Origin of the sequence: Chryseobacterium defluvii (assembly GCF_003634775.1) — a bacterium.
Taxonomy (GTDB): domain Bacteria; phylum Bacteroidota; class Bacteroidia; order Flavobacteriales; family Weeksellaceae; genus Chryseobacterium; species Chryseobacterium defluvii.
The window spans coordinates 173,014-230,684 of record NZ_RBXB01000002.1; the positions used below are offsets into that span (position 1 = coordinate 173,014).

The following is a 57,671-nucleotide window of genomic DNA, read 5'->3' on the forward strand; positions in this document are numbered from 1 at the left end:
TGCTAATGGGATAAGAATAGGGATAATCACTGCATTGAAAATAATCGCGGATAATATCGCTGTTTCCGGGCTGTGAAGATCCATGATATTCAACTTCTGAAGCGCCGGAATAAACGTGATGAACAATGCCGGAATGATCGCAAAATATTTGGCAACATCATTCGCAATACTGAATGTGGTTAAAGTTCCTCTTGTCATCAACAGCTGTTTCCCGATTTCAACAATTTCAATCAGCTTGGTAGGATCGTTATCTAAATCCACCATATTTCCTGCTTCTTTGGCAGCCTGCGTCCCACTGTTCATGGCAACACCTACATCGGCTTGAGCAAGAGCGGGGGCATCATTGGTTCCGTCTCCCATCATAGCCACCAGTTTCCCTTCCTGCTGCTCTTTTTTGATGTAGTTCATCTTATCTTCAGGCTTGGCTTCTGCAATGAAATCATCAACACCGGCTTTTTCTGCTATGAATTTTGCCGTTAAAGGATTGTCTCCCGTTACCATCACCGTTTTCACTCCCATCTTTCTTAGTCGCTGGAAACGCTCCTGAATTCCTGTTTTGATAATATCCTGAAGTTCAATAACCCCCCATACTTTTTCATTCACGGAAACCACCAGTGGTGTTCCTCCGTTTTCAGAAATTTTAGTTACGGCATCCTGAGTTTCCTGAGGGAAAATATTGTCTGCTTTTTCAGTCAGTTTTTTAATCGTATCATAAGCTCCTTTTCGGATCCTCGTATTTTCAAAATCAATCCCGGAAGTTCTGGTTTCGGCTGTAAAATCAATATAAGTAGGGTTGGAAACGATCAAATCTTCCGTCTTTAACTGGCTTAATTCTATAATTGATTTCCCTTCCGGTGTTTCATCGGCAACAGAGCTTAAGGCAGAGGCCTTAATGAATTCATCTATTTGGATATTATTAGCAGGGTGGAATTGAGTGGCTTTACGGTTTCCAATGGTAATGGTTCCTGTTTTATCAAGCAGCAGAACATCTATATCTCCTGCTGTTTCCACCGCTTTACCACTTTTTGTGATGACGTTGGCTCTTAAAGCCCTGTCCATTCCGGCAATCCCGATGGCAGAAAGAAGGCCTCCAATCGTTGTCGGAATCAAGCAAACAAAAAGGGATATAAAAGCCGCAATGGTAATTGGAGTCTGCGCATAATCTGCAAAAGGTTTAAGGGTCACCGTCACGACAATAAATGTGAGAGTGAATCCTGCTAAAAGTATGGTTAATGCAATTTCGTTAGGGGTTTTTTGTCTTGAAGCCCCTTCCACAAGAGCAATCATTTTATCCAGGAAAGACTCACCCGGTTTCGTAGTGACTTTCACTTTGATTCTGTCTGAAAGTACTTTTGTACCTCCGGTTACAGAGCTTTTATCACCTCCGGCTTCACGGATTACCGGTGCACTTTCTCCTGTGATGGCTGATTCGTCAATAGTCGCAAGACCTTCGATGATTTCCCCGTCCATCGGAATCTGATCTCCCGCTTCACAAAAGAAAATATCTCCCAGTTTCATTTCGGCAGACTTTTTCAGAACAGTTTCTACCTGAAAACCCGGTTTATTTTCGATAACCAGCTTTGCAGGAGTTTCTTCACGTGTTTTTCGTAACGTATCTGCCTGGGCTTTTCCTCTTGCTTCTGCGATGGCCTCTGCAAAATTGGCAAAAAGAACCGTGAAAAATAAAATAATAAATACTGAAAAGTTATATGAAAAACTGCCTTGTGTGTGGTCTCCGGTTAAGCTGAATATACTTACGATAAGCATAACAGCCGTCCCGATTTCCACCAGGAACATGACAGGATTTTTAAACATGATTTTCGGATTCAACTTGACGAAAGACTGTTTGATGGCTTCGTTCACCAAATCTTTTTGAAACAATGTCTGTGATTGATTTTTCATTGCTTTGAATGGTTAAATTTTGATTTTTTTGAACCATTAAGATTCATTTAAGTTATTAAGAATATTGAGCTATTCGGAATGTTTAAGAGTAATAAGCTTAAAATATTTTCCCTAATGGTTCCACTTCTAAATTCCTCTTAATGATTTATTAATCTTTAAATATTTTAATTTTTAAATCTTTTAATGACTGAAATATTGAAGCTGTTCTGCAATCGGTCCTAATGTAAGGGCAGGGAAGAAGGATAGTGCTGCGATCAGCAGAATCACGGCTAAAGTCATGAATCCAAAGGTCGCTGTATCCGTTTTCAATGTTCCGGCACTTTCAGGGATGTATTTCTTCTGTGCCAAAAGTCCTGCAATGGCAATGGGTCCGATAATCGGGATAAATCTCGATAAGAGCAGTACAATTCCGGTTGAAATATTCCACCATGGAGTGTTGTCGCCCAGCCCTTCAAAGCCGGAACCGTTGTTCGCGGAAGAAGAAGTAAATTCATACAGCATTTCACTGAACCCGTGAAACCCCGGATTATTTAATGTTTTTGCTCCAAATTCCGGGAAGTATGCTGTTAAAGCTGTCCCCACCAAAATTAAGAACGGGTGGAATAAAGCGACGATCATCGCAATCTTCATTTCCTTGGCTTCGATCTTTTTGCCTAAAAATTCAGGTGTTCTTCCTACCATTAAGCCACTGATGAATACAGCGAGAATGATGAAGATGAAATAATTCAGGATTCCGACGCCGCAGCCTCCATAAAAGCAGTTGATCATCATCGCAAGAAGCTGGTTCATCCCTGAAAGCGGCATCGTACTGTCATGCATTGCGTTCACGGAACCGGTTGAAATAACGGTGGTGGCAATGCTCCAATAAGCCGAAGCAGCACTTCCGAAACGGATTTCTTTCCCTTCCATCGCTCCTAAATTACTGTCTGCACCCATTTGAGTAATCAATGGATTTCCGTTGGTCTCATTAATGATATTGGGGATGGTAAGTGCCAGAAAGCCGATGGTCATCACCGTAAAAATCGTCCACGAAAGCTTTCTTTTATTTAAATAAAATCCTAAAGCAAAAACCAAAGCAAACGGAATAATCATTTGAGTTACCATTTCAGTCATATTGGTCAGGTAATTCGGGTTTTCCAACGGATGTGCCGAATTGGCTCCAAAAAAGCCACCTCCGTTTGTTCCCAGATGTTTAATGGCGATAAAAGCCGCGGCAGGACCTCTGGAAACATCCACTTTCTGGCCTTCCAATGTGGTGATATGGTCTTTCCCTTCAAAAGTCATAGGGCTTCCGTTCGCAGAAAGAATAAATGCCACAACGATACTTACCGGGATAAGTACCCTGATAATTGATTTGGTTAAAAAGTCATAAAAATTGCCTAATTCCGTTGTCGTTTTATCTTTAAATGCCTTGAAAAGTACCGCCATAGCGGCCATTCCTGTTGCTGCTGTTACAAATTGCAGAAACATCAGATATAGCTGGCTTAAATAACTTACACCTGTTTCTCCCGAATAATGCTGAAGATTACAGTTAACCAGGAAAGATATGGCCGTATTAAAAGCAAGATCAGGAGACATATCAGGATTTCCGTCCGGATTGAGAGGAAGCCATGACTGGTTTAATAAAATGAAAAATCCAATGATAAACCATACAAGATTGATGGTTAACATGGCATACATATTCTGTTTCCAGGTCATCTGCCTATGGGCATTGATTCCTGAAATTGCATATATAAATTTTTCTACCGGGGCAAAAACCGGGTCTAAAAACGTTTTTTTATAGCCATACACATTAGCTATATATTTACCTAAAAATATACCGATAACTAATGTGATCACAAACATCGCAATGATGCCTAAAATTTCTGTATTCATGATTGATTAAAATTTTTCAGGGTTCATTAGAACATAACAGATGTACACAAAGGCTAATATTGAAAGGAAAAATAAACTCCACATAGTATTCTATATTTTATCAAAAAATTCTACGGATTTATATAACAGCCAAAACATAACGATACACAGAAGTATCAAAACAGCTAACATCATGACAGTTTTACAATTAGGGTTAACACAATAAGTACAGCATACAATGCCATTAAGAATCTAAAACCGGATATTCCGGTTCGCTGAGGTTTTTTTACAATTGTCATTTTTTAATATTTATCTGTAGGCTATATGCCAAAAGAAGATCCATTTTGGGGGTGTTTGTTGTAAGTATTTTTAAATGAATAAGTTAGTCCTGTTTCTCTTTAGGTGGGAAATTAAGAAAGCCTATCATTTTGATAGGCTCTTTATTAATATGATAAAATGTATTAAAGTTATCTACACAAACTCATAACTTATAACTCATAACTTATAACTGTTTACCTCAATCCGTATTCCTCCAGTTTGCGGTACAGCGTAGCGATTCCTATTTCCAGTAATCTGGCAGCTTCTGCTTTGTTTCCTTTTGTGTATTGCAGAACTTTCTGAATATGATCTTTTTCTAAAGATTTTATACTCAGAGAATCGTTTTCACTGGTGTTTTTATCAGTATAATGTGGAAGACTTTCCGAATCTAGCGTATTGTCATTCATCAGAATCAGGCTTCTTTCAATGGTATTTCTTAATTCACGAATGTTTCCTTTCCAGTCATTCTTTTCCAGTGTTTTATAATATTCCGGATTGACCTGAACGGAAGATAAATGAAGCTTATGGGAGAAAATATCAATAAAGCTTTTGGCCAGGACTTTTAAATCTTCTTTTCGTTCCCGGAGCGGAGGCAGGCTGATTTCGAATACGTTTAACCTGAAATACAGATCTTCCCTGAAATTCCCTTGCTTGATTTCGTCTTCAAGATTTCTGTTGGTAGCGGCAATCAATCTGAAATCTGATCTGGAAACTTTAGTTTCGCCCATTTTAATAAATTCTCTGGTTTCCAGCACACGGAGCAGCTTTGCCTGAAGCTCGATCGGCATTTCCCCGATTTCATCCAGAAATAGAGTTCCGCCATTGGCTTCTTCTATCAATCCCTTTTTATCTTTCGTTGCTCCTGTAAAAGCCCCTTGCTTATGCCCGAAAAGTTCACTCTCCAGAATTTCTTTACTGAAAGCGGAACAGTTGATCGCTACAAAATTATTTTTCTTTCGATCGCTTCCTTCATGAATGGCATTGGCAAAAACTTCTTTTCCGGTCCCGGTTTCTCCGGTTAAAAGTACGGTAGCGTCGGTCAATGCTACCTTCTCTGCCATTTTTTTAGCCTGAAGGATAGCCACAGAGCTTCCTATGATCTGATTAAATCCTTTTTGAGAAGTATTTTTCTGAACAATTTTAGACCTGTTGTCTTTCACTTTTTCCAATGCTTTATAGACCAAAGGGATGATTTTCTCGTTATCATCGCCCTTGACAAGGTAATCATAAGCACCGTTTTTCATCGCCTGAACAGCATCCGTAATATTTCCGAAAGCAGTCATTACAATAATTTCAAGATGAGGATATTTGGTTTTGATGGACTTTACAAGGTCGATTCCAAAGACATCCGGCAGACGGACATCGCTTAATACGACATCAAAATCATACTGTTCAAGCATAGTGATTGCAGAACGGGCAGTGGAAGCTTCTTTTACATTGAAATTTTCCTGAGAAAGGATCATTCCTAAAAGTGTAATGAGTTTAAGCTCATCGTCGATGATCAGAATGTTTCCGGACATGGTGTGAATTTTTGGAAAACTAGTGCAAACTTAAGTAAACTTATATAAACAAAATGAATGTTGAGAAGTTTTATTGAAAAAAAAGATATTACAATTTTATTTTTTTAATTACTGTTTTGGAAAAGATGATCGTATCATTTTCGCTACACTTTTCAACCTTAAGACATTGTGCCAATTAAATCATACGTTTAAAAAAATGGTCAACTTTCACCTCTGAAAGCTGAACGGATGTTGTTGGTATCCCATAAGGAATCAGGCGATCAATCAGGTTTTCCAGGTGTGAGCTGTCGGCCAGGATGCATTCTGCAACCAGGCAGTATTCACCGGTAATACGCTTACAGCTAATAATTTCAGGGAATCTTGATAAATTATTGAGGAATGTTTTAAATTCATCATTCTTGAACTTTAAGCTCATGACAACCTTTAATCCATACCCCAGTTTTGTGAAATCTATATCCACGCTAAATTGTTTGATCACTCCATTTTCGACCAGATTCAATACGCGTTCTTTGGTAGCTGATTGTGATAAAGAAATTTTTCTTCCGATTTCAGCATAGCTCAGCCTTGAATTTTCATTCAGGATCTGGAGGATTTTGTAATCATATTCATCTAAAGCCATTTTCGTTGTAATTGTATGTTAAATAAATTAAATCTGGTAAATTTAATCATTTTTACAGTGAATTCCGCTTTAGTGAAAATTTAATAAAAACGAACTTTGAATGAGTATAAAATCAAAAAAAATGACAAGAATACCATTCTCTGAAAACGGAAATACTGCTTTTGAAAAACTGATTGGCCATAACGTTACCATCCTTCATAACTGGAATCAGCTTGAAGAGACTTTTTGGCAAAGTACCTCTTTAGATAAAGAACTGCTGGAACAGGTCCGCAGAACCATGGCGTTTGAAAATGGCTGCGAATACTGTATGGTTAAAGGCGGAAAGGCTGATTTTGATTCCTCTGAAATGAAAATTTCCATAGCCGCAGCGTTTGCAGAATTGTTTTGTAAAGACCACCATTCTATTATAAGTGGTCATTTTGATTTGTTGAAAGAATATTTTACAGATCAACAGATTTCAGAATTATGCACTTTTATTTCTTTTATCAATGCTTCTCAGAAATTGGGTAAAATTTTTAATCTGACAGAAAATTTTCAGACCCATGCGGTTGTAAAGCTAAAGGATCTTAAGTAATTCACTTTTTCAAATATCATTATAGATACAAGAGTAAATAAAAATACATAGCATCTCTTTCTATTCCTTACATTTGTATGGCATTCAGGATAAAAAGAATGAATATGGATTTATATATGACAGACCGAAAGTATAAAGAAACGCTTCATACCGATACAAACAATTACGAATATACTACAGTAACTCACGACGAAAATAAAGTAAGAATATATACGCTGAAAAACGGATTAAAGGTTTTTCTTGCGCAGAATTTTGATGCTCCAAGAATTCAAACGTTCATCCCGGTGAGAACTGGAAGCAATAATGATCCGGCTGATAATACAGGTTTGGCGCATTATCTTGAACATATGATGTTCAAAGGAACTTCAAAGATCGGAACCCGTGATTGGGAGAAAGAAAAAATTCTGCTGGACCAGATTTCTGAGCTATACGAGCGGCATAAAGCAGAGCCCGATCCTGAAAAAAAGAAAGAGATTTATAAAAAAATTGACGAAATTTCTCAGGAGGCCAGCCAATATGCGATAGCCAATGAATACGACAAGATTATTTCTTCACTGGGAGCAAGCGGAACCAATGCGCACACCTGGTTTGATGAAACAGTGTATAAAAATAATATTCCGAACAACGAATTGGAAAAATGGCTGAAGATCGAGAAAGAAAGATTTTCTGAGATCGTTCTGCGTCTTTTTCATACGGAACTTGAGTCGGTGTATGAAGAATTCAACAGGGCACAGGACAATGATACCCGATTGGTCAACTACGAATTAATGAGCGCTCTTTTTCCAACCCATCCGAACGGGCAACAAACCACGCTTGGGAGACCGGAGCATCTGAAAAACCCTTCCATGAAGGCTATTCATAAATATTTTGATGAATATTATGTTCCTAATAACTATGCCATGGTTTTGGTAGGTGATCTTGATTTTGAAGAAACCATTCAGCTTGTAGACCGGTATTTCGGAGCAATTCCCTATAAAGAACTGCCGAAGAAAACTCCGGTTATTGAAAAGCCAATTACAGGTATTGTAAAAAGAGCGGTGAAAAGCCCGACTACACCAAGAGTTCAACTAGCCTGGCGAACAGATAGCTATGGAACAAGGGAAGCTATGTTGGCGGATATTGTCGTGAATATTTTAAGCAACAGGGGTGAAGCAGGATTATTGGACCTCAATATCAATCAGACTCAAAAAATGCTTTGGGCACAAGCTTTTTCTGTCGGTTTGAAGCAGTATGGATATTTTTCCATTGTAGCTGTTCCCAAGGAAACACAAACATTGGATGAGGCAAAGGATATGGTGTTGGAGCAGATAGAACTGGTGAAGAAAGGGGAATTCCCGGATTGGATGCTTCCTTCTATCATCAATGATTTTAAGCTTCAAAGAATGAAAGGTCTTGAAACAGCAGAAGGTTTGGCCACTAACCTCTATGATACTTACATTAAAAACAGAACATGGGAGCAGGAGCTGAACGAAATGGATGAATATGCATCTTTTACCAAAGAGGATGTGGTAGAGTTTGCCAACGAATTTTTTAAAGATAATTATGTTGTTGTCCATAAAGAAAAAGGAGTTAATGATAAACTGGTAAGGGTTGAAAATCCCGGAATTACGCCTGTTAAGATCAATCGTGAAGCCCAATCTGTTTTTTTACAGCAGATACTTTCTGAAAAAACAGGAGACATTCAGCCGGAATTTCTTGATTATCATAAAGAAATTATAACAGATAAGATCAAAGACAAGAAACTGAGTTTTGTTACTAATAAATACAATGATATTGCCCAGGCTCATTTTATTTTCCCTTTCGGAAGTGATCATGACAGAGATTTGGGTGTTTCCACTCAGGTTCTGCAGTATCTGGGAACCGAAAAGTTTTCACCTGAAGACCTGAAAAAAGAGTTTTTCAAGATCGGGGTAAGCAATGATTTTAAAACGACTCCGGACCAGCTTATGATTTCGTTGAGCGGGCTGGAAGAAAATATTGAAAAAGGAATTGGGCTGCTTCAGCACTGGATGTATGAAGTGAAGCCTGACCAGGAGATTTATAAACAATTTGTAGATACTGTTTTAGAAAACCGTGAAGCGGTGAAAAAGGATAAAAACCGGATCATGACCGCTTTAACGACGTATACAAAACTTGGGGCGTTTTCACGTTTCACAGACATTATTTCCAAAGAAGAACTGCAAAACAGCAGGGTAGAAGTTTTTGCAGACAGAATGAAAAAGCTTTTTAAATTCCCTTATGAAATATTCTTCTACGGAAAAGATTTTGAGAGCTTCAAGGGATATATTGATCAATATATCGAAACAGAAATCTTTACTATTCCGGAGCCTAAAAAATATCCGGAACCGGAAACCGATGGGAATGTATACTTTACAGGATATGATATGGTTCAGATAGAAATGAGCAAAATTGGAAAAGGAAATAACGTGAATACGGCAGATTTTGGTAAAATCAATGTTTTTAACGAATATTTCGGGCGTGGATTATCATCTATCGTGTTCCAGGAAATCCGTGAAAGTAAAAGCTTAGCTTATTCAGCTTATGTTTCTTATGCTGCCAATGCTGAATTGGGACACCCGGATTATGTAACGACTTATATCGGAACTCAGCCGGATAAACTTCAGATCGCAGTAGATACGATGAACGATCTGATGACTAATCTTCCGGAAGTGCCGATTCAATTTGAAAATGCCAAAAATGCAGCCTTAAAACAGATTGCATCTACCAGAATTACAAGAACCAATGTCTTTTTCAATACGTTGAAACTCAAAAAACTGGGAGTTTCCCATGATTTCAGAAAAGATATTTATCACCAGATTCAGGGGATGAAATTTGAAGACATCAAACAGTTTTATCAGACTTCTATACAACCTTTACATTTCAATACCGCTATTATCGGGAAAAAGGAGAACCTGAATATGGATGCCGTCCATCAAATGGGACCCTTTAAGGAAGTAACGCTGGAAGAAATTTTCGGATATTGATAATAAAAGAGGCCTTCAAGGCCTCTTTTATTATTTATAGTTTCGGCGGCGCAAAGCGCCGCCGAAACTATTGATTAGGTATTATTTTACAATCTTCATTTCATCAATCAGCCATTTGGAATCGGCATATTTATCAATGATGAAAAGAATATATTTCGTATCTACCATGATGTTTCGGCTGAAACGCGGATCGTAATTGATATCGCTCATAGTTCCTTCCCACTGTCTGTCGAAGTTCAGTCCTACTAGGTTTCCGTAAGCATCCAAGGCAGGGCTTCCCGAATTTCCTCCGGTAGTATGGTTGGTTGCTGTAAATCCTACAGGAACATCACCTGTTTTGTCTTTATACACTCCAAAATCTTTCCTGTTGTAAAGATCGATCAGCTTTTTAGGAACATCGAACTCATAATCTCCCGGAACGTATTTTTCCATCACTCCCGCTAAGTGAGTCTGGTAGTTGTAAGAAACCGCATCTCTAGGAGTTGAGCCTTTTACCTTTCCGTAAGTCACACGAAGGGTTGAATTAGCATCCGGGAAGAATTTTCTGTCTTTATCCGTTGCCATTTGCTGAGCCATGAATTTCTTCTGCAAAGCATCAATCTTCGCCTGAAGAGAAGTGTATTGCGGATCAGCAGCTTTCATGTATGTTTCCTTTAGATTGGTAAACAGTAGGTAAACCGGATCTTTCTTTAAGGTTTTGATTAATTTATCCTGATTAGAAAATGCTTTATCAATATCCTGTGCTAAAGAAGCTCCGTTAACTTCTGATCTTCCGGTGATGATAGAATTTTTAGAGATTTCCTCAATAGACTGGATATTCTGAGCTTCATTCTTATATTTTTCAAACCCGGCAGGTAAAAACTGAGGGGTTGTTTTACTCGCATATAAAGCTAAAAGTTTAGCAGTTACTTTTGCATCCAGTTCAGCACTGTAATCCTTATAGAAAGAAGAAAGCCTATTTTTGAAGGAAGCTAAGCTCTTTTCATCCATTCTTCCTGCTTCAACAGCCGCAATATAATTGGAGTAAAGATTGGCAAGCGTTAATGTTTCTGCATTTCTGATTACTTCAGAATAATAGGCATTGTTTAAAGCATAAGGAGCCTGATCGTTATACAGTTTGTTTAGCTGGTCCAAAGTCGTTTTTACTTCAGGATTTTTAGCAACCAACGAGCCTTCATACATTACTTTTTTCTCTACCGCATTGGATTTTTTCAATCCTTCCACTTCTCCGATCCATTTTTTCCAGTAGTTGGCTACCGAAGCATATTTTGAGGCGTATTTGATACGTGTTGCATTATCCACACGCATTTTCTCGTCTAATGTTTTCAGCGCAACATCACGCACGGCAATTCTTGCAGGATCAATTTCATTCATGATCTTTTCCACTGCAATAGCCGGAAGATATTCTGTAGTTCTTCCCGGGAATCCGAATACAAACGTGAAGTCGTTTTCGTTTTTATCTTTGATGGAAACCGGAAGGTAATGTTTCGGAACGTAAGGAACATTATCCTTAGAATACTCAGCCGGTTTGTTATTCTTGTCGGCATAGATTCTGAACATGGAGAAATCTCCCGTATGTCTCGGCCACACCCAGTTATCCGTATCACTTCCAAATTTTCCGATGCTTTGAGGCGGTGCACCTACCAGACGAACATCTTTAAATGTTTCAATGGTATAGGCATAATATTTATTTCCATAGTACATGGGTTTCACAGAAATAGACTGGTAAGGTTCAATTTTCTGGGAATTTTTATAAACCTCAATATTGTTGGCGATTTTTTTGGAAAGTTCAGGCTCCGTAAGATTGTCCGTACCTTCTACAATTTGATTAGTTACTTCTTTGATATCTACAATAAAATCAACCGTTACGCCAGGATTGGGAAGTTCCGTACTCATGTTTTTGGCCCAGAAACCGTTCGTTAAAAGATCGTTCTCAACCGTTGAGTGGGCCTGGATCTGCCCATATCCGCAGTGGTGATTGGTTAATAATAATCCTTTCGGGGAAATAATTTCCGCAGTACATCCGCCATTGAACTGAACAACTGCATCCTTAATGCTTGCTTTTTGTGGGTTGAAGATGTCCTTGGCAGAGATTTTCATTCCCAAATCTTTCATTTCCTTTTCATTAAGCTCTGTAGGAATCCACATTCCACCATACTGTTGAGCAAAAGCCATTGCAGCCGGCAAAAGAAATACAGATAAAAGTATCTTTTTTGTCATAATCAAAATTTTGCCCTAATTTACAAAGAAAAATAAACATACAGGATATAAATCCTAAGCATACGTTAAAAGATAAAACAGCCGGTTAAAAACAAAAATGTAATAATACTTCCGCAAATTGCGTTATAAAGGTTAACCACTAAAATATTGTTATGAAAAATCAAACATTCTTATCAGGAATTGTTGCTGTTATCGTATTAGCTTCATGTTCCAAGCAAAAACCCCAAGAAGTAACTGCTATTTCAACAGATACGATTGCAACGGTTCAAACTCCTGCTGATACTACAGCTTCTCCCACTACAGCTGCAACAGCAGATAATTCTCAGAATTCTCTGGATTGGAACGGGACGTATGAGGCTACGGTTCCTTGTGCTGATTGCCCCGGAATAAAGACAACTTTAACATTGAATAAGGATAAAACTTTCAGCATTACGGAAGAATATATCGACAGGAAATCTAAAAACGAAGACAAAGGTACTTTCGTATGGGATGCTACGGGAAGTATAATTACTTTAAGCGGTAAAAGTGCAAAGTATAAATATAAAGTAGGAGAAAATAAACTTATTCAGCTGGATCTTGAAGGAAAAGAAATTGACGGTCCGAATAAAGACCTCTACGTATTCAAGAAAAAATAAATGATAAATAAAGGCGTTTAGCCTTTATTTTTTTATCCTAAAACTGGTAAGCGATAATTTTGCTGTCACTTCTCAGTTCTTTTATAAGAGATTCATGATTTATTTTTTTACCTGTCAGTATCCAGGTTGTACTCAGGTTTCCTTGTGAATATTGTTGTTTGGATGCCTTAGATTTCAGATGATATTTTTTGAAAAGCTCTTCACAGTGAAGAATATCGCCGGAATTTACAGTTTCGATTTTATATTCTATGATCTTATGATTTTTATCTATAATATCTTCCAGATAGGTAAGAGCACTTAATACCAGCAACACTAAAATAGTTCCTAAAAGAGAAAGGTACACATACCCTGAACCTACCGCCATCCCTATGGAAGCCGTCGCCCAAATGGTGGTTGCGGTAGTGATTCCGTCAATTTTATTATCTCCTTTGAATATCACACCTGCGCCTAAAAAACCAATTCCCGTGATAATGTTAGCGGCGATGCGATCCGGATCATCAGTGCCGATTTTAATAGAAAGGATAGTAAACAGGCATGCTCCGAAACACACCAGAATAAAGGTTCGCAATCCCGCGGACTTGTTTCGGTATTCACGTTCCGCACCGATTAAAACACCAAGAAGCACGGAAATGAAAATCAGCAAAAGCTCATTTTGAATAGAATGATCCTGTAAAAATTCCATCTTTTATCTTTTAAACATGCTTAGATTAAAATTACGATAAAATATTTTAATGACGGACTTGAAAATGAAAGCCGATTTTAATGAAAATTAAGTAATTTGGAAATTTAAAAAAATAACTGCATTGTTATGAAAATAGAAGAAGACCTCGAACAAAAATTGCTTACAATCTGTGAAGAATTTAAATTGAGAGAAAAAGCATTTGAATCTTTAGAAGAAATTATTTCAGAGGGATTGAAAAGTGAAGTGCATTTTTTGAATGGATATGAGAGATCTGAAATACAGACTATTTTTGATGAATACAGTTATACAATCAATAAAAAGTATTCGGAAGCTACCATTGATACAAGGATTGGATTGTATATTTTCAATGATATTTATTTAGATAATTTAGAACCTATAGGATATTATATTTTGGAAGCCGACTTTAACGGAGAAATAGTTGATGATATTTTTGTTCTGGAAAAGGAAAAATCTACAAAAAACTAAATAAAAAAGCAGGAAAATCTCCTGCCTTTTTATTTGAAATTTCACTTACTGTTTCTCAATCAAATCCAAAAACTGCTGTTCATCAAGGATCTCAATGGTTCCGATATCCTGGGCTTTTTTAAGCTTGCTTCCTGCTTTTTCGCCGACTACAAGATAATTCAGGTTTTTAGATACCGCCGAAATATTTTTCCCGTTATGCTTTTCCACCATTTCTTCCGCCTGTTCCCTTGTGAATAAGGACAGCTTACCGGTGAAAAGGAAAGTTTTTCCTTCCAGTACATTGGATAATACTTCATTAGTGCTTTCGCCCTTTTCAAGCTGTACTCCGAATGATTTCAGGCGTTCGATCATCAGAACATTTTCAGGGTTACTGAAGAATTCAACGATGCTTACCGCGATTTTAGTTCCGATGTCTTCCACCTGGCAAAGTTCTTCAATAGTAGCATTTTTAAGCTCTTCAATAGTTGGGAAATTTTTCACCAGCTTTTTGGCAACGGTTTCTCCCACATGCTTGATGCCGATTCCATACAATACTTTTTCAAACGGGATCTCTTTTGACTTTTCTATTCCTGAGATAATATTCTGCGCAGATTTTTCAGCCATTCTTTCCAAAGGAAGAAGCTGTTCTTTTGTCAGGGTATAAAGATCTGCCGGGTTTTCGATCAACTTTTCCCTGTAGAGCTGTTCAATGGTCTCACTTCCGAGATTATCAATATTTAAGGCCTTTCTGGAAACATAATGGATCATTCTTCCCACAACCTGTGGTGGGCAATGAAGCTCATTAGGACAGAAATGGATGGCCTGATCTTCAATTTTCACCAACTCCGTTCCGCATTCAGGGCAATGCCTGATATATTCTATTTCCTTACTTCCTGCATCTCTTTTTTCAGTATTTACGCCAACGATTTTCGGAATAATTTCGCCTCCTTTTTCCACATATACAAAGTCGTGTTCATGCAGATCGAGTTTTTTGATGATGTCTTCGTTGTGAAGTGAGGCTCTTTTAACAATAGTCCCGGCTAACAAAACAGGCTTCAGATTGGCCACCGGGGTAATAGCCCCTGTTCTTCCTACCTGGTAAGAAACACTTTGTAATTCGGTTTCCACTTTTTCCGCTTTGAATTTATAAGCCATTGCCCAACGGGGAGATTTTGCCGTATATCCAAGCTGTCTTTGCTGTTTCAGTGAGTTTACCTTTAACACGATTCCGTCGATTTCAAAAGGGAGATGATGGCGTTCCGTATCCCAGTAGCTAATGAATTCTTTAACTTCTTCCAATGTTTTGCAAAGCTTGGCCTGTTGCGAAGTTTTGAACCCCCATGATTTAGCCTTTTCCAATAATTCCCAGTGGGTTTCTGCAGGAACATCATCGGAAATATACTGATAGAGAACAGAAGATAGGCCACGTTTTCTTACTTCCGCACTGTCCTGTATCTTTAAACTTCCACTCGCTGTATTTCTGGGATTCATAAAAGGGTCCAAACCGTCTTCCTCTCTCTGTTTATTGATTTTATCAAAATTTTTCCTGGTCAGGTAGATTTCACCCCGCATAAAGAAATGATCAGGGAAATCACCTTTCAACGTTAAGGGAACATCTGAAATCGTCCGGATATTTCCTGTGATCTCATCTCCCTGAAACCCATCCCCCCGGGTAACCGCCTGAACCAGTTTGCCTTTTTCATACAGAATGGAAATGGACGCGCCGTCATATTTTAATTCTGCCACAAATTCTACCGGATCAGTAATCGTTTTGATTATTCTTTTTTCCCAATCCTCAAGATCCTCAAAATCATAGGAGTTATCAAGAGAATACATTCTGAATTTATGCTGAATGGTCGGGAAAACCTTTGTAATACCTCCTCCGACACGCATGGTAGGGGAATTTTCATCATAAAATTCCGGATACCTGGCTTCCAGATCCTGAAGTTCCTCTAATAGCTGGTCAAACTCATAATCCGTTATGGTAGGAGTATCCAGTAGATAATAATTTTCATTATGCTGATGAAGCTCTTTGCGGAGCTGTTCTATTTTCTGTTGAATGTTTTCAGGCATTGCGATTCACTTTTGAGCAAAAATAATTAAAGTAATCCCATTTAAAAAATAAGTGAATTAAATATTATGAGAAAATTAAGATCATGTAACATATTCCAATAGGCTGATTCTGTTCAGAATAAAACTCCTATTTACAATGAGTTAACACAATGTTTCAATATAATTGAAAAAACCTTAAGATTCCCTTAAACAGCTGAGTATGAAAGTCAAAATACCTTTGCACCAGCTAAATTATAAACATGAGAAAAGTAAAGATTGTATTGGGAATGTTGTTTTTGAGTCTGGGTACGATGGCTTATGCACAAACAACACAAGCGTCCATTTTAGGAAAGGTTACGGGTACCGGAAATGCTCCCCAGGAAAAGATAAAGGTAACTATTATCAATGAATCAACGGGTTTCAAAACAGAAACGGAAACGAATTCAAAAGGAGAGTATATTTTTAAGGAAATTCCCCTCGGCGGGCCTTATACGGTCATCGTAAATGATGAAAAAAAGGATGGCTACAGTGTTAACTTTGGAGATCAGGTGACGGTAAATATGAGCCTGGGAGATGGTGAAAAACTGATTGAAGAGGTTGTGGTAAACGGAAACCTGAAAAATAAGATCGGAAATTTAGGAGCGGCAACGGCTATTTCCGCAAAAAACATCGGGCTTTTGCCGGTGAACGGAAGAAATTTTACCAGCCTCACGGATTTATCTCCTTTGAGTGGAAGAGGAGGGAATTTATCAGGACAGTTAGGTTCTTCCACGAATTTCACAATTGACGGGATGACTGCTAAGAACCCTACTTCCGCCGGTTCTACAACAAGCAGGAGTGGTGCTCCCTATTCCATTTCGATTGAAGCCGTTCGTGAATTCAAAATTACAACGAACCAATATGACGTTACTTTAGGAAGAAGCGGAGGAGGTACGGTAAGTGCCGTTACCAAATCCGGAACCAATAAATTCTCCGGAAGTGCCTTTGAATATTTAAGAACAGGCTGGCTATCCAGTAAATATGATATCAGAGGAAATGAAAGGAAGAATGATTTCTCAACTTCCCAGTTCGGGGTAACCTTAGGAGGGCCTATCATTAAGAACAAATTACACTTCTTTGCAGCATGGGATCATCAATTAGATTCAAGACCGCTGATTATTGCCGATGTGCAGACCAAAGAAGATGCGCTTCGGTTTAATGTGACCAATGAAACCCTTAATCAGGTTTTAAATATCGCAAGAGCGAAATACGGTGTTGGAAATACTCCGCAGTTTGGAACTTTTGATAAGGTAAGAAATTCGGATGCAGGATTTTTACGTTTAGACTGGCAGATCAATCCGAAACATTTACTGACGTTGAGAAACAACTTTACGTATGATATGAATAAAAATGGTTTGTCGGATAATACAGCCATCAATTTCTTTGAATCCTACGGAAATGATAAAAACCTTGACAACAGCTTATTATTGACCTTAAGATCCAATGTAAAGCCTAATTTAACGAACGAGTTAAAAGCGCAATACTTATATACTTTCCAGGACAGCTACCAGAATGATGAGTTGGGGCGTCCTGTTCCGAGGGCCATTGTGGAGCGTGTTCCTTCTACCATTGAAGGAAGTAATCTTACGACGAACATTCAGATCGGGGGACATCGTTTTGCACAGGAAAGTTTCAGAAACAATGTATTCCAGATCGTAGACAACGTGTATTACAATACGGATAAGGTGAAATATACTTTCGGAGCCGATATCATGTACACAAGAGCCAAATCTATTTATGGAAGCGAGGTGAACGGAAGATTTCAGTTTTTAGGAATTGATAATTTCAATAATCTTACGCCTTACAGATTCTACAGGGAAGTTCCTTTAATGGAGGATAACTCAGTGAAATCGGATATCTGGAATGTAGGGCTTTACTGGCAGATTCAGTCTAAAATAGCGAAAGGTCTGGATTTCACCGGAGGCTTAAGAGTAGATTACGGCGGTTATCCGAAAGCGGAGTTCAATCAGAAGCTGTTTGATGAAATGGGAATCAGAACAGACAACCAGATCCAGTCATTTATTATCCAGCCAAGATTCCAGTTCGATTGGAATATCAATGAAGAAAACAAAGATTTCCTGAAATTCGGTGCAGGAGTCTTCTCTTCGGATATCAACAACTATATGATCATCAACAATCTTGTTTTTGATGGAAAACATTTGGCAACTGTGGATGTGAATCCTACGACTATTGGTCTTACACCGGATTTTGCGAGTTACAGGAGTGATTATGGAACGGTTCCGACATTAGCTCAGTATCAGCTTCCTACCATTAATTATACAGGGGAGGATGCTAAAGTTCCGGTAGTGTATAAAGCGAATATCTCCTATACGCATTTCTTCAACGAAAGATTTAGAGCCGGGATTGCAGGATATATGGCTTTAGGAAGGAACAATTATTTCTATTATGACAGAAACATGGTGTCCAATCCTTATTTTACACTGGATAATGAAGGCGGAAGAGGGGTTTTTGTACCCGTCACTTCAGTAAATGCGAACGGAACCATGAATTGGAAAGATGGAAGAGTGAATTCTAATTTTGGAAGAGTATTGGAATTGGTGAGTGATGGAAAGGTAAATCAATTTTCATTCGTATTAGATACCAGTTACCGTTATTATAAAGACGGGGAAATTACGGCAAGTTATACTTGGTCGGATATCAAGGATAATACTTCTTACAACGGAAATGTGGCCAATTCAGCTACTTTGTCGACAATGATACAGAGTGATCCTAGAGATTTAAGAATGACGTATTCGGATAACCAGTTCCGTAACAAAGTGGTTCTATACGGAAACTCACCTACGTTTTATGGGTTTACGGTTGGGATCAGATATTCAGGAATCGGAGGAACGCGTTTCTCGGTTACCACGGGAGGAAATGTGAATGGGGATTTTGTTGACTCTAATGACCTGGCTTATATTTTTCCGAATCTGACTCAGTCTTTACTGGATAATCCTGAGGTAGGAAAGGCGTTGAAAGATTACATTACGGAATATAATAACGGCATTGCAGAGCGTAATGGAGGGAAAAACGGCTTCTATGGAATTTGGGATGTCCGTGTAGCAAAAAAAATAAAATTTGAGAAAATCGGCGGATTTGAGCTTTCTCTGGATATTTTTAACGTAGCCAATTTGCTTAATAGAGAATGGGGAGTGAACAAGTCTTACGGAAACACGTCATTGTACAGGATCACAGGCTTTGATTCAGCTACCAAGCAGCTTAAATACAGCTTAAATACCAGTGGTCTGGAGCCATTGTCAGGAAACCCTTACCAAATTCAGTTAGGGGCAAAATATACTTTCTAAAAAATTAATATTATCTTTATATTATGAAAAATTTTATCTTAGGGTTAGCAGTTTTAAGTACGGTACTCATGAAGGCACAGACCCAAATTATAGCACACAGAGGTTATTGGCAAAGCCAGCCTCCTACAACGGAAAACTCTCTTGCATCCTTGGAAAACGCTCAGAAACTGAAGATTTACGGATCTGAGTTTGATGTGAGAATGACGAAGGACGGAGTATTGGTGGTAAACCATGACGAACATCACGGGAAAATGGAAATTTCAGAAACAGATTTTAAACAGCTGGAAAAACTGAAGTTGTCTAATGGAGAGAAACTTCCGACTTTAAAGGATTATCTGAAGCAAGGAAAGAAAGATAAATCTCTGAAGCTGATCGTAGAAATAAAGCCAGCCAAAACAAAGGCACTTGAAGATGAACTGGTAGCGAAAACGATTAAATTGATTAAAGAGCTGAAACTGGAATCCCAAAGTGAATATATTTCTTTCAGCTTGAATATCTGCAAGGAAATCAAAAGGCTTGCCCCTGAATTTAAAGTTCAGTACCTGAACGGAGAATTGTCTCCGGAGCAGATTAAGGCGGAAGGATTAGATGGAATAGATTATCACTACAGCATTTTCGCAAAAAATCCGACCTGGATATCTGAAGCAAAAGCTTTGGGGTTGATTACCAATGCCTGGACAGTAAATGATATCACAGTTTATGAGCAATTGAAGAACCAGGGAATAGGTTTCATTACCACCAATATTCCGGACCAGTTAAAAAATAAATAACTGTTTTAATTAATAAAATAAAGCCCGCCTCTTTGAGGCGGGCTTTTATCGTTGTATTAATCAGCTATAAAAATGTCGAAAACATGGTCTCAAATAGAGATAACGACAAAGATATATGAATAATATTAACTGATAATATTAAAAAAGCTTAATTATTTTAATATGTTATAAGTCAAACCGTTATCTGTTGTGGTTCATGATTTTTTAACATTTCGTTTAATAAACATTTAATAATTGTTAAAGTCTTGTTAAAACCTTCCTCGCCTGGTCGCTCTAATTTTGCGCAAACAAAAGGATATGCGAAAAGAGAATCAAAAGTTGCTTGTTTTGTCACTGTTAGGATTGGTCAGCGTCAATATGGCAGCTCAGCAAAAAGCAAAGAAAGACACTATTAATGACATTAATGAAGTAGTTGTAACTGCTTTAGGGATAAAAAGACAGGACAAGTCTTTAGGATACTCCACAGAAACCATTAAATCCGAAGAAATTCTGAAAACCCAGAATAACAACTGGGCACAGGCTTTGGAAGGAAAAGTGGCAGGCTTGAAGATCCAGACTGCAGGAGCAGGTCCTCTGGGCAGCTCAGTGATCAAACTACGTGGAGATATTTCCATGAACATGGACCAGAACAATGCACTGATTGTTGTAGATGGTGTTCCGTTAAACAATACAACAACAGGGACAGGATTTTCGGCGTATGGAGCAGGTTCCAAAGCAGATTTACCGATTGATTACGGAAACGGGATCAATTCCATTAATCCTGATGATATTGAATCTATTTCAGTACTGAAAGGCTCTACTGCAGCAGCTTTATATGGATCAAGAGGAGCGGGAGGAGCCATCATGATCACCACTAAATCAGGAAAATCTAAAAAAGGGAAATTACAGGTTACTTTAAACTCCTATTCAAGCTACGATACTGTATTGAGATGGCCGGATTATCAGTATGAATACGGGCAGGGAACTATGCAGAAAGACACCAAAGGAAATTACTATTATTCTTACGGAGCTTCTGCAGATGGAGTGAATACAGGTTCTACCAGTAGTGCTTTCGGACCGAAATTCGCAGGACAGTATTATTTCCAGTACGATCCTACAGTAGAAGGGCAAAGTGCAACAAGACAACTTTGGAGACCATATAAAGATAATATCAAAGGTTTTTGGCAAACCGGGACTACATTCTCCAATAACGTTGCCTTGGAAACTTCCAACGAAAATACATCATTCAGGACATCATTAACCTATCTTAAAAATGAATGGATGATGCCTAATACAGGTTTTGACAGATTCAATGCATCACTTTCATTCGATCATAAGATCAACGAAAAATTAAAAGTGGGATTGAAATTCAACTACAATAAAACGAAGAGTGATAATTTACCGGCAACAGGATACAGCAACCAGTCTATTTCCTATTTCATGATCTTCCAGAACCCGAATATAGATTTGTCTTGGTATGAACCGATCTGGAAAAAAGATAAATACCAGATTGATCAGATTCACCCGTTCAGTTCATTCATCGATAATCCTTATATGATCGCTTATGAAATGCTGAATGGAGTTGATAAAAACTTCATTACGGGAAACATCAACCTTAATTATAAGCTTGCTAAAAATTTCGAGGTGATGCTGAGATCAGGAATGGAATTGACCAATGAAGAACGTACTCAAAAAAGACCGTGGAGTTCAGCCAATTATCTTCAGGGAATGTACAGAGAACAGCATATCAAGCTAATGGATTTGAATAATGACCTATTGTTCACTTATAAAAATACATTCAACGATTTCGATTTCAGTGCATCGGTGGGGGGAAGTATCCGTTATTCCGAATATACCATGTATGATTATATGGCAGACGGACTTCTTAAACCGGGAATATATACCCTTCCTAATGGAATCGGGAACATTACCAAGTTTGCTACACCTAGTGACAAGCAGGTAAACAGTACTTATGGATTGGTAACGTTAGCGTATCAGAATAAAATTTTCTTAGACCTTACAGCAAGAAATGATTGGAGCAGCACGCTTCCAAAAGATAACCGTTCTTATTTTTACCCTTCAGCAGGGATGTCTTTCATCCTTTCTGATATTTTCAAGATGACTTCCAGCCAGTTCAATTACTGGAAATTAAGAGCATCATGGTCAAAAGTAGGAAATGATACCAATCCGTATAAACTAATCAAATATTATAATAACAGTGTATTCTCAGGATCAGTGGAGGCTCCTTCATTATACCCGAATCCTAATCTAAGACCTGAAATGTTGACGAATATAGAAGCAGGTATGGATTTCAGCTTCCTGAAAAACAGGATCAGCTACAATTTTACCGTCTATCAGAACAACTCCAAAGATCAGATCGTAGATATTCCGGCTTTACTTGAAACAGGATACAGCAAAAGAACAATCAATGCCGGTGAGATCAGAAACAGAGGGGTTGAAATGACTTTAAACACTTTTCCTGTGAAAAACAAAAACTTCTCATGGAGTGTTAATGCCAACTGGTCAATGAACAGAAATAAAATTTTGTCCCTTCCGGAAGAATTCCATGGGGAACCTTATACAATGGGTAGTGTAGGGGGAGTAGTCTATTACAATGCAGTTGTAGGCGGATCACTAGGAGATATGTACGGATACGGATTAATGTATTCGCCGGACGGACAGGTGGTTTTCGGAAGTGATGGATTAACGGCAAAACCAACTCAGATGAAGAAAATCGGAAATGCCTATCCAAAATGGAGAGCCGGAATTCAGAACGAATTCAGATACAAAAACTTTACGGTAAGTTTCTCATTTGATGGCCAGTACAAAGGTATGGCTTATTCACAGTCTCACCACAAAATGACGGAACAAGGAAAATTAGGACATACTTTAATAGGAAGAGATAATCCGAACGGATTGATCATAGGACAGGGAGTAGTACAAAATGCAGACGGATCATATTCTCCGAATACAAAAGGAGTGGCGGTATCTGCATACTATGCAGATTACTACAGAAGAGCCAATGTGGAAACCAACTCGTTCGATACTTCTTTTGTTAAGTTAAGAGATGCAAGGATTTCCTATTCTTTCCCGAAAAGTGTGACGGAACAATTGAAATTAACAGATCTTACTTTAGCTCTGTTCGGAAGAAATCTATGGATGTGGACAAAATTCCCGCTATTTGATCCGGAAGCCGCTACTCTTAACGATAATTTGATTACTCCGGGAGTGGAAATGGGACAATTGCCAACAGCAAGAACTATAGGTATTCAGCTTAATGTTAAATTTTAAAATTTAGATCATGAAAAAATTACTATTAAATATACTATTGATTTCAAGTATCGGATTGATTCCGGTTTCATGCAGCAGAAGCCTGGATGAAGTAAATACTGATGAAAGCAGGATAAGCGACCCTGCTTCCGCTAAACTCCTGATCCCTATCCAATATAATATGGCAGCGGTAAACTATATGAGAGCCAATGACTTTACCTTTGACATCATGCAGGTTTCCCTGGACTTTCCCAATGAAGGAAATTCTTTAAGCCGTTACTATTTAACAGAAAATACAGGAACAGGTTTTTGGAATAACAGTTATAAATGGCTGAAACAGGTAAAAGACCTCAAGGAAGCAGCCATTCTGGAAAACGATAAAAACTATCAGGCTATTGCCATGGTTTTAAATGCCTGGATTTATTCTAATCTTACGGATACTTATGGAGACATCCCTTTTTCAGAGGCTTCAAGATTGGATGAAGGTATTTCTCAGCCTAAATTCGACAGGCAGAAAGATATCTACATAAAATTGCTGGATGAATTGAAAGAAGCCAACTCACTTTTCATTACCACTAAAATGCTTACAGGAAACGATCTTTTCTATAAAGCAGAATCTGATGCCAATGGAATTACCAACTGGAAAAAATTCTGTAACTCCCTTTCATTAAGGTTACTGACAAGGATCTTAAAGAAAAATGGAGAAGTAAACGTGAATCAGAGAATTCAGGAAATCATCAGTAACCCTACTGTTTATCCAATTTTCCAGAATAACAATGAATCTGCAAAGCTCAATGTCACTGGAGTATCTCCATTGCTTCCTCCTATTGCAAGACCTCAGGATTTTACAACGGGAAGAGCCGCTTCAGCATTTTTTGTAGAAACATTAAAAGCCAATAATGATCCTCGTCTGGCAATGTTCTTCTCTCAGGCAAAAGATATTGCAACCAACCAGAATATCGGATATAAAGGTGCTCCATCAGGCTATGCATTTGGAACGGTTTTCACTTATCAGCCGTCAAACATGAATCAAAACTTAGCAAAAGCCCCTTTAAATATCCTGATTTATCCATACGCAGAATTACAGTTTACCTTATCTGAGCTTGCTTTTAAAGGAATCATTCCCGGAAGTGCGCAGACTTATTATGAAAATGGGGTAAAAGCAACCATTGAACAATGGGGTTCTACAATGCCTGCCAACTATTTTGCTAATGCCAATGTAGCCTATAACGGAACCTTAGAAAGAATCATGCTGCAGAAGTACGTGTCATTATTCTTTGTTGACCAGCAACAATGGTTTGAAAAAAGAAGAACAGGATTCCCGGTCCTTCCAAACAACGGCGGACTCTTAAATAATGGAAACCTACCCCAAAGACTGATGTATCCTCCTAATCCAAAAGTACTGAATACGACTAATTATCAGGCGGCCGTTCAGCAAATGGGAGGTGATGATATCAACATCAAAATGTGGTGGAATCAATAATGGGATCAACAATTAATAATTAAGTAATGAAAATGAATATAAAACTTTTAATGCCATGCGTACTCGTTTCAGCGATGGCATTTTCACAGACATCCGTATCAGGGTATGTATATGAAGACAGCAACAAAAACCAAAAAAAGGAAAACCGTGAAAAAGGAATTGAAGGGGTAGCTGTTTCCAATGGAGTACAAGTGGTTTCAACAGATAAAAACGGAAGATATAGCTTACCCATACAGGAAAATCAGACTGTATTTGTAATCAAGCCTTCAGGATATATGACACCGGTGAATAGTAATAATTTACCTCAGTACTATTATCAGTACAAGCCAAAAGGTTCGCCCGCAGACTTTAAATATAAAGGAACCGCACCAACAGGAGAACTTCCGAAAGAAATAAATTTTGCCTTAAACAAACAGAACGAAAGCAAGAACTTCGATATCCTGGTTTTTGGAGATCCGCAGCCTTATACGGAGAAAGAACTGGATTATTTCAGAAGAGGAATCGTAAATGAGGTAAAAAATACCAAGAAAAATGCAGTGTTGGGAATAAGTTTGGGAGACTTGGTGGGAGATAACTTAAGCCTGCAAAAACCTTATGCAGATGTAATGAAAGAGATCGGCTTACCTTGGTATAATGTCATGGGGAATCACGATATGAATTATGATGCTAAAGAAGACCTGTTTTCAGACGAAACATTTGAATTCAACTTTGGACCGGCCAATTATTCATTCAATTACGGAAATGTACACTTCATCATCCTTGATGATATCTTGTACCCGGACCCAAGAGATGGAAAAGGTTATTGGGGCGGTTTCCGTGAAGATCAGCTGAAATTTGTTGAAAATGATCTGAAACTGGTAGACAAAAACAAACTGGTTGTGGTTTCTTTCCACATTCCGCTAGATCATAAAAATGAAGATAACTTTAGAGATGCAGACCGTCAGAAATTGTTTGACTTCTTAACACCTTTTCAGAATGCATTGATTCTTTCTGCTCATACCCATATTCAGCAACAGATTTTCTATGGGAAACAAGCTGGATGGAGCGGAACAAAAGACTTACACGAATATAACGTAGGAACAACTTGTGGAGACTGGTATTCCGGAACACCGGATGAAGCAGGATTACCAACTTCAACCATGAGGGACGGAACTTCAAAAGGGTACTCTTTCATCAGCTTTACGGACAATCAGTATAAAGTGAGATATAAGACAGCCGGAAAACCGGATGATTATCAGATTCAGTTATATGCTCCGGAAGTCATTCCTTTCCCTTCCAAGACATCTGCCAAAATTCTGGCCAACTTCTTTATGGGAAGCAAAAAAGATAAAGTGGAATACAGAATTGATAACGGAGAATGGGAAGCCATGGAATATGATGAAACCATTGATCCTAACTTTGCATTGTCAGTTTTCAAGTGGGATACCACACAGAATCTTTTCCCGGGAAGAAGACCTTCCAATCCTGAAATGTCAAAACACATCTGGGTAGCAGGATTCCCAAAAAAATTAGCTCTTGGAAAACACAAGGTTGAAGTAAGAGCAGCAGATATGTACGGAAACCAGTTCTCGGCATCAGAAGAATTTGAGGTGAAAGAACCTATCGTTATTCCCTAGCTTTTCATTTTTTACTATACTTACTTTCAATGTCAAAACCGGTTTTTTTAAGCCGGTTTTGTTTTATAGAAAGTATAAATCATGAAAGCTTGGAAAATCTCTTTGTTTTCAAGACCTTTCCGGAAGCTGTTTCGTAAATTTGTCATCGAAAAATTTATAATATGAATATAAAAGGAAAGAATGCCATTGTAACAGGCGGTGGAAGAGGACTTGGAAAAGCCGTTGCACTAGCTTTAGCGAATGAAGGAGTACATGTTGCTATTACAGGCAGAAATGAAGAGAACCTTAAAATGACGGTTGAAGAGATCAAAAAGTTGGGAGTGAACTCCACGTATGCAGTTTTTTCTGTAGACAATGAAATCCAGGTAAAAGCAGGAATAGAATCCTTGGCAGAACAATTGGGGGGTATTGATATTCTGATCAACAATGCAGGAATCGGGGACTTTGGAACCATTGAGGAAATGCCTTCCGAAACATGGGAACAAGTAATCAGGACCAATCTTTTCGGAGTATATTATGCAGCAAAAGCAGCCTATCCTTTCATGAAAGCAAAAGGAGAAGGTGATATTGTGAATGTAGCGTCAACAGCCGGTTTGAAAGGAGGTGGGAATATGTCCGCTTATGCTGCATCCAAAGCCGCCGTTATTTCTTTATCCCAATCGATGATGGCTGAATGGAGAAAGCATAATATTCGGGTAATCACATTAACGCCAAGTACGATTGCTTCAGATATGAGTATTCAGGGAGGTTTAACGGATGGAAATCCTGAAAAAGTGCTTCAGCCTGAAGATTTTGCAGAATGGGTAAGGGATATCCTGAAAATGAACAGGCGGGCTTTAATTGCCAATGGATCCATTTTTTCGACTAATCCGTAAGCGATTACTATATAATACTTATCATCAGGAGCGGGCTTTAGCCCGCTTTTTTAATCACCAATAAATTGGCTTTAGCCTAAACTTTTCCCTTTAAAAAACATGAAATCGGAAAACAAGCTTTATTTTTGTATCAAATTTATCACATGCAAAATTATTTAGAATTCAATTTCAAAATTTCCCCGCTTCAGCCATGGAATGAAATCTTAATGGCAGAGCTTATTGAAATAGGTTTCGACAGTTTCACAGAAGAAAATGACGGAATTTTAGGATATATTCAGAAAGATCTGTTCCACGAAAATGAGCTTAAAGCATTACCGATTTTTGAAAATGAAAATGTGACGATTGAATATTCTTTCCAGGAAATGCCGAATATCAATTGGAATGAGGAATGGGAAAAGAATTTCTCCCCGATCAATATAGATGATAAAGTGCTCATCAGAGCCGAATTCCATGAATCTGTACCGGGAATGCATGAAATCATTATTCAACCCAAAATGTCTTTCGGAACGGGGCATCATCCAACGACCCACCTGATGATCCAGCAAATGATGGATTTTGATTTCAGAGGTAAAAAAGTATTGGATATGGGATGCGGAACCTCCGTATTGGCTATCTATGCAAAACAGCAGGGAGCCGGTGAAGTAAAGGCTATCGATATTGATGAATGGTCGGTTGAAAATTCAAAAGAAAATGCAGCAAGAAATAGAGTAGAGCTGGATATTGAACTGGGAACCGCAGAGAATTTAGGAAATGAAAAGTATGATATTATTTTAGCCAATATCAACCGTAATATTCTGATTTCGGACATTCCAACTTATGTTTCTGTGTTGAATGACGATGGAAAATTATTACTTTCAGGGCTATGTTTCTTTGATGTGGATGATATTATGGAAGTGTGCAAAGAAAGCGGTCTTGAACTGAAAAAGAAGCTGCAGCGTGAAGAATGGGTGAGCTTGTTGCTTGAAAAATAATACTACCCAATATGAGTATGAAATTTTTACTGTCTATCTTATCCTTATTTATTCTGCAGCTGTTTTCTGCACAGGAAGAAATATATGCCAACGGAATTTTTGGATTTGAGGAAAATAAAACCCAGAAAATCTTTACCGATTGGACCAGGGTAAGACTGGAACCAGATGTAAATGCAGAAATTTTAGATTCTTTATCAACCAATCAGCAAGTCACTATTCTTAAAAAAGAGGATAAAATTCTACAGTTGGGCGAAAGAGCCTCCAACTGGTACAAAGTTTCTTATCAAAAAGGAGACAAAATTTCGGAGGGTTATCTTTGGGGTGGTAACCTCTGTGTTGGATACAGAAATAAAAACGGATATGATTTCCTTTTTGGACTTTCCAAAACAGAAACCAGAAAAGATAAACAATCAGGACAGAGTTTCAGACAAAATATCGCAAGTATAAAAGTTCTTCAGGAAAATACTTTGATTGATGAGGTTTTCTTTGATACGGGTTCCGGAGAGAGTTTAAGCTACGCTACATTCAATATGGAAAGTAATCATCAGCTAAAAGATGTGGAGCTGACCTTAAAAGCAATGGTTTCGGGAGAAGCCTGCGGAATTGCAAGCTATGACCAGTATGCTCTTTTCAGTAATAAAAAATTGATTGCGCTTCCTCAATTGATGAACGTAGGAGACGCAGATGTGTATTATCACAGTGAAAATTTTATATTTCCCAATGATAAAGGAGGCGTTCCCAATGCTTTTGTTTGGGAAATGGAAGAAATGGAAAAAGACGATAATGATAAGGAAAAGATAAAGCGATCGTCTATAATTTATCTTTGGAACGGAGCCTATTTTAGAAAGAAGTAAGCCTCATTGATTATCAATGGGATTAGCAACTGCATCAATTATAAGCATAGTCATATGTGCTTATTATTGACAGAATTTATGAACTGAAACAAACATTAGCATTCTATTACTGTACCTTTTAACCATTAATCCACAAAAGATAGGGTCTAATTTTTTGGGTTTAAATAAAGGATCACAGCACCGCTATCAAAGGTTTTGGTTTTGATACATGTAAGAATCATCCTGCGGTGCATATCCTCAAATAATGGCAAGCCTGTGCCGGCAATAACAGGATGTATACAAAGCTGAAGCTCATCAATCAAAGTAAGCTGCATCAGCTGAATGATGAGACTTCTGCTGCCAACCAAAATATCTTTTCCCGGTTGTTGTTTTAGTTCAGCAACGGTTTTTTCAAGGGATTGATGAGACAATTGTGCACTGGCCCATCCTGTACTTTCCAGCGTATGGGAAAAAACAATTTTCGGAATGCTATCAATAGCCAGGGCAAAGTCGTCCATTGATTTTTCACCACTTGGCTGCTCAATAAGCGTTTGCCAGTATTGCATAAGCTGATAGGTTACCCTGCCGTACAGAATAACACCCGCATCGAGTAACACCTTTTCATAATGCCGATGTATTTCTTCATCCGGTGTTATAGCCGTATGGTCGCAAAACCCGTCAATTGTCATATTGATGGCTGCAATTAGCTTTCTCATACCAGTTTAGATTTTTAATGCACATATAAATATACCAATTTTATAATTTAAGAAGTTTATTACTTTTTGCACTTTGTTGGTTAAGCAATAATGCAAAGATAGATTTGCGGTTATTGAATAAAAAAAGAAAACCGGATTGGTTTTCTTTTTGTGTTTCTAGAATCGTTTCACTTTCAATTATTGCTGAGATTATGCTTGATCTAATTAATTTCAAACTGTTTTCTCCATTTGGAAACTGTGTTTCTGCTCAAATTAAAGTGGTTAGCTATTTGTGTATTATTTAATTGATTTTGTGCTTGATATCGCAAAATTCTTACTATGGTGGATTTATTATAAGCCTTAAATTTTTGATTCGTTGTTGAAATTTTGGGTTTACTTTCAAAAATGATTTGATTAAGCTTGATAACATCCAATTGCGTAATGTTTGCTTTGCTCAAGATATTTTTACAAAATTCTTTTTTGTGCGGGAACTTTTGATTCAGAATATCCGTGAATATCTGTTTATAATTAGGCATCATATGGATTATTGATAAATAATGTCACTTAATTAGTTCAGTTTCTGGTTTTTGATATTTTACTACCCACCTGTGGAGGGTAGTTTTAGGAATGTTATATTCTTCAATTAGCTGAGCTTTTGTCTTTTCTCCATTAGCAAGCCTTTCCATGATGAAATCAATAATTTCAACCGTATAAATGTTTTTCTTAAATTGAGGTAAGGTAGATTTTAACGGTTGATTGCTTTCAACAATGTTCCTTTTCTTCTGTGGCGAGAATAAGATCAAATGCTGTGTATATATCCTGAATAAATCGTAATCTAATAATTTGCTCCACCTCAGAATGATATCACAATCAAGGCTTTTGGCATTATACATTATTTGTAAATCGGTTTCATTGCAACTGAGAAATTTACAGATTCGATCTTGGTCTATTTGGATTTCTTCAACTTTTTGTTTGATTAAATTTCCAATATGGATATGCTTAAAATTCATATTCTACTAAAATTCTATGCAGTTCAATACAATCTAAGCCTTATTCCGAAATTTTATAAACATTTACAGATACTTTGCCGTCAGTCAATAATCCTAAATTCACACCTCCGGTTTCAACAGCAAAAGTTAAAGTGTCACCGGTGTTAAGTTGAACTACCGTATTTAAAGTAGTGGATGTAACCGGAACGGATGCCAATGTAACACTTAATATGGATACCCTTACTGCATCAAAAATTTTCTGGTCTATTATAGTGGTTCCATTTTTTATAATACCCAGGCTTTTCCCACCTAAAAGGCTTAAATCTACACCGCCTTCCAGCTGAACATCATATTTAACTTCATATAACCCCGGCTTTGGAGCAGTATACACACCGTTATTGATTAATGAAGGAACTCCCGTGATTGTATCTGTAGAAGTTAAACTGATTTTATTCCAATTGGTACCTGCAATGCCTAAGTTGGCTAATGACCATGCACCGTCTCTACTTGCATATAAAGCCGTTCCCGTTCCACCGGCCTGGCCACTGCTCCTTAAAGATGACCAAGAGCTGTTTACGGCATCATAATAATAAAAACCCGGAGCGGTAATATTTGCTGTTTTAGGGGATGGAGTTGTGACAGCAGAAGTAACGTATACAATCACTCCATTTTGTGCAGCAGTATAGATGGCATCTTTTGCCTGTAACTGATCACCTGTTAGACGTGGAGGCAGAATTCCATCAACAGTGGTAGCGGTAGTAGGTTGTCCAACTACATCCAATGTAGCAGTTGGTGCTGTTGTATTGATCCCAACTTGACCAAAATACAGTGCTGAAAACCCTAATGAACACACGAGTAAAAGAATCTTTTTCATAATACGTATTAGTTTTGATTTATTTTTTAAATGAAAAATGTTATAGTAATTGATTATTTGTGAATATTCTCAATTAATATTTGTAAAAGTATATTCAATTATTCAATAATAAAAGATATTTGTTATTGATTTTCCGAAAATAGTATGTTGTTTTCAGAAAATGTGGAAAATTTTATATACTGATAATCAAATAGTTAAGTGTTTAATCCACTAGATGGTGAAGTAAATGTGGTTGTTATACATTTTGAATGGTTAAATTTGTATATCAAAGCAAAATTATTAGTTCCCAAACAGCTTTTACCATGAAAAAGAATTACCATTTTATTTTCGGACTCCTTCTTTCGAGTTTATCTATAGACCAAAGTATAACGGAGAGTTTGTGCAATGTCTTTCAAAATGCCATCCTGCTTTTTGAAACAAATATGCCCAATATTGTAAGTGGATTTGAAGCAGTAGATGCCAAATTTTATAAACCGCTGTATGCTTATTTGGTAATGATTTTACTAGGGGGAGGGTTGTATTTGTTCAGGTATCAGAAGAAGCAAAACAAAGTATTTTTTGGCATCTCTTATTTAACTGTTGATCCACATTCTCGAAAAGAAAAAGAACCAGATTTAATTTCTAAAAATGTTCCGAAGCTTAATGAAGTAATGAGCAGTGATACGGAAAAGCATATTTTAAACGGATTGAAAAGGTTTGAAAAAAAGAAAGAGTTTACTAATAAAGCAATTACTTTGGCTTATCTGGCGGCAGATTTAGAAACAAATGTCAGGTACTTGTCGGAGGTTGTTAAAAAGCATAAAGCAGAAAGTTTTAAATCTTACATTCATATTTTGCGAATAAATTTTGTACTTGAAAAAATTGAAACTGATTCTTCATTCCGAAAATATAAAATAAGCCACCTTGCAGAAATCTCAGGATTCCCAACGTCTACCTTGTTCACTAAGGTTTTTAAAGAAATAACGGGATATACCCCTACTGCCTATCTTTTAATGCTTTCAGAAAAAGAGCAGGCTCCGGCAATGGATAGCGAGGAGTAAATTTTGAAATCTTTTTTTGAATATATAATAATTGTTAGCTTTGAATGTACAATATTCTTAGATGTAGATGCCGGACTTGGTCTGTAATCGATAGACAGCTAAGAAGAGATAAAAGGACGAAATGACTGACATATTTAAAATCTACCTGTCTTCAACAGGAAGACTATCAGCAGAGGAAATCAACTTTTCTACGCAATTCTTCAAACCGATCCGACTGAAAAAAGGTGATTTTTTTATTCGGGAGGATGAATTATGCCGGCATATTGGATTTATTGCCAGTGGTGCTGTAAAAGCATACGCTATCGACAAAGAAGGAACAGAAAACATAACCTGTTTCAAGTTTGAAAATGAATTTGCCACCTCATTTCAGGAGTTTGTAACGCAGGCAAAATCCAGAAGGAGTATCAGGGCTATAGAAGATAGCGTAATCTATAAGATAACCTACCCGGACTATCAGTATCTGCTTGGTCAGCTGACCGCCTGGAACGGAGTTATAAAATCGGTGATGGAGCATGAGTATAACCAAAAGGAGCGTTATCTGATGAATTACAATAATAGGTCGGCTGTGGATAAATACCGTCATGTTTTGTCTGGCGAACCGATGCTCATTCAGCGCATAGCAACGCAGGATCTGGCGTCGTATCTGGGCATCACGCAGCGATCGCTTACACGCGCGAAAAGACAAATACATAGACCCAACGAATTATAGGACAAATGTCCTTATGCAGTCCTGGCCAGAGATGTAGATTTGCAAAAAAAAAGCTATGTTACGTCAAATTGCTCCCGAAGTGTTTCAGATTTCACTGATGCCACGAAACAGTATCAACTGCTATATTATCGAAGGTTTATTGGTAGACTCGGGAATAAGGAGTTCGTATGCTGCTGTAAAGAAAGCGCTCCAGAAAATTCCTGTTTATCAACATATCCTGACGCATGCACATGCGGATCATCAGGGCTGTAGCGATCAGATATGCGCTGAGTTCGCGATACCCTTATTCTGTCATCCCGATGAGGTTTTTAGAACGGAAACGGGTATGGTAACCAACGACTATCCAACCCCGCAACATTGGATAGCAAAGCTTCAGCAAAAATACTGGGCAGGTCAGGGACATAAAGTCGAACAGACAATCGTTGAAAACGATAGGGTTGGAAATTTTAGGGTAATAGAAACGCCCGGACATTCGGCAGGTCATATTTCCTTATTCCGTGAGCAGGATGGTGTGTTAATAATCGGAGATGTAGCGACAAATATGAACCTGCTCACGACAGCGACCGGTCTGCGGCTTCCGCCCAACATATTCACCTCGGATCAGCAGCGCAATATCAAATCACTCCAAAAGTTAGCAAAACTGAACCCTGCCATTATCTGCTTTGGTCATGGGCCGATCATGCGAAATACAAATCGGAAGTTTGAGCAATTTGTAGCTAAATGCAGTGCGGCTATTTTATAAACAACCAGAAAAAAGGCACTATAGCCTTAAAGGGATTTCAAATTTACGGAAAATGTCCTGTAGAAAATATTTTGAAGCTCTTCTCAGACAATTTCATACAGGTAGTAGAAGGATTCAAGCTTCGAAAATCGAATTCCACTGTCCCAATAGTAAAAGTTTGGATTATAGATTTTTATGGGTATAAAAAAAGGAGACGACTATTCAATAGTGTCTCCTTAAGTGAGCGCGAAAGGATTCGAACCTTTGACCGTCTGCTTAGAAGGCAGATGCTCTATCCAGCTGAGCTACGCACCCTAAAAGTGTTAATCGGTCGGGGCGGCAGGATTCGAACCTGCGACCTCCTGGTCCCAAACCAGGCGCGATGACCGGACTACGCTACGCCCCGAAAGAAGTATCAATCATAACGATTTTACTTCGTTTTTGCGGGTGCAAATATATGATAGTTTTTTGACTTAAAAAAGTAAAATCGTAATAAAAAATAAAATAAATAAAAACAGAATATATAATGGTTTGGTACGTAGCCCTTTATGAGCTTGTAAAAAGAATATTAAAATGTGATGATTCTACATTTTTTAAACTTTAAAAATAGTAATAGGTATCGTCCTTACATCTCCATAATCTTCAAAGGGCAGATCTATCAATTTTAAAAATTATGGTTTCCAAAAGGACCAGACGCTTCCGTTATATATGGCCAGCTGGTGGTTGGCTGTATCATAGGCCATCATTCCTGCTGTCGGATTAATGATATTTATATGTGGGTTATCCATTTTAGGTAGCACCATTGCCTTATCATTATCGGCAAGAATGAGAATCCCGGGTGTAGTATTTGTACTCCCATCACTGCCTATAATCACTTTAGAGTTAGTTCGTTCGGTTTTGGAATTTTGTAAAACAGTATTCACTACTCCTGTTGTATCTATACTTAGATCAACCCAAATACCTGATCTGAGGTATTTGACTTTTCTGTCAGCAATATCATAAATAACTGTACCATCTACGGCTCCTGTTACTGAAGCTGCTGATGTAACCCATGGAAGGATCAGGCCTCTGTTTCCGTCAGCAAACTCAAGAGATACTGAAGGATTACTCACTGAACTTTTGCCAATGGCAATCTGAGCGAAGTGCTGATTGAAAAACAATATTGGAAGAAGTATAGCAATTTTTTTCATGTTATCAATATTTATTTTTAATATAAATTACTTTGGCTTTATGCGTCAGGACACGTTTGTATGTTGATGCACTGCCATCCATAGGTATTGCCATTATCTGTAGTGGTATAAATCTTCAGGCAGTTATTGGTGGTGTCATATACAGTCATACCTTCAACAAAGTTTAATGAAGAGATGCCCACGGGATTACCCGAAGGATCAAAAGGGACTCTGTTTAATACAAAACCTTTGGTCTTTGCTTCTAATGCCAGCCAGCCGCCTTTTCTGATCATAGGCCAATTGTCCGGATTATTTGTCCCTGCCCGTCCCAGAGCGGTTATTCCCAGTTTTGTATCGAGGGATGTTCCTGTGGTAATTCCGGGTTTATAACAACTACTGCATGCGGAAACATTTTGAGAGCTTCCTAAACCTTGTCCTTGGTCACTTCCGATATCAGCCGCTCCTCCGGTGTTTACAAGAACGGGTATTCCGAATGCATCAACACATGAAGCATCAGCACAGATATTTTTATTAGGTGCTATGGAGCCGGGTCCTACAACTGCTGTTCCTCCTGCCGGTACCAACTGACCGGAAGATACATTTTCATCTCCTTCCGCAGCATCCAGGCAGCCGTCATTATCCGAATCTAGATCCAAACTATTTGGTATACCGTCTCCATCCACATCACAAGGTAATGGTAAAGTAGCTCCAAATGTAAAGTTCGCCCAGTTTTCCGCTACGGTATAATTAAAAGAAATGCTGCTATGAACCCCAGGTATTCTAAGGATTACATAGCCTTCGTGTCCTGTAATCTGAGTAGGGGAATTTACAGTAAGAGTATTCCCTCCTGAGGACCATATAATCTCTATGGGATTGCTAAATGTAATGGGAACATATGCAGCTCCGCTTCCAATGGAGGCAAAAACCAATATCGGGTCGGTCATGGGAGAAGAAAAAGTCAAGGTGTTTGTTGTAGCCTGTATGTTTCTGATGGTCGGGTTATTATTCGGTACTCCATAAGAAGCCGGAAAAACCCCGTAGTTATAAACACTGGCAGAGGCTTGTAAAGGTTGAGTTGAGGTATAGGTATAGCCAATTCCATTAATGGTTCCTGTAGCAACGGTATTATCTGTTGCAGAGAAAGTAATAGGGCCTGTCCAGTAAAATTGCCCGGGACATTCTAATGCATCAGGAATACCATCATTATCATCGTCTCTATCCAGATCATCTGTGCTTCCATCCCCATCAGTATCCGTTACTTTTGCAATGGTTGTGCCTGAATTGACAGGTTGGATCGAATTCATTTGAGCATTACCGAATTGGCCAAAAATTATGGAATAAAATAATAATCCCATAATAGTTGTTATCTTTTTATTCATGCTTAATATAGTGTTATGGTTAGGTAGCTTTTAATAAGTTAATGCTTTGCGGGCTAAATTTTTTATCCGGAAAACCTTTCGAATTCAAAAGTATAAAAAAATTCACATTACTAATACGATATATTTACTAATAATTAAATATGATTATTTTAAATTTAATTAATCAGCTCTCAAAAGCAGAATGAGCTAGACGATTCACTGAGGCTATAATACCTGTAAAATGCAGTGTTTAATGTGTTTGGAAGTAGAATTAAATAACCAAAATTTCTTAAAATTGATTGGTATTATATGTTTTTTGGAAGTGGTCCAATTTGAATCCTGTTAGGATCATCTTATTTTTAAAGAGTTGTTGGGCTTAATATAAACGAGAAAAGAGTAAATATTGCTTTTTAAGAAAGAGATTTATAAATAGCTTGATTGAGAGGTGTTTATAAATAAAAATGACACCATTTGCTAATGATGTCATTAAGTGAGCGCGACAGGATTCGAACCTGTGACCGTCTGCTTAGAAGGCAGATGCTCTATCCAGCTGAGCTACGCACCCATAAATGTGATTCCCGCTTAGTAAATAAGCTCGTAAAGTCGGGGCGGCAGGATTCGAACCTGCGACCTCCTGGTCCCAAACCAGGCGCGATGACCGGACTACGCTACGCCCCGAATATATAAGTAAAGAAAGCGGAGGGTAAGGGATTCGAACCCTTGCGACACTTTCGCGTCGACAGTTTAGCAAACTGCTCCGTTAACCACTCCGGCAACCCTCCTTTTATCTTTGTTTTCTAATGATCGCTATTGCTTTATTGCGAGTGCAAATATAGAGCAGATTTCTTTATTTACCAAATATTTTTCAAGAAATTTTTGTGTATTTTTGAGGTGATAAACGACTTAAAATAAACATCAATGCGTAAGATATTATATTTCATAGGATTAGGGACAATCATCCTTTCGTGTGCTCCGCAGAAAAATGTTAAAACAAGCTCTTACAGGCCAAAAGCTACGACAGTACAGCCTAAAACAGTAACAAAAACGCCAACTTCTGAAAAAGCAAAACCTCAGGTTACCAATGACCGGGGGGTGGAGTTTTTCACTACCAATATTGCTGATGCTGCAAAAAACGATAATACCATAAGTTATGGCTCCATTGTTTCAGCAAAACCGGCCGGATACAAAGTCGTGAAGACCTACTTTCCTGCCATTGCACAGAATTTCAGACAAAGATATTTAATATTGCATTATACGGCATTACCGGATGATAAATCCATCACTGTTCTTACACAGCAGGCTGTAAGTGCACATTATCTGGTAAACAATACCGGAGATAATGAAATTTACCAGTTGGTAGACGAAAATAAACGGTCTTACCATGCGGGAGTAAGTTCATGGAGAACAGATAAAAACCTGAATGATACCTCTATCGGTATAGAAATCGTTAACAGCGGTTATACAGCGGATAGTATAGGGAAAAGAATATTTGTTCCCTTCAGCGATGCCCAGATTAAAAAAGTAGCGGCACTGGCTAAAGATATTATTACAAGATATCAGATCCCTGCCACCAATGTATTGGCGCATTCGGATATTGCTCCTACAAGAAAGCAGGATCCGGGGCCTTTATTCCCATGGAAAAGGTTGTATGATGAATATCAGATAGGAATGTGGTATGATCAGGAGACAAAACAAAGTTATCATGATCTCGCCATGATGGATTTTGCCGCAAAATATAATGAATCTTCATTTATATTTAATGTTCAGACCCAATTGCAAAAATTTGGATATGGGGTAGAGCTTAGTGGGAAATGGGATGATGCTACGAAAAAAACAATAGAAGCATTCCAATATCATTTCCGCCCGCAAAACTATGATGGTATCATGGATGCGGAAACGTGGGCAATATTACAGGCTTTGCTTCAAAAATATCCTGTAAAATAAATACAAGCGCATCGTTAAGATGCGTTTTTGTCATATCAACACACAAAAATAAATTTAAATACCTGTAATGGAAAATTTCAGAAAAGAAAGTGATTTATTGGGCGAACTTAATGTTCCGGTAAATGCTTATTATGGAGTGCAGACTCAGAGGGCGATCGATAATTTTAAAATTTCCGGCCAGCTCCTTTCTTCCTATCCTGAATTCATTAAAGGACTTGCTTTTGTAAAGAAAGCTGCTGCTAAAACCAATTATGAACTAGGACTACTTGAAGAAAATTTATATTTCAAAATAGCGGAAACCTGTGACGAGCTCATTGATGGCAAGCTTCATGAACAGTTTCCTGTAGATATGATTCAGGGTGGGGCGGGAACATCCATTAATATGAATGCGAATGAAGTCATCGCTAACAGGGTGCTGGAAAAATTAGGAAAAAATAAAGGAGAATATGAATTTTGTTCTCCCAATGACCATATCAATCTGTCTCAGTCCACCAATGACGCTTATCCAACAGCTATAAAAATGGGATTGCTTCAGATGAATGAAACCCTGGTTGTGAAACTTCAGAAAATCATTGAGGCCTTCCGTGCTAAAGGAAAAGAATTTCAGGGAATCATAAAAATGGGAAGAACTCAGCTTCAGGATGCCGTTCCAATGACTTTGGGGCAGGAGTTTGAAGCCTTTGCCGCTACATTGGAAGAAGATATTTCCAAACTTAACAATAACGCCAACCTTTTTGTTGAAGTCAATATGGGAGCAACCGCCATTGGTACAGGCCTTAATGCTCCGGTAGGTTATGCAACCCTTTGTGCGAAAAATTTAGCCCAGATTACAGGTTATCCGGTAATTTCAGCACCCAACCTGGTAGAAGCAACTCCGGATACGGGATCTTATGTGATCTATTCTTCGGCGATGAAACGTCTTGCTGTAAAACTTTCTAAAATCTGTAATGATCTTCGGCTGCTTTCTTCAGGACCAAGAGCGGGGCTTTTTGAAATTAATTTACCGCCAATGCAACCCGGGTCATCCATTATGCCCGGAAAAGTGAATCCTGTTATTCCTGAAGTGGTTAACCAGGTATGTTTTAAAGTAATAGGAAATGATCTCACCGTGACTTTTGCTGCAGAAGCAGGGCAATTACAATTAAATGTAATGGAACCGGTACTTTCCCATGCCATTATGGAAAACATTAATTTCCTTTGCAATGCTTTAGACACACTTCGTGAGAAATGTATAGTGGGAATTACCGCCAACAAAGAAGTATGCTTAAATATGGTAAAACACAGTATCGGAATCGTTACTGCACTTAACCCGTATATCGGGTATAAACAATCTACACAGATCGCAAAAGAAGCTTTGGAGACAGGAAAAAGTGTTTATAATTTGGTATTGGAAAAAGGATTGCTTTCTCAGGAAAAACTCGATGAGATCCTCGATCCTGCCAATATGTTGAAACCTCATAACAAATAGTATTCTGAAAATAAAACTGAAGTGAGGTTTTTAATTATTATTCCTGCTCACAACGAAGAAAATAATCTTTCATTTACTTTAAAATCTTTACAGCAGCAAAACTATAGAGATTTTAAAGTAATGATCGTTAATGATGGTTCTACGGATAAAACCCCGGAAGTCATCAAAATCTTTACAGATGAGGATTCCCGTTTTCAAACCGTCAATCTTCAAAAATCAGTTCATCAGCCGGGCTCTAAGGTAGTCAATGCCTTCAAAAAAGGATTGGAAACTCAGCATTTAGATGAGTTTGATATCATATGCAAATTTGATGCGGATATTATTTTGCCGGAGAACTATCTTGAGAGTATTGAAAACGCTTTTCAGAAAAACCCGGAATATGGTTTGGTGGGGGGATTGCTCTATGTTGAGAAAAATGGAGAATGGATCTACGAAGGAAATTCAAATAAACAGCATGTACGAGGTCCGATGAAAGCTTACAGAAAACAATGTTTTATAGAAATCGGAGGATTGAGAGAAACATTGGGATGGGATAATATAGACTCTATCCTGCTCGAAAATTTAGGTTGGAAAGAATTTGTGCTGCCTGAACTGCATGTAAAGTTAATCAAAGTCAAAGGTTCGGATTATACTGTAAAAGAATCCGATTATTATGGCCGGTATTTTTATTTCCTGGGACTGCAAAGATTTCTGGCTTATATTGCCGCTTCAAAGGAAGCCATGAAAAGCAAATCGGTTTCATTCTTCTTCCGGATTGTAAAAACCTATGAAAATTGCAGGGCAAAAAAACTGGAACTTAAAATCACGAAAGAAGAACAGAGGATCATTAATCAGCAACGCTGGAAAGCCTTAAAAAATAAATGGCTGAAAATTTAAGAAATTGAAAAAAATAGCATACATAGAAATCGATACCCATGCAGAAATAGCACAGGGATTTATGGAAATCATGCAGGATTCGGATGAATTTGCTGTAGACTATTATTTTTCAAAAAAAATCAAAGATCAGATCAGGGAGGATGGCGAAAATATTTATTTATCAGATAGTTCAATGATCCTTGATCAGTTGAAATCAAAAAAATATGATCTTGTTATTATAGGAACCGTACACCGCTATTTTAATACTTTTCTGGCAATCGTTCAGCAATATAATTCTGCCGTAATAGCTCACAATCTGAATTTTATACAGACTTCAGCTTTTCGGTTGATCAGAAATATCTTTAAAGAAGATCTTATTTACAGACTTAAATTATGGTGGAAAGAGGGTCTGGTTTCTGCTCCGGAAGTGTATAAAAAAGCAAAGAATTTGTTGGTTCTGGATCAGGGATTGGCAACAGAGAATTACTGTTTTTTACCAATTTTTTACACGAAAAATGAAAATAAGACCGAAAATGCTGTGCTTACGGTAGTTGTTCCAGGAGGTGTTTCTCAAAAAAGAAGAGATTACAAGAAAATCCTTTCAATTATAAAAGAAAAAGAGAACGATGTAAAAAAAGACCCTGATGCGAAAGCCGGGCAGATGGAGTTTGTATTTTTAGGTAAAGCCGGAGAGCGGGAATTAAAGAATATTATTGCTTTAGAGCGTTCATTGAAGCATCTTACGGTCAAATATTTTTCAGAAAGGGTCTCCGCTCCAGATTTTGAAAGCTGGATGCAGAAAGCAGATGTTTTGTGGTGTCCGGTACAGCAGAAAACCGAATTTTTCAGTCAAAAAGAAACCTATGGGATTACCAAAATGACAGGGAACATAGGTGATGCCATTACATACGGTAAATTAGCTGTTTTTCCGGGCAATTATCCTTCTGCACTTCCTTTTATTGTTCCCGAACATGAAAATGTTATTGAACAGTTTCAGGAGCTTAAAAGCAGGAATTTTGATTTTCATGAAAACTACGGAAAACAAATAGTGCAACAACGCCTGGAAGAAGTTTTAAAAAAACTGATATCTACTTAAATTTCAAAATACTTTTTATAAAATCAATGTTCAGGTAATTTTCTACCGGAAATATCCTTGTGAAATAATTTCCGACATAAATCAGTGCCAATACAACGGCAGGTTTGTAGATAAGATTAATGAAATTGTTATTGAAATTCGGAAGCACAATAGCAACTGTTATGGCCAAAGTACAGATAATCGAAACAAAGATCATTTCAATGCTCAAAGGGGATACTTTGAACATAATATAATTAAAGATGATTTTGATAACATTATAAGTAGTCAGGGAAATAGCAGTAGATAAAGCAATTCCGATCAGCTTTAAATCCGTATTCTTGATGAAATAATAATTCAAACCGATCGTAAGTCCGGCAAGTAAAAGCATCACCAGAATATTAAATCGGTAATATTTGGAAAGAGAAATAATATTTCCGTTAAAACCCGTTGCCAGATCCACCAGAACGGCAGAACCCCATATCCAGACTACCGGTTCATACTCCCTCAGCATAGTTCCGTTTTTGGGCATAAACTGGGTTAAATAAGGAAACCCTACCATAATACATGAAAACAAAACCGCTCCTAAAAAATATAAAGACAGAGAAGTCTTCTTATGAAACCTGTCAAGCTCTTCCATATCCCCGTCAATCAGTGTTTTATTGATGATCGGTGCGGAAATATTAAATAAGCCCAGCTGTGGAATCGAAATAAGGGAGATCAGCGCATACAGAACAGAATATATTCCCACTTCTTCCATGCCTAAAAATTCGCCGATCATAAAACTATTGATCGCCAGGTAATTTCCGAAAGTGCCTAAAAAACCGAAAAAGCTGTAATTGAAAAATTCTTTCCAGAAATTATTCTTCCTGAAATACTCTGTATTGAAATCCGGTTTTATTCTCTCCAGTCTGTTCGTGTAGTAAATGTATCCGAAAAGCATCAACGCAAAGATTCCGAAGAAAAATGCAAAGGCAATCTTCTCAGACAAAGCAAAATAGAAAAAAAGGCAGAAAGCGCCCAGATTGGCTATTTTAGGAAAAAGATTATCAAAAATATTAGAAACTACAATCCTTTTATAATTGGAAGTGTATTTATTAAAAATTGCACAGAATGAAAGAACCAGTATCAAAGGAAGAATCATTTCTTTGATCTTCCAGGCTTCCGAGCTCCGGAACTTTGGATATATATAGGGAAGAAGGAAAAAAATGATCGTAAAAACCAGAAAGTTGACAAAAATCGTTAGTAATGACAAAGAAAGCATATTCTGATTTTTGCCGTCTTTTTCCACTGTATGGAAAAATTTCACGTTAGAATAAGAAATTCCCAGTACTACAAATGGAACCAACATTTCTGCTGTAGGAAGAATGTAGCGTAGTTTCCCATAAAATTCAAAATCATTCGGGAAAATAAAGATTGCTGAAACCGTACCCAACAAAAAACCAATATATCCGATAATGGAATATTTGAATCCTTGCCTTGCTACTACACTCATGCTACTGTTTTAAAGGGTTTTTAGGAATAAAAATAATATTGTTGATGTATTCTGTTTTGTTCTTTTCATCATCAGTATTCCGTGTAAGGATCTCTTCAGAAAGCTTATTAAGCTCAAAGTTGTTTCTGTTCAGATATCTGGCTTCATACCCCCAACTTTCAATCTCGGAAATATCATTCCAAATAGGCTTTTCATGGTGCCTTTGTTCCATTTCCACCATCAGAGTGGGAAGGAATTTTTTAATCGTTTTTTTTGCCCCTGACAGCGTTTTCATTTCATTGCCTTCCACATCAATTTTAATAAAGTCGAGCCTTTGGAAATGTTCCAGCGCTGCCCAATCATCCAGCTTGATCACTTTTACCTTTTCAGTGTAGCTTTTTTGCTCGCCCTGTTCCTTATAGGTAGTATTAAGGGTCCCTCTTGAAGAGATGATTTTACCATTAATGACGGGAATTTTAAACTCTGCAGTCGTATTCTCATCCGAAAGAGCCAGAGGAAGCACCCTTAAAGAAGGGAATATCCTCTTCAAACGGCGGAATAACTTTTTATTAGGCTCGAAGGCATAAATATTTTCATGATTCAGCTTGCCTTCAAGCTGATAAAGAAAACTTCCTACATTTGCTCCGATATCAAGAATAATGGCATTTTTGGGAAGATATTCTTTAATCCATACCAATTCCGGTTCCACATTCCGTTTTGAAAAATTATCTTTAGTAAGATGGTTTAAATTTTTAAAATATCTTTTTTTATAAAAATCCGGACTGATATATTGTAATTTTTCTGCAATTCTCTGGTACAAAGACATCCTTTAGGTTTTGACGAATAGCAAATATACGTAAAAATGTTAAACTAATGTTAAAATTATTCAACTGTAATCGATTGACTTTCAGTATTTGATGTTTATCCTTCATTTATTTATAAAGAACATTGAACGTAATGGTAATTACAGCTGAATCATCCTTATAATTTTATACCCCCGGCTTTAAGCAAAAAGTTGCTTAAAGCCGGGGGTATAATGTCATATAAAAGTGTATTGAAAATATGTCCTTTACATTCTATAAGAACGGGGCATTTAAAAAATCATTCAGGGGCTTCATCAGCTTGAAAATCTTGGCCAGATTTTTCACTGCATTTTTATCAAGGGCTTCTTCGTCTTTTAAATGATAGACTACAATAAAATTTTTCAGTTTTAAAAATTCCGCCATCGGGTCTTCTTTTTCGAAGCCTTGAGGCACTTTTTTCAGCTTGTCGTCTTGGTCCAGTTCCGGAAAATGCTTTTTAAAATCTTTCTGATTTAGGATTTTAAGAAAATCCTCGCCATATAATGAAATTTCTTTACGCACCTCCTTTAAAACTGAAGATTCAGGCATGTAAATTCCTCCGGCAAGAAAAGATTTGTTGGGTTCTAAATGAAGATAATAACCGCCTTTCTGACTGCCTTTACCCATTCCCAAAGAAGCTCCGAAGTTGGTTTTGTAAGGAGATTTATCTTTTGAAAATCTCGTGTCCCTGTAAATTCTAAAAAGGGATTTCTTAACGTCAATTTTTGATAATTCTTCGTCGAATTCACCCATTTCCTTAATAAGATCTTCTAAAAAAGCAATGACATTTTCCTGAGACTCTGTATAAAGTGCCTTATTTTCATTGAACCATTCGCGGTTATTGTTTTTAGTTAACTTTTTTAAGAATTCAAATGTTTTTGAAGAAATAATAGCTGACATTTTTTTTAATTTTATCCAAATGTAATTAAATCCGTTCATACCCCAAACGCTATTCTTCCTGCATTTTATATTTTTTCAAAAAAATATTTCCAATAATTTGATTATGAAAATATTGCTTGAAATGTTATTGAATGCACAGTAATAAAAATATGTTTTTTTTGAGAAAATTTTAAAATGAACCAGGTTTTTCAAAATAAAATTGTTGATCTCGTAATATTAGCTGAGATAAAATTCAAATATTAATTGTATATTTGCAGAAATTTTATAATATTTAATGAATTTATTTACGGAAACCAATTTAAGTCCTGATATTCTTAAGGCGATTGGTGAAATGGGCTACGAAAGCCCGACAGAAATCCAAAAACAGACTATCCCTTTTATTCTTTCAGATATTCGCGATCTAATCGCACTTGCGCAGACAGGGACAGGCAAAACAGCAGCATTTTCGCTTCCGATTTTGGATATGATTGACGATACGAGTCGCAAAATCCAACTTTTGGTGCTTTGTCCGACACGAGAATTATGTCTTCAGATTGCTAAAGACATAAAAAACTATTCTAAATACATGCAAAACATCAAAACTACTGCGGTTTATGGTGGAAGCAGCATTACAGAACAAATGAGATCTCTGAAGGATAAGCCTCAGATTATTGTAGGTACTCCGGGAAGAGTAATTGATTTGATCAACAGAAAAGCCCTTGATTTTTCAGCCATTCACTGGTTAGTATTAGACGAAGCCGATGAAATGCTTTCCATGGGTTTCAAAGACGAATTGGAAACCATTCTAAGCGAAACTCCTGAAACAAAACAAACATTCTTATTCTCGGCTACGATGAATAAAGAAGTGGAGAGGATTTCTAAAAACTATCTTACAAAGCCGCATCGTATTTCTGTAGGTTCTATTAATGAAGTTAAGAAGAACATTACCCACGAATATTATGTAGTAGGATACCGTCAGAAAAAAGAAGCTCTTAAGAGACTCATCGACGCCAATCCTAACCAATATTCCATTATTTTCTGCAGAACGAGAATGGAAACCCAGGAAGTGGCAGATTTCTTAATGCAGAACGGATATGCGGCGGATGCGCTGCATGGAGATCTTTCTCAGGCGCAGAGAGATACGGTGATGAAGAAATTCAGATTGAAAAATATTGATATTTTGGTAGCCACTGATGTTGCGGCAAGAGGGCTAGACGTAAACTCTCTTACTCACGTTATTCACTATTCTTTACCAGATGATCCTGAAGTATTCGTTCACAGAAGCGGAAGAACAGGTAGAGCAGGAAAAGACGGAATATCAATGGCATTAATCAAGCCTGAAGAAAGCAGAAAATTAAAGCAGATCAAATTTTCCACAAAAATTGATATCAATGAGAAGGTAATCCCGACAGGAAACGAAATCATTAAAGCTCAGGTGGAAGGTGTTTTTGAAAAACTGTTTACTGAACACGAAGATCTGTTCGAATTTGATGATAAGCTGATTCCGGATTTAAGCAATTTTACAAAAGAAGAGCTTGTTCATCAGCTATTACAATTCCAATTGAAGGATCTTGCATTGTACTATAAAGATAAGCATGATCTTGTTGAGCAGAAGTTCAGCAGCAGAGATGATGACTTCTCAAGAAGAGACAGAAGCCGTGACAGGGATAGAGGAAGAGACCGCGATCATGACAGAGGAGGAGACAGAGGAAGAGACCGTGGAGGAAAACCTAGAAGAAAGAACGAAAATATGGTGAGATTTTTCTTTAACTTGGGTAAAAAAGATCAGTTGAAGAAACTGGATGTTTTAGATATTATCAATAAAGCGACTGCCGGAAAAAGTAAAAAAAGAGCGGAAATCGGAGATATTGAAATTTTAGAGAAATTCTCTTTCTTTGAAGTTGAAAAATCATTTAAAGGAGACCTTTTGAGTAATATTCAATCCATGAAGTTCAGAGGAAAAGATATGAGAGCTGAAGAAGCGAATTAATCCTTTCCTAAACTATATAAAACCGGCTTTTAAGCCGGTTTTTTTATTTGATATTCAGATGTTAAGCCAATGTTAATAAAACTTAACATAAGATTGTTTCAGGTACCGTGCTTTTTTAGGAAATTTGCAAACAAATTATAAAAACTTTACAATGGGAATTGGTAATATTTTCCACGCTTTTCAACCAAAAGATAAAATCTTCTTTGTACTTTTTGAAAAAGTAACTGAAAATCTAGTTGCAATGTCTGAAGAATTCAATAATGGAGTAAAAGACTTTGATCTTAACGATGACTCTATGTTGAAAAAAATGAGCGACTACGAACACAAAAATGATGAACTTACTCACGAGATTTTCGTGGAATTAGGGAAAAACTTCATCACACCGTTCGACCGTGAAGACATTCATACACTAGCTACAGGATTGGATGATATTGCAGATTACATTTACGCCTCCACAAAATACATTTTCCTATATAAATCACCTTTAATGAGAGCATATGCAGACTTCTCATTATTAATTCATAAAGCTTGCCTTGAAATCCAGAACGCAATGAAAAACCTTAAAGGGTTTAAAAATATGGAGCAGGTGAAAGAAGCTTGTATCAAAGTAAATTCTATTGAAAATATTGCAGACGATTTGCTTTCCAACTCCATGGTAGAATTATTTGAAACCAATGATGCGATCAACATCATCAAAGTTTCATCTGTATTGAACTACCTTGAAATTGTAACAGACAAAGCAGAAGATGTTGCCAACACGATTGAGAACATCATGATTAAATACGCCTAAACAATAATAACACATGGAATTTCCGGTTTTACTGATAGTTATTATTGCTTTGGCGCTGATCTTTGATTATATCAACGGATTTCATGATGCAGCCAACTCAATTGCAACTATAGTTTCTACAAAAGTATTAACTCCATTCCAGGCTGTACTTTGGGCAGCATTATGGAACTTCGCGGCTTTCTTTTTAGCGGCGTACGTCATTGGAGAATTTAAAATTGGTAACACGATTGCCAAAACGGTAAATGAAAATTTTATCAATCTGGAAGTTATATTTTCAGGCCTTATAGCAGCGATTTCCTGGAACCTTTTAACATGGTGGTTTGGAATTCCTTCATCATCATCGCACACCTTGATCGGTGGATTTTTAGGAGCAGCTTTAACACATGCCTTTATGATGGATTATCATGATGTCTTAGCAAGTCAGCCTGATCTTGGCTTTATAGATACTGTTAAGCTGGCGTTTCATCAATTAACGACCCAGGATGTTGTGAAATTTAACAAAGTGATTCCCATCTTTTTGTTCATTTTCATGGCTCCGATCATAGGGATGATCATCTCGATCATTATTACATTGATTATTGTTCACCTATATAAAAAATCGAATCCTCATAAAGCCGATAAATCATTCAAGAGATTACAGCTTGTTTCTTCCGCTTTATTCAGTTTAGGGCACGGTTTGAACGACGCCCAGAAAGTAATGGGTATCATTGGAGCAGCATTGATCTACTATCACGTACAGGTATTGAATGATCCTGTTTATGTAAATCTTGAATCTGCGGCCCGTTTCGATTATTTTGCCGAACATTACCTTTGGGTACCTTTGGTTTCCTTCCTGGCGATTGGTTTAGGAACAATGAGCGGCGGATGGAAGATCATCAAAACGATGGGTACTAAAATTACCAAAGTAACTTCTTTGGAAGGGGTGAGTGCTGAGACAGCAGGTGCTATTACATTATTTATCACAGACCATTTCGGGATTCCTGTATCTACAACACATACGATTACAGGATCTATTATCGGGGTAGGTTTAACGAAAAGAATTTCTGCCGTAAGATGGGGTATTACAGTAAGCTTACTTTGGGCTTGGGTATTAACGATTCCTATCTCTGCGATCGTTGCAGGAATTACTTATCTTTTGGTAACCTGGTTATCTTAAATTAACAATTGAATCCCAATATAAAACTTTGCCCCACAGGCAAAGTTTTTTGTTTTATAAAGCCCTGAAAAATTGTATTTTTGTTGAAATTATAGCATTTTATGGAATTTTTAGACAGATACCAGCAAATGGTTGCAGACGCCATTACCAAATACACCTTCAAAGACAAGCCTACTGAATTATACGAACCTATGAACTACATCATTTCTCACGGAGGAAAACGCCTTCGTCCGATCATGGTTCTGATGGCCTGTGATTTATTTGGTGGTGATCTTCAACAGGCAGTAAAACCTGCTCTGGCTATCGAGTTTTTCCATAATTTTACTTTGATCCACGATGATATCATGGATGAAGCCCCGTTAAGAAGAAACAAACCTACCATTCATACACTGCATGGTTTAAATGTAGGGATTCTTTCCGGAGACGGATTGATGCTGAAAGCGTATAAATTCTTTGAAGACCTTGAGCCTGAGATTTTCAAGGCGTGTATCAGGATTTTTACCCATACCGGACTTTTATTATGTGAAGGTCAACAGTATGATATCAATTTTGAAACCCAGGAAAATGTGACCTATGATGATTATATCAGAATGATTACCTACAAAACGGGGGTTTTAAGCGCATCTTCTTTTGAAATCGGAGCTTTGATCGCAAGAGCGAATTTTAAGGATGCTAAAGCAATCTTTAATTTCGGAAAACATATTGGAATCGCATTCCAGATCATGGATGATTACCTGGATGTATTCGGAGATCAGGCACAGTTCGGGAAAAAGCATGCAGGAGATATTTACGAAAATAAAAAAACAGTTCTTTATTTGCTGGCAAGAGAGCACGGAACTGAAGAGGAAAGAAAAGAACTGGATTACTGGTATTCTAAAAAAACCGATAACATAGATAAAGTATACGGAGTTGAGAAGATTTTCAGAAGGACTAAAGTAGATGAAAAAGCTTTACGTTTAATTGAAAAACATAATGAAATCGGACAGAGCTATCTTCAAAAAATTGATATCCCTGAGGAAAAGAAAAAGCCGTTCATAGAATTGGCGAATTATTTATTGAGAAGAGAAAGTTAAATTTAGGGAGCAGGTTTTAGGTCGTAGGTAATAGTTAGCTGCAACCTTATAACTGCAACCTAATCCCTATACAATGAAATTCAGAACAGAAGTTGACATTCATGAATCGGAGTACAAAATAGAAATTGAAGATAAAATATTTTCAATCGGTTCTTGTTTTGCTTCAGAAATGTCAGATTTGTTCAAACAAGGACAGCTTCAGACCGTTAATAATCCATTTGGAACCATTTTTAACCCGTTTTCGATCAATAACTCGATACAAAGGCTCCATGATTCGGAATTTTATACGGAAGAGGATTTAATCACGTTTAATGATGAATACATTTCACTGGACCATCATACAGGTTTTGACACACGATACATTCATCAGACCTTAGAAAAGATCAATGCCAAAATAGTTGAAGGCAATCAATTTCTTCAGGAAACCAATTGGGTGATCATTACTTATGGGACTTCATTTATCTATGAATTTATTCCTAAGAAAAAACTGGTGGCCAATTGTCATAAAATTCCGCAGAAATATTTTGAGAAGAGACTTTTAACGCAGCAGGAAATTACGGATTCTATCTATAATACCATTTTAAATCTGAAAGATATTTGCAGAGATGATGTACAGATTCTGTTCACCGTTTCCCCGGTTCGTCATACCAAAGACGGAATGGTTGAAAATCAGTTAAGCAAATCTAAATTGATCACTGCCATTCATGAAGTGATTTCAGGATTAGAAAATTGCCATTATTTGCCTATTTATGAAATGGTAATGGATGATCTCCGCGATTACCGTTTTTATAAAGAAGATATGATTCATCCGAATTCCCAGGCGATCAATTATATTTTTGAAAAATTTGGGAAAGCTTATTTTTCTGAAGATACCCAGGATTTCATTAAGGAAAATTTCAAGATCAATAAAGCTCTGGAACATAAGACTGAAGATCCAAAAGATCCGAAATATATTGAATTCAAAGAAAAACTGAATCACAGAATTGAAGTTCAGAGGAAGAAAGTAAAGCATAAAATATTTAGATAGTTTTGAGTTATTAGTCATGAGTTATTAGTTCATAAACAATACTCGCAACTCATAATTCATATCTTATAATTCATAATTCAAAATGATTGATACACATACACATTTATACGCAGAAGAATTTGATGAAGACCGAAAAGAAGCTATTCAAAGAGCTCTGGACAAAGGAATCACGGAATTTTATCTTCCGGCGATAGATTCCGAGTCTCATGAAAAAATGCTTCAACTGGAAACAGAGTACCCCGGACAAATTTTTTCCATGATGGGATTGCATCCTTGCTATGTAAAGCCGGAATCTTGGGAGAAAGAACTGGAAATTGTAAAAAATTATCTTGATCAGAGAGATTTTCCTGCAATAGGTGAGATTGGGATTGATCTGTATTGGGATAAAACGACATTAGACATCCAGGTGAAAGCTTTTGAACAGCAAATTGACTGGGCTATTGAAAAAGATCTACCTATCGTTATTCATACCCGGGAAAGCTTTGATGAAGTATTTGAAGTGCTGGAAAGAAAAAAACATGCAAAACTTCGCGGGATCTTTCATTGCTTTTCAGGGAACCTTGAGCAGGCAAAACATGCCATCGATCTGAATTTTATTTTGGGGATCGGGGGAGTCGTTACTTTCAAAAATGGTAAAATAGACCAGTTTTTGCATGAAATTCCGCTGGATAAAATTGTTCTGGAAACGGATTCACCTTATCTGGCACCGGTTCCGCATAGAGGAAAACGTAATGAAAGTGCTTATCTGGATCTGGTAGTGGGTAAGCTCGTGAATATCTATCATATGGATTTTGCTGAGATCGACAGAATCACTACTGAAAATGCAAAAAAAATGTTTGTTATATAAAGGAGCAGGCTTTGATCCGTTCAATGAAAAATAAAGCTGCAAAACTTAAAAAGCTTTCCGGTCCGGAAAGCTTTTTCTATTTTTTTCTTGTGAAATTTTTATTCTTAGGTTTTTTATACCCCGCTGATACCTCAGGGTTCTTTTTATTGTTCCTGGATTTTGAAGCAGGAGAGGGTTTAGGTCTTTCCGCTTGTGCAGGAACAGGCTTATTGTTGGAATCTCTTTTTTGAGCTACCAGATTATCCGTATGGAAAGGATGATCTTTGATGACAGGAATCTTCATTCCGATCAGTTTTTCGGTATTTTTTAAGTTCAACAAATCTAAACTATCAACAAAAGAAATTGAAGTTCCTTCAGCACCGGCTCTCCCGGTTCTTCCGATCCTGTGAACATAGGTTTCGGAAACATCAGACAGCTCAAAATTAATAACGAATTTCAGTTCGTCAATATCAATTCCTCTTGCTGCGATATCGGTGGCGATCAGTACTCTTGTTGTTCCGTTTTTAAAATTATTGAGTGCATTCTGGCGGGCATTCTGAGATTTGTCACCATGAATAGCCTGTGCCGAAATATTACTTTTTACAAGCTTTTTGGTAATTCTGTCTGCTCCGCTTTTGGTTCTTGCAAATACCAAAACCGATTCTGAAATATCGTTTTGAAGAATATGGGTAAGAAGATTCAGCTTATCCTCCCTTTCTACAAAATATACAGATTGTTTGATCGTTTCTGCCGTAGAAGAAACGGGGGTGACTTCAACTTTTACAGGCTGGTGTAAAATGGAATCGGCTAATTTCTGAATTTCTGCCGGCATTGTAGCTGAAAAGAAAAGCGTTTGTCTTTTCTGGGGTAAAAGTTTGATGATTCTCTTTACGTCATGCACAAAACCCATGTCCAGCATTCTGTCCGCTTCGTCAAGAACGAAAATTTCAATATTTTTTAAGCTGATAATTCCCTGCGAAATAAAATCAAGCAGTCTTCCCGGCGTTGCCACCAATATATCGACTCCTTTTCTTAAGGCCGCTTCCTGATTGCCTTGCTTTACACCTCCGAAAACAACAAGCTGTTTTAAAGGCAGATATTTCCCGTAGGCATTGATGTTTTCTTCAATCTGTATAGCCAATTCTCTTGTAGGAGTAAGAATAAGGGCCTTGATATGGCGGTTAGGCGTTTTATTATTGGTTAAGTTCTGTAAAATAGGAATGGCAAACGCTGCCGTTTTTCCGGTTCCCGTTTGTGCGCATCCCAAAAAGTCTTTACCCTTTAAAATTTCTGGAATGGATTTTTCCTGAATAGGGGTGGGATTGATATATCCTTGGTCCTGAATTGCTTTTGCAATAGGCTCTATTAAATGTAAGTCTGTAAAATTCAAATGAATTGTTTTTTTAATTAAAATAAAAATTCCTTCAATTCGAAGGAATTTGATTCTGCAAAGGTAGTTTAAATATTTTAAAGGATTATTTTACCTTGTTCCATTGTTGATTATGTTTCAGATCTTCAAAGAACTGATAAAGCTGTGCCAATTTTTCACTGCCGTTTTTCCCGTAATCCTCTACATTTTTAGAACTTCCGTCTGCAAAATTAATTCTGAGGTAAGAGGTAGGTAGATCGGTAATATTGTTATTTCCATATTTATCGTTCAGGCTTTTAATATTTAGAGTGTCCAATAATGAAATCAGCTTGTTATAATCTGTTTCTTTAATGGTGGTTTTAAAAGTTCCTTCCCGTTCTTTGGAAAACTCGGCCTTGGAAGGGTTTTTTGTAAAGTTAAAATGTTCTGCTTCCAGCACGGCAGTCCTGTCCGAATTGATTGTCATTTTGAAGATAGGGCAAAAGCCAAAACATGCACCTGCTTCATATTCAATGACGGAGTATTTTGATTGTGCTTTTTGAGTATTGCATGAAAGTAAGAGGACAAATGCGAAAAGGCTTAATACGTATTTCATAATTCAAATTTGATAGAATCTGTCAAGAACTGTTCCAAAGCAGAGACTAAAGTTTTGTTAGTATGAATAGGTAGGGATCATATAATAATTGCTATGAATTATATAAATACTTCTATTTTATAGGGTTTATATTTACGAAAAACCAAATAATACCTTATGAGAAAAATTATTATTTTGCTGGGAGCGGTTTCGGCTCTTGGCGCCAATGCACAATCATGGAATCTTTCGGGGAATACGGGAACAAATCCAAGTACGGATTTTATAGGAACTACGGATAATCAATCTTTAGTTTTTAAAACCAACAATACAGAGAAAGTAAAGATAACACCTAATGGAAGATTTATTTTTTTTAATGTGGCTACACCAGGACAGGTTTGGGATAAGAATCTGTTTTTCGGTGGAGGAATAGATAATCCTACAGCAACAGGAAATGTTGTCTTTGGAATAGGAGCATTTACCCAAAATACTGTGGGAGGTGGAAATACGGCCTTGGGAAATAATGCGATGTCTCTTATGACGGGGGGAGATTTTAATGTTGCTCTGGGTTTGAATAGTATGAGAAATACACAAAGTGGTACATACAATACTGCGGTAGGAATGAATGCGCTGGAAAATTTTAAGTCAGGTGACGGGAATACATCTGTAGGAACAGGTTCAATGGCCTTAGGTAACTTAATCGGTAATAACAATGTAGGATTAGGGCTTAACGTTTTAAGATATTTAAATTCAGGAAACAACAATGTAGCTATTGGAGCAGATTCATATAGAGCATTAGCTACCGGATCGAATAATGTAAGTTTAGGTTTTTCAAATGCCAGATATATTACATCCGGAAATAATAATATTTTTATTGGAAGCAATATTACTCCTTATAATACCACCTCACCTAATAATGAACTTAATATCGGAAACTGGATCGTAGGAAACAATGGAACTATAGGAATAGGAACATTTACAAATCAATTACCGGCAGATGGAGTAGCATCCGATGGAAATAAATACAAGCTTTTTGTAAAAGACGGCATCAAAACAGAAAAAGTAAAAGTAGATGTTTCTTCTGCCAATGGCTGGGCAGATTACGTTTTTGAGAAAGACTATAAGCTCTTACCACTAAATGATCTGGAAAAATACATTGCTCAGAACGGTCATTTACCTGAAGTTCCTACAACAGAAGAAGCCATGAGGAACGGCATTGAATTAAAAGAAATGAATATTCTGTTGCTGAAAAAGATTGAAGAACTCACGTTGTATATGATTGAACAGCAAAAGCGTATTGAAGCTCTTGAGGCAAAGTAAGGTAAATTTGTTTTATATTTGCATGTAACACTATCGAAGTGTCATAAAACCTTAATATAAACCGTTTTTTAAACGGATTTGTAAACAGTTTTACAGTCTTTTAAAAACATTTCCTCATGTATAACTTTTTAAAATCAGTGGCTAAAAATTTAATTCCTGAAAAAATACTTATCAATAATGAAGAAAATTTCAGAAAATTATTAGCGCCTTTCTATAAAGGAAATAGTAATGAGTGTAATGTTTGTGGAACACAACTGAAGGGGTTTGCAGAATTGCCAAACGGGGAAAAGATATGTCCGGTATGTGGTAGCCTGCCAAGGGCACGAAGGCTGTATAAGCTTTTGGAAACAGAATTTTTACAACCGAATATCTCTTTTCTTGATTTCTCTCCTTTCAGAGTCCTGTATAAAAAATTAAAGGCTAAAAAGAATATCCGGTATTTTTCTTCGGATTATGAAGATGATTTTCTGGCAGATTATCACTTTGATATCAGAAATATAGATGCTGAAAATGATAAATTTGATCTTATTACATGCTATCATATTCTGGAACATGTTATCGAGGATACGGAAGCCATGAAAGAGCTGCACAGGGTATTAAAGCCGGGAGGTACTTTACTGGTACAGACACCTTTCAAAGATGGGGAAATTTATGAAGATTATAGCATTACAACTCCCGAAGACAGGCTGAAATATTTCGGACAGGATAATCATGTGAGGATTTATTCCGTGTCAGGATTGGAAAACAGATTAAAGGAGGCCGGTTTAACAACTGAAGTCAGGACTTTTGCTGCTGATCATTTTTATGGGCTGTCGGATAAAGAAAGAATAATCATTTGCAGGAAATAATAAAACCTGCTTTATAAAATAAAAGGATAAACAAAACTGTTTATCCTTTTTTATTTGCTCTATCCGTGTAATTTCTTCCAGATAGCATCTTTCAATTCTGTGAGTCCTTCTCCGGTTACCCCTGAAAAAAACAGAGGCTGTCTGTTTTCCGGAAATTCTGCAGCTATTTCCTTCTTCAGCTCATCATCCAGAAGATCGGATTTTGAAATGGAAATAAGAAAGTCTTTATCAAGCAGTTCAGGGTTGTATTCTTTCAATTCATTTTCAAGAATTTTGAATTCCTGAAAGTGGCTTTCGGAATCTGCAGGAATTAAGAAGAGAAGGATGGCATTCCTTTCAATATGTCTTAAAAATCGGTGTCCAAGTCCTTTTCCTTCTGCAGCTCCTTCAATAATTCCCGGAATATCGGCCATTACAAAAGACTTATAATTTCTGTAATCTACAATTCCTAAGTTAGGAGTTAATGTCGTAAAGGCATAGTTCGCAATTTTAGGCTTTGCGGCAGATACGGAAGCCAGAAGAGTAGATTTTCCGGCATTCGGGAATCCTACCAATCCTACATCTGCTAAAATTTTAAGCTCAAAAGTGATATATCCTTCTTCACCCGGAAGTCCCGGTTGTGCATACCTTGGAGTCTGATTGGTTGAAGATTTGAAATGCTCATTTCCTAAACCACCTTTTCCTCCATGCATCAGGATAATCTCCTGTCCGTCTTCTAAAATCTCACCGATAATTTCGCCGTCCTCATTTTTAGCAATCGTACCAATAGGCACTTCAATATAAACATCAGCTCCGAAAGCTCCTGTCAACTGATTTTTACCACCGTTCTCACCACGTTCCGCTTTTACGTGACGGGTATAACGGAGAGGAAGTAAAGTCCATTCGTGAGCATTCCCTTTCATAATGATATGTCCACCTCGTCCACCGTCTCCACCATCAGGACCACCTTTTGGAATATATTTTTCACGGCGGAGATGCGCAGAGCCTGCACCACCATGTCCGCTTTTACAATGAATCTTTACGTAATCTACAAAATTTGACATTTCTTATAATTAGGAGTGATGAGTTATGAATTATGAGTATGAATTGTAAAAATTTATAACTCATCACCCACAACTTTTAACTATTTTATTTTTTCTACTTCAGCAAACAATTTTTGAGCAATTTCATCAATTTCTCCAACACCGTTTACTTCTACATATTTACCTTGCTGCTTGTACAGCTCGGCAACTTCTGCTGTTTTTGTATAATATTCTTTAATCCTGTTTTCAATGATCTCTACATTGCTGTCGTCGGATCTTCCGCTGGTTTCCCCTCTTTTTAATAATCTTTCAACGAGGATCTTATCTTCTACGATCAGAGAAAGACAGATATCAATCTCATCATTCAGTTCTTCTTTAACGATTGTCTCCAATGCTTCAGTCTGGGCTACAGTTCTTGGATACCCGTCAAAAATAAATCCGTTCGTATCAGTAGGTTTTCTGATCTCGTCGATCAGCATATCTGTTGTTACCTGGTCCGGAACCAATTCTCCTTTATCGATGTAGGATTTAGCCAGTTTTCCCAGTTCAGTATCGTTTTTCATGTTGTATCTGAAAAGATCACCGGTAGAAACCTGCTTTAGGTTGAATTTTTCGATCAGATTT

Annotated in this window: 47 protein-coding genes and 5 tRNA genes (2 of these 52 only partly in view); 27 read left to right on the plus strand and 25 right to left on the minus strand. The window is 37.4% G+C overall.

Annotation, left to right across the window (positions count from 1 at the left end; genetic code table 11):
- The 4 genes from kdpB to BCF58_RS07615 all read right to left on the minus strand — a co-directional run.
- Positions 1-1,902, minus strand: the 5' portion of a protein-coding gene (gene kdpB / locus BCF58_RS07595) for a potassium-transporting ATPase subunit KdpB (RefSeq protein ID WP_121461216.1). It extends 138 nt beyond the left edge of the window; the window shows 1,902 of its 2,040 coding nt (coding positions 1-1,902); its start codon is at positions 1,900-1,902; the stop codon falls past the left edge of the window.
- A gap of 180 nt (positions 1,903-2,082) precedes the next feature.
- Positions 2,083-3,777: a potassium-transporting ATPase subunit KdpA gene (gene kdpA, locus BCF58_RS07600; RefSeq protein WP_121461217.1), complete on the minus strand. Its 1,695-nt coding sequence runs from the start codon at positions 3,775-3,777 to the stop codon at positions 2,083-2,085.
- A 491-nt stretch (positions 3,778-4,268) separates the two neighbouring features.
- The gene (locus tag BCF58_RS07610; RefSeq protein ID WP_121461218.1) at positions 4,269-5,594 is read right to left on the minus strand and encodes a sigma-54-dependent transcriptional regulator; all 1,326 of its coding nucleotides are present in this window, start codon (positions 5,592-5,594) and stop codon (positions 4,269-4,271) included.
- A 175-nt stretch (positions 5,595-5,769) separates the two neighbouring features.
- Entirely contained in the window at positions 5,770-6,213 is a 444-nt protein-coding gene (locus BCF58_RS07615; RefSeq protein WP_121461219.1) for an Lrp/AsnC family transcriptional regulator, read from the minus strand.
- Positions 6,214-6,334: 121 nt separating this feature from the next.
- Here BCF58_RS07615 and BCF58_RS07620 point away from each other — a divergent pair, with 121 nt between their 5' ends.
- Positions 6,335-6,787, plus strand: a complete 453-nt coding sequence (locus tag BCF58_RS07620) for a carboxymuconolactone decarboxylase family protein (protein ID WP_121461220.1) — start codon at positions 6,335-6,337, stop codon at positions 6,785-6,787.
- A gap of 104 nt (positions 6,788-6,891) precedes the next feature.
- Complete coding sequence (locus tag BCF58_RS07625) at positions 6,892-9,771, plus strand: M16 family metallopeptidase (protein ID WP_449384892.1); 2,880 nt, start codon at positions 6,892-6,894, stop codon at positions 9,769-9,771.
- 81 nt (positions 9,772-9,852) lie between these two features.
- On the opposite strand, the gene BCF58_RS07630 is transcribed toward BCF58_RS07625, so the two are convergent.
- On the minus strand, positions 9,853-11,991 hold the full coding sequence (locus BCF58_RS07630) for a S46 family peptidase (protein WP_121461221.1): 2,139 nt from the start codon (positions 11,989-11,991) through the stop codon (positions 9,853-9,855).
- 152 nt (positions 11,992-12,143) lie between these two features.
- Between BCF58_RS07630 and BCF58_RS07635 the strand changes: the two genes are divergently transcribed.
- Positions 12,144-12,626, plus strand: coding sequence for a copper resistance protein NlpE (locus BCF58_RS07635; protein WP_121461222.1), 483 nt, complete (start codon positions 12,144-12,146; stop codon positions 12,624-12,626).
- Between the two features lie 37 nt (positions 12,627-12,663).
- Here the strand turns inward: BCF58_RS07635 and BCF58_RS07640 are convergent, their stop codons facing one another.
- Positions 12,664-13,308, minus strand: coding sequence for an MgtC/SapB family protein (locus tag BCF58_RS07640; protein WP_121461223.1), 645 nt, complete (start codon positions 13,306-13,308; stop codon positions 12,664-12,666).
- Between the two features lie 126 nt (positions 13,309-13,434).
- Between BCF58_RS07640 and BCF58_RS07645 the strand changes: the two genes are divergently transcribed.
- Complete coding sequence (locus BCF58_RS07645; protein ID WP_121461224.1) at positions 13,435-13,794, plus strand: hypothetical protein; 360 nt, start codon at positions 13,435-13,437, stop codon at positions 13,792-13,794.
- 45 nt (positions 13,795-13,839) lie between these two features.
- Here the strand turns inward: BCF58_RS07645 and ligA are convergent, their stop codons facing one another.
- Positions 13,840-15,846 carry an NAD-dependent DNA ligase LigA gene (gene ligA, locus BCF58_RS07650; protein ID WP_121461225.1) on the minus strand — a complete coding sequence of 669 codons (2,007 nt, stop codon included), beginning with the start codon at positions 15,844-15,846 and terminating at the stop codon, positions 13,840-13,842.
- Between the two features lie 239 nt (positions 15,847-16,085).
- On the opposite strand from ligA, the gene BCF58_RS07655 reads away from it, so the two are divergent.
- The 8 genes from BCF58_RS07655 to BCF58_RS07690 all read left to right on the plus strand — a co-directional run bounded on the left by BCF58_RS07655 (position 16,086) and on the right by BCF58_RS07690 (position 28,987).
- Complete coding sequence (locus tag BCF58_RS07655; RefSeq protein ID WP_121461226.1) at positions 16,086-19,169, plus strand: TonB-dependent receptor; 3,084 nt, start codon at positions 16,086-16,088, stop codon at positions 19,167-19,169.
- Positions 19,170-19,192: 23 nt separating this feature from the next.
- Complete coding sequence (locus tag BCF58_RS07660; protein ID WP_121461227.1) at positions 19,193-19,939, plus strand: glycerophosphodiester phosphodiesterase; 747 nt, start codon at positions 19,193-19,195, stop codon at positions 19,937-19,939.
- A gap of 297 nt (positions 19,940-20,236) precedes the next feature.
- On the plus strand, positions 20,237-23,209 hold the full coding sequence (locus BCF58_RS07665) for a SusC/RagA family TonB-linked outer membrane protein (protein ID WP_121461228.1): 2,973 nt from the start codon (positions 20,237-20,239) through the stop codon (positions 23,207-23,209).
- Between the two features lie 10 nt (positions 23,210-23,219).
- Positions 23,220-24,671 (plus strand): SusD/RagB family nutrient-binding outer membrane lipoprotein, encoded by a 1,452-nt coding sequence (locus BCF58_RS07670; protein ID WP_121461229.1) that lies wholly within the window; start codon positions 23,220-23,222, stop codon positions 24,669-24,671.
- Positions 24,672-24,703: 32 nt separating this feature from the next.
- Complete coding sequence (locus BCF58_RS07675) at positions 24,704-26,287, plus strand: calcineurin-like phosphoesterase C-terminal domain-containing protein (protein WP_121461230.1); 1,584 nt, start codon at positions 24,704-24,706, stop codon at positions 26,285-26,287.
- Between the two features lie 161 nt (positions 26,288-26,448).
- On the plus strand, positions 26,449-27,162 hold the full coding sequence (locus tag BCF58_RS07680) for a 3-ketoacyl-ACP reductase (RefSeq protein WP_121461231.1): 714 nt from the start codon (positions 26,449-26,451) through the stop codon (positions 27,160-27,162).
- Between the two features lie 143 nt (positions 27,163-27,305).
- Entirely contained in the window at positions 27,306-28,133 is an 828-nt protein-coding gene (gene prmA / locus BCF58_RS07685) for a 50S ribosomal protein L11 methyltransferase (RefSeq protein WP_121461232.1), read from the plus strand.
- 11 nt (positions 28,134-28,144) lie between these two features.
- Entirely contained in the window at positions 28,145-28,987 is an 843-nt protein-coding gene (locus BCF58_RS07690) for an SH3 domain-containing protein (RefSeq protein WP_228434757.1), read from the plus strand.
- Positions 28,988-29,133: 146 nt separating this feature from the next.
- On the opposite strand, the gene BCF58_RS07695 is transcribed toward BCF58_RS07690, so the two are convergent.
- From BCF58_RS07695 to BCF58_RS07710, 4 genes are all read right to left on the minus strand, one after another.
- Positions 29,134-29,682, minus strand: a complete 549-nt coding sequence (locus BCF58_RS07695; RefSeq protein WP_121461234.1) for a dihydrofolate reductase family protein — start codon at positions 29,680-29,682, stop codon at positions 29,134-29,136.
- 200 nt (positions 29,683-29,882) lie between these two features.
- Positions 29,883-30,200 carry a helix-turn-helix domain-containing protein gene (locus BCF58_RS17580; protein ID WP_121461235.1) on the minus strand — a complete coding sequence of 106 codons (318 nt, stop codon included), beginning with the start codon at positions 30,198-30,200 and terminating at the stop codon, positions 29,883-29,885.
- A 21-nt stretch (positions 30,201-30,221) separates the two neighbouring features.
- The gene (locus BCF58_RS07705) at positions 30,222-30,554 is read right to left on the minus strand and encodes a hypothetical protein (RefSeq protein ID WP_317126242.1); all 333 of its coding nucleotides are present in this window, start codon (positions 30,552-30,554) and stop codon (positions 30,222-30,224) included.
- A 157-nt stretch (positions 30,555-30,711) separates the two neighbouring features.
- Entirely contained in the window at positions 30,712-31,524 is an 813-nt protein-coding gene (locus BCF58_RS07710) for a hypothetical protein (RefSeq protein WP_121461237.1), read from the minus strand.
- Positions 31,525-31,826: 302 nt separating this feature from the next.
- Between BCF58_RS07710 and BCF58_RS07715 the strand changes: the two genes are divergently transcribed.
- The 3 genes from BCF58_RS07715 (at position 31,827) to BCF58_RS07725 (ending at position 34,015) form a co-directional block, all read left to right on the plus strand.
- A complete protein-coding gene (locus BCF58_RS07715) occupies positions 31,827-32,564 on the plus strand; it encodes a helix-turn-helix domain-containing protein (RefSeq protein ID WP_170148988.1) in 738 nt (245 codons plus the stop codon).
- Positions 32,565-32,685: 121 nt separating this feature from the next.
- On the plus strand, positions 32,686-33,273 hold the full coding sequence (locus BCF58_RS07720; protein WP_121461239.1) for a Crp/Fnr family transcriptional regulator: 588 nt from the start codon (positions 32,686-32,688) through the stop codon (positions 33,271-33,273).
- Positions 33,274-33,328: 55 nt separating this feature from the next.
- A complete protein-coding gene (locus BCF58_RS07725) occupies positions 33,329-34,015 on the plus strand; it encodes an MBL fold metallo-hydrolase (protein ID WP_121461240.1) in 687 nt (228 codons plus the stop codon).
- A gap of 220 nt (positions 34,016-34,235) precedes the next feature.
- Here BCF58_RS07725 and BCF58_RS07730 read toward each other — a convergent pair.
- The 7 genes from BCF58_RS07730 to BCF58_RS07760 form a co-directional block, all read right to left on the minus strand.
- Positions 34,236-34,309, minus strand: a tRNA-Arg gene (locus tag BCF58_RS07730).
- A gap of 16 nt (positions 34,310-34,325) precedes the next feature.
- Positions 34,326-34,400 (minus strand) — tRNA-Pro (locus BCF58_RS07735).
- Positions 34,401-34,665: 265 nt separating this feature from the next.
- Complete coding sequence (locus tag BCF58_RS07740) at positions 34,666-35,184, minus strand: hypothetical protein (protein WP_121461241.1); 519 nt, start codon at positions 35,182-35,184, stop codon at positions 34,666-34,668.
- A 38-nt stretch (positions 35,185-35,222) separates the two neighbouring features.
- Positions 35,223-36,542: a hypothetical protein gene (locus BCF58_RS07745; RefSeq protein WP_121461242.1), complete on the minus strand. Its 1,320-nt coding sequence runs from the start codon at positions 36,540-36,542 to the stop codon at positions 35,223-35,225.
- A 470-nt stretch (positions 36,543-37,012) separates the two neighbouring features.
- A tRNA-Arg gene (locus tag BCF58_RS07750) sits at positions 37,013-37,086 on the minus strand.
- Between the two features lie 38 nt (positions 37,087-37,124).
- Positions 37,125-37,199: transfer RNA gene (locus tag BCF58_RS07755), tRNA-Pro, on the minus strand.
- 19 nt (positions 37,200-37,218) lie between these two features.
- Positions 37,219-37,303, minus strand: a tRNA-Ser gene (locus tag BCF58_RS07760).
- A 136-nt stretch (positions 37,304-37,439) separates the two neighbouring features.
- On the opposite strand from BCF58_RS07760, the gene BCF58_RS07765 reads away from it, so the two are divergent.
- From BCF58_RS07765 to BCF58_RS07780, 4 genes are all read left to right on the plus strand, one after another.
- Positions 37,440-38,465 (plus strand): N-acetylmuramoyl-L-alanine amidase, encoded by a 1,026-nt coding sequence (locus BCF58_RS07765; protein WP_121461243.1) that lies wholly within the window; start codon positions 37,440-37,442, stop codon positions 38,463-38,465.
- Positions 38,466-38,532: 67 nt separating this feature from the next.
- Positions 38,533-39,933: an aspartate ammonia-lyase gene (gene aspA / locus BCF58_RS07770; protein WP_121461244.1), complete on the plus strand. Its 1,401-nt coding sequence runs from the start codon at positions 38,533-38,535 to the stop codon at positions 39,931-39,933.
- Between the two features lie 21 nt (positions 39,934-39,954).
- Positions 39,955-40,809, plus strand: coding sequence for a glycosyltransferase family 2 protein (locus BCF58_RS07775; protein ID WP_121461245.1), 855 nt, complete (start codon positions 39,955-39,957; stop codon positions 40,807-40,809).
- Between the two features lie 4 nt (positions 40,810-40,813).
- Positions 40,814-41,884: a hypothetical protein gene (locus BCF58_RS07780; protein WP_121461246.1), complete on the plus strand. Its 1,071-nt coding sequence runs from the start codon at positions 40,814-40,816 to the stop codon at positions 41,882-41,884.
- On the opposite strand, the gene BCF58_RS07785 is transcribed toward BCF58_RS07780, so the two are convergent.
- The 3 genes from BCF58_RS07785 to BCF58_RS07795 form a co-directional block, all read right to left on the minus strand.
- On the minus strand, positions 41,877-43,355 hold the full coding sequence (locus tag BCF58_RS07785; protein ID WP_121461247.1) for a lipopolysaccharide biosynthesis protein: 1,479 nt from the start codon (positions 43,353-43,355) through the stop codon (positions 41,877-41,879). The two genes, BCF58_RS07780 and BCF58_RS07785, sit on opposite strands and share 8 nt — an antisense overlap.
- Position 43,356: 1 nt before the next feature.
- Positions 43,357-44,160 carry an FkbM family methyltransferase gene (locus BCF58_RS07790; protein WP_121461248.1) on the minus strand — a complete coding sequence of 268 codons (804 nt, stop codon included), beginning with the start codon at positions 44,158-44,160 and terminating at the stop codon, positions 43,357-43,359.
- Positions 44,161-44,410: 250 nt separating this feature from the next.
- Positions 44,411-45,076, minus strand: a complete 666-nt coding sequence (locus BCF58_RS07795; RefSeq protein WP_121461998.1) for a DUF2461 domain-containing protein — start codon at positions 45,074-45,076, stop codon at positions 44,411-44,413.
- Positions 45,077-45,350: 274 nt separating this feature from the next.
- Here BCF58_RS07795 and BCF58_RS07800 point away from each other — a divergent pair, with 274 nt between their 5' ends.
- The 6 genes from BCF58_RS07800 (at position 45,351) to BCF58_RS07825 (ending at position 51,938) form a co-directional block, all read left to right on the plus strand.
- Positions 45,351-47,045, plus strand: coding sequence for a DEAD/DEAH box helicase (locus BCF58_RS07800; RefSeq protein ID WP_121461249.1), 1,695 nt, complete (start codon positions 45,351-45,353; stop codon positions 47,043-47,045).
- Positions 47,046-47,196: 151 nt separating this feature from the next.
- Complete coding sequence (locus tag BCF58_RS07805; RefSeq protein ID WP_121461250.1) at positions 47,197-47,835, plus strand: DUF47 domain-containing protein; 639 nt, start codon at positions 47,197-47,199, stop codon at positions 47,833-47,835.
- 13 nt (positions 47,836-47,848) lie between these two features.
- Complete coding sequence (locus BCF58_RS07810; RefSeq protein ID WP_121461251.1) at positions 47,849-48,991, plus strand: inorganic phosphate transporter; 1,143 nt, start codon at positions 47,849-47,851, stop codon at positions 48,989-48,991.
- 101 nt (positions 48,992-49,092) lie between these two features.
- Positions 49,093-50,064, plus strand: a complete 972-nt coding sequence (locus tag BCF58_RS07815) for a polyprenyl synthetase family protein (protein ID WP_121461252.1) — start codon at positions 49,093-49,095, stop codon at positions 50,062-50,064.
- A 73-nt stretch (positions 50,065-50,137) separates the two neighbouring features.
- Entirely contained in the window at positions 50,138-51,091 is a 954-nt protein-coding gene (locus tag BCF58_RS07820) for a GSCFA domain-containing protein (protein ID WP_121461253.1), read from the plus strand.
- 82 nt (positions 51,092-51,173) lie between these two features.
- Entirely contained in the window at positions 51,174-51,938 is a 765-nt protein-coding gene (locus BCF58_RS07825) for a TatD family hydrolase (RefSeq protein ID WP_121461254.1), read from the plus strand.
- Between the two features lie 76 nt (positions 51,939-52,014).
- Here BCF58_RS07825 and BCF58_RS07830 read toward each other — a convergent pair whose 3' ends face one another.
- Positions 52,015-53,307, minus strand: a complete 1,293-nt coding sequence (locus BCF58_RS07830) for a DEAD/DEAH box helicase (RefSeq protein ID WP_121461255.1) — start codon at positions 53,305-53,307, stop codon at positions 52,015-52,017.
- 85 nt (positions 53,308-53,392) lie between these two features.
- Complete coding sequence (locus tag BCF58_RS07835; protein ID WP_121461256.1) at positions 53,393-53,881, minus strand: DUF6438 domain-containing protein; 489 nt, start codon at positions 53,879-53,881, stop codon at positions 53,393-53,395.
- A gap of 156 nt (positions 53,882-54,037) precedes the next feature.
- Between BCF58_RS07835 and BCF58_RS07840 the strand changes: the two genes are divergently transcribed.
- Together BCF58_RS07840 and BCF58_RS07845 are read left to right on the plus strand one after the other, a co-directional pair.
- Positions 54,038-55,177, plus strand: coding sequence for a hypothetical protein (locus BCF58_RS07840; protein ID WP_121461257.1), 1,140 nt, complete (start codon positions 54,038-54,040; stop codon positions 55,175-55,177).
- A gap of 116 nt (positions 55,178-55,293) precedes the next feature.
- Positions 55,294-56,025 (plus strand): methyltransferase domain-containing protein, encoded by a 732-nt coding sequence (locus BCF58_RS07845; protein WP_121461258.1) that lies wholly within the window; start codon positions 55,294-55,296, stop codon positions 56,023-56,025.
- A gap of 59 nt (positions 56,026-56,084) precedes the next feature.
- Here BCF58_RS07845 and obgE read toward each other — a convergent pair whose 3' ends face one another.
- A complete protein-coding gene (gene obgE, locus BCF58_RS07850; protein WP_121461259.1) occupies positions 56,085-57,068 on the minus strand; it encodes a GTPase ObgE in 984 nt (327 codons plus the stop codon).
- Positions 57,069-57,148: 80 nt separating this feature from the next.
- Positions 57,149-57,671: the 3' portion of an adenylate kinase gene (locus tag BCF58_RS07855; protein WP_121461260.1), read on the minus strand. Its footprint extends 56 nt past the window's final position; the window shows 523 of its 579 coding nt (coding positions 57-579); its start codon lies beyond the right edge, outside the window; the stop codon is at positions 57,149-57,151.

Coding starts and splice junctions, on each gene's coding strand:
- obgE (WP_121461259.1), bottom strand. CDS start 57,068: ATGTCAAATTTTGTAGATTACGTAAAGATTCATTGTAAAAGCGGACAT.
- BCF58_RS07630 (WP_121461221.1), bottom strand. CDS start 11,991: ATGACAAAAAAGATACTTTTATCTGTATTTCTTTTGCCGGCTGCAATG.
- BCF58_RS07635 (WP_121461222.1), top strand. CDS start 12,144: ATGAAAAATCAAACATTCTTATCAGGAATTGTTGCTGTTATCGTATTA.
- BCF58_RS07620 (WP_121461220.1), top strand. CDS start 6,335: ATGACAAGAATACCATTCTCTGAAAACGGAAATACTGCTTTTGAAAAA.
- BCF58_RS07840 (WP_121461257.1), top strand. CDS start 54,038: ATGAGAAAAATTATTATTTTGCTGGGAGCGGTTTCGGCTCTTGGCGCC.
- BCF58_RS07815 (WP_121461252.1), top strand. CDS start 49,093: ATGGAATTTTTAGACAGATACCAGCAAATGGTTGCAGACGCCATTACC.
- BCF58_RS07710 (WP_121461237.1), bottom strand. CDS start 31,524: ATGAAAAAGATTCTTTTACTCGTGTGTTCATTAGGGTTTTCAGCACTG.
- BCF58_RS07805 (WP_121461250.1), top strand. CDS start 47,197: ATGGGAATTGGTAATATTTTCCACGCTTTTCAACCAAAAGATAAAATC.
- BCF58_RS17580 (WP_121461235.1), bottom strand. CDS start 30,200: ATGATGCCTAATTATAAACAGATATTCACGGATATTCTGAATCAAAAG.
- BCF58_RS07800 (WP_121461249.1), top strand. CDS start 45,351: ATGAATTTATTTACGGAAACCAATTTAAGTCCTGATATTCTTAAGGCG.
- aspA (WP_121461244.1), top strand. CDS start 38,533: ATGGAAAATTTCAGAAAAGAAAGTGATTTATTGGGCGAACTTAATGTT.
- BCF58_RS07680 (WP_121461231.1), top strand. CDS start 26,449: ATGAATATAAAAGGAAAGAATGCCATTGTAACAGGCGGTGGAAGAGGA.
- BCF58_RS07665 (WP_121461228.1), top strand. CDS start 20,237: ATGCGAAAAGAGAATCAAAAGTTGCTTGTTTTGTCACTGTTAGGATTG.
- BCF58_RS07820 (WP_121461253.1), top strand. CDS start 50,138: ATGAAATTCAGAACAGAAGTTGACATTCATGAATCGGAGTACAAAATA.
- BCF58_RS07790 (WP_121461248.1), bottom strand. CDS start 44,160: ATGTCTTTGTACCAGAGAATTGCAGAAAAATTACAATATATCAGTCCG.
- BCF58_RS07825 (WP_121461254.1), top strand. CDS start 51,174: ATGATTGATACACATACACATTTATACGCAGAAGAATTTGATGAAGAC.
- BCF58_RS07845 (WP_121461258.1), top strand. CDS start 55,294: ATGTATAACTTTTTAAAATCAGTGGCTAAAAATTTAATTCCTGAAAAA.
- BCF58_RS07725 (WP_121461240.1), top strand. CDS start 33,329: ATGTTACGTCAAATTGCTCCCGAAGTGTTTCAGATTTCACTGATGCCA.
- BCF58_RS07705 (WP_317126242.1), bottom strand. CDS start 30,554: ATGTATAATGCCAAAAGCCTTGATTGTGATATCATTCTGAGGTGGAGC.
- ligA (WP_121461225.1), bottom strand. CDS start 15,846: ATGCCTGAAAACATTCAACAGAAAATAGAACAGCTCCGCAAAGAGCTT.
- BCF58_RS07720 (WP_121461239.1), top strand. CDS start 32,686: ATGACTGACATATTTAAAATCTACCTGTCTTCAACAGGAAGACTATCA.
- BCF58_RS07695 (WP_121461234.1), bottom strand. CDS start 29,682: ATGAGAAAGCTAATTGCAGCCATCAATATGACAATTGACGGGTTTTGC.
- BCF58_RS07645 (WP_121461224.1), top strand. CDS start 13,435: ATGAAAATAGAAGAAGACCTCGAACAAAAATTGCTTACAATCTGTGAA.
- kdpA (WP_121461217.1), bottom strand. CDS start 3,777: ATGAATACAGAAATTTTAGGCATCATTGCGATGTTTGTGATCACATTA.
- BCF58_RS07625 (WP_449384892.1), top strand. CDS start 6,892: ATGGATTTATATATGACAGACCGAAAGTATAAAGAAACGCTTCATACC.
- BCF58_RS07785 (WP_121461247.1), bottom strand. CDS start 43,355: ATGAGTGTAGTAGCAAGGCAAGGATTCAAATATTCCATTATCGGATAT.
- BCF58_RS07670 (WP_121461229.1), top strand. CDS start 23,220: ATGAAAAAATTACTATTAAATATACTATTGATTTCAAGTATCGGATTG.
- BCF58_RS07610 (WP_121461218.1), bottom strand. CDS start 5,594: ATGTCCGGAAACATTCTGATCATCGACGATGAGCTTAAACTCATTACA.
- BCF58_RS07675 (WP_121461230.1), top strand. CDS start 24,704: ATGAATATAAAACTTTTAATGCCATGCGTACTCGTTTCAGCGATGGCA.
- BCF58_RS07640 (WP_121461223.1), bottom strand. CDS start 13,308: ATGGAATTTTTACAGGATCATTCTATTCAAAATGAGCTTTTGCTGATT.
- BCF58_RS07715 (WP_170148988.1), top strand. CDS start 31,827: ATGAAAAAGAATTACCATTTTATTTTCGGACTCCTTCTTTCGAGTTTA.
- BCF58_RS07740 (WP_121461241.1), bottom strand. CDS start 35,184: ATGAAAAAAATTGCTATACTTCTTCCAATATTGTTTTTCAATCAGCAC.
- BCF58_RS07835 (WP_121461256.1), bottom strand. CDS start 53,881: ATGAAATACGTATTAAGCCTTTTCGCATTTGTCCTCTTACTTTCATGC.
- BCF58_RS07765 (WP_121461243.1), top strand. CDS start 37,440: ATGCGTAAGATATTATATTTCATAGGATTAGGGACAATCATCCTTTCG.
- BCF58_RS07745 (WP_121461242.1), bottom strand. CDS start 36,542: ATGAATAAAAAGATAACAACTATTATGGGATTATTATTTTATTCCATA.
- prmA (WP_121461232.1), top strand. CDS start 27,306: ATGCAAAATTATTTAGAATTCAATTTCAAAATTTCCCCGCTTCAGCCA.
- BCF58_RS07615 (WP_121461219.1), bottom strand. CDS start 6,213: ATGGCTTTAGATGAATATGATTACAAAATCCTCCAGATCCTGAATGAA.
- BCF58_RS07660 (WP_121461227.1), top strand. CDS start 19,193: ATGAAAAATTTTATCTTAGGGTTAGCAGTTTTAAGTACGGTACTCATG.
- BCF58_RS07810 (WP_121461251.1), top strand. CDS start 47,849: ATGGAATTTCCGGTTTTACTGATAGTTATTATTGCTTTGGCGCTGATC.
- BCF58_RS07795 (WP_121461998.1), bottom strand. CDS start 45,076: ATGTCAGCTATTATTTCTTCAAAAACATTTGAATTCTTAAAAAAGTTA.
- BCF58_RS07655 (WP_121461226.1), top strand. CDS start 16,086: ATGAGAAAAGTAAAGATTGTATTGGGAATGTTGTTTTTGAGTCTGGGT.
- BCF58_RS07690 (WP_228434757.1), top strand. CDS start 28,145: ATGAGTATGAAATTTTTACTGTCTATCTTATCCTTATTTATTCTGCAG.